The sequence below is a fragment of the Pseudomarimonas salicorniae genome (genome assembly GCF_023156535.1).
GTDB classification, from domain to species: domain Bacteria; phylum Pseudomonadota; class Gammaproteobacteria; order Xanthomonadales; family Xanthomonadaceae; genus Pseudomarimonas; species Pseudomarimonas salicorniae.
On sequence record NZ_JALNMH010000003.1, the window covers coordinates 115,344 to 173,014 of the forward strand.

Consider the following 57,671-nt stretch of genomic DNA (forward strand, 5'->3'; position numbering starts at 1 on the left):
CTGAGCGACAGCGGGTCGCCCGGCTGCAGCGCATTGTCGCGGTAGGCGCCGATGAGGAGCAGGGCGCAATCCCGGTGCGCGCGGGCCAGCAGCTCGATCAGCCGAAGGGTCGGCAGGTCGGCCCACTGCAGGTCGTCGAGGAAGACCAGCAGTGGATGGTTGCGCTGGGCCAGGGCCGAGACGAACTGGCCAAAGGCGATATGCAGCCGTTGCTCGCGCTCGGCCGGTGGCAACTCGGGCAGGGCAGGCGGAGTACCGATCAACAGCGTCAGCTGCGGCACGATATCGAGCACCGCTGCGGCATTCGCACCCAGCGCGTCGATCAGGCGTCCGCGCCAGTAGTGACGGCGCTCGGCGCTCTCGGTGGCCAGGGTCTGCAGCATCTGGCCGAAGGCCTGGCTCAGCGCACTGTAGGGCTGGTTGCGGCCGTACTGGTCGCACTTTCCGCGCAGCAGGTAGCCGCGCCGCGAGACCACCGGGCGATGCAGCTCGTTGACCAGGGCGGTCTTGCCGATACCCGGATACCCGCTCACCAGCGCCACTTCCACGGTGCCGCTGCTGACGCGCTTGAAAGCTGCGAGCAGCGCGCTGTACTCGGCCTGCCGGCCATACAGCTTCTGCGCCACGCAGAAGCGCTCAGGCACGTCGCGCGCGGCAAGGGGGAAGGGCTCGATGCGCTGGTAGAGCCGCCACTGCTCGGCGCAGGCCTCGAGGTCATGCAGCAGGCCGTAGCTCGACTGGTAGCGATCGTCCGGATGCTTGGACAGCAGCTTCTGGACCACCGCCGAGAGCGGCTCGGGAATCGCCGGGTCAAGATCGTGCAGCGGCACCGGACGGCTGGCCAGCTGGGCGTGCAGCAGGCTCATCGGGTCGCTGGCCAGGAAGGGCCGGCGGCCGGAAAACAGCTCGTAAAGCGTTGCGCCCAGCGAATAGAAGTCGCTGCGATAGTCGACGTCCAGATTGGTGCGCCCGGTCTGCTCGGGCGACATGTAGTCGAGGGTGCCGGACAGGGCCGCGCCGTCGGCAAGCCGCGGCTGCACATCCAGCCGCGTCGACAGCCCGAAGTCGCAGAGCTTGATCTCCAGCGAGGCGGCGTCGACCAGCACGTTCTTCGGCGCGATGTCGCCGTGGATGATCCGGTGCTCATGCACCTCGCCAAGGGCGCGGGCCAGCCGCAGGGCCAGGGTCAGCTGGTCAGACAGGTCCAGCAGGCCGCGCTCGATCAGCTGGGCCAGGCTGGTCGAGGCGAAGTCCTCCAGCACCAGCATGAGATTCCGCTCGACCGCGGTCAGCTCAAGCGCCTTGATCACCAGCCCCGAATCGATCGCCTGCAGCACCGAGAATTCGTGCCGCCATCGGGCCACCAGCTCCGGGGCAGGGCGGGTGCTGTCGAGGTACTTCAACACCACCCGGCGACCGTCTGCGTCGGTGGCGGAGGCCACCACCGTCTCGTCGACGGCGTAGATCACCTCTCCCAGCTGGTAACCGGCAATGCGCACCCAGGACAACTCCGAAGCTCAAGGACCGGCAACAGCCGTCCGCGGACGCGTGAGCGCGGCCGGAACGGGCGATATGCAAGACTACCGCGCCATCCCCTTGGGCGCCATGCGCCGCGATGGCGGTCAGAAGCGCAGGCTAAGCTCGAGCTCCACGGTGCGTCCCGGGGCACGCACATGGGCGAAGGCACCGCCCGGTGCCAGGGGGATGACCGACGTGAATACGTCGTAGCGGCGATCGGTGAGGTTGCGCGCCGCCAGCGCCACGCTCCAGCTGGCCGCCTGCGGCCGCAGCTCGATGCGGTAGTCGAACAGGCTGTAGGCCGACTGCCGGGTCTGCACCTCGAGATCCGAGGCGGTGGCGTGGTCGCCGGTGTAGCGCCACTGCAGGGTGTGGGTGAACTGCCAGGCGCCGAGCTGGCCATCCTGCTCGATGCCGAACACGCCCTCGAGCTCGGGCACGAAGGGCGTGCGCCGGCTCGACCAGTCGCAGAGCACCTGCCCGGTGTTCAGGCGCTCTGTGGTGCTGCAGTTGGCGTCGGGGAAGTGGTCGTAGCGGAAGTCCACCCAGGAGGCATTGCCGCGCAGCCGCCAGTGCTCGGTCAGCTGCCAGACCAGGTCGACCTCAAGGCCCTGCGAAGTGGAACTGGCGGCATTGCCGACCACGAAACCGATGCCGCCATCGAAGACCGAGACCTGCAGGTCGTCGTAACTACCGTGAAAGGCGGCAAGGTTCAAGCGCAGCCGCGGCCCCTGGTGCTTCAGGCCCAACTCGAACACGCTGGCGCTCTCGTCGCCGTACTCGACCTCGTCGCGGTTGCCGCCTTCGTAGAGGAAATCAAAGCCGCCGGCCTTGGCCCCGTTCGACCAGCCGGCGTAAAGCAGCAGGCCAGGGTCGGCCTGCCAGGACAGGCTGGCCTGCAGCATCGGCTGGGTTTCACGCCGTGAGAGGTCGCCGAACTCGTGCGGCGTGCCGCGCCCGTTGGAGACGATGCTGTAGCCAAGCAGATGGTTCGGCGCCAGCAGCGGGCCCACGGTGGTGCCATCGGGCAGGACCAGCACGTAGCGGGTCGGATCGGCGAGATAGGCCGGATTGGCCAGCAGGCCGGGACCGATCTGCGGATCCAGCCAGCGCAGGTCGACCAGCGGGCCCGGGCCATCGACATGGTCGAGCCCGGCGCCGCGCACGGCCTGGAAGGCGTCCTTGCGGGTGCGCTGCAGGCGCAGGCCGAGCGCGGCCCGCCAGTCCTCGGCGAAAGCCCAGTCCAGATGACCGAAGATCGCCGACTGGCGGGTCTGCTGGTCGAGCAGGATGTGCCGCGAGAACGGCTCCAGCAGGCCGCCGACGAGGTCGGTCGGCAGCCCGAAGGCCGGGGCGATCAGGGCCGGCAGGTTGAAGTCCGACAGGTAATCGTTGCGGAAGTCTTCCTGCTGCCAGTACAGGCCGAACAGGTAGTCGAGGCTCGGCGAGGCCTGGCCGGAGACGCGCAGCTCCTGCGAGAACTGCTCGAAGGTCTCGTCCTGGAAAACGTTGATCAGGGTGGCCGGGGTCAGGTCGACGTCGGCCGAGTGCCGGTAGTCGTAGGCGCTGTGGCCGCTGATCGAGGTCAGCGTCCAGCTGTCGGCTTCGTAGACCAGCTCGGCCAGCGTCTCGTCCATCTCGGTGATCTGGAACGCCGTGGTGTACTGGAACGGCGCGCCGTTGCCGATGTCGAGGCGGTTGTCGCCCAAGCCGGTGAACGGCGAGCCGGGCCAGGGATTGCCCTGGCCGTCGACATGCTTGAAGACGTCGAAGATGTGGCCGTCGCGCTGGTGCCGCGCCTGCTCGTGGCGCAGCGCAAGGCTGGTGCGCTCGCCCGGCAGCCAGAGCGCGCTGATCCTCGCCGCCTCGTCATCGATCTTGGGTTCGCTGCGCCCGGAGGCGGCATTCGGGAACAGGCCCTGCTGCTGGTCGCGCCAGGTGCCGGCCACGCGCAGGGCAAGGGTCTCCGACACCGGCAGGTCAGCGCCGCCGCGGACCTTCCAGGTACGGTACTCGGCCTCGTAGCCCAGGCCCAGCTCACCCTCGCGCTGGAAGCCCGGCTTGCGGGTCATCGCGCTGATCGCGCCGCCGATCGAGCTGTTGCCGTACAGGGCCACCTGCGGACCGCGTAGCACCTCGATGCGCTCAAGATCGAACAGGCCGATGTGCTGCTGGTTCATGCGCCCGCGATACAGCCCGTCGACATACACGCCGACCGCCTGCTCGAAGGCATTGTTGTCGCCCGAGTTGACCCCGCGCAGGGACATCCGGCTGGTGATGGCGAGGTCGCCCTGCTGCAGCCCGGGCACCGCATCGCCGAGCGCGTCCAGCGAGTCGAGCGCCCGCTGGCGCTGCGCCGTGGCGTCGAAGCTCAGCACGCTCATCGGCACCTTCTGCAGGGCCTCGGTCTTCTTGCGTGCGGTCACCACCACGGTGTCGAGCGCGGCCTCCTCGCTGGGCTCCACACCGGCATCCGCCGGCTGCGCCGCCGCCTGCATCGACAGCATCGCCCCCAGCCCGAGCCAGCCCGAGCGCACCGCAGCCGCCTTCCTCATTCCGCATCACCTCGAACAGCGCAGACCGCCCGCGCGTCCGCAACGCCGCGAATCTTGCCATAGCCCTGTCCAGCGGCGCGGGCTGGCGCCGGTCGACAGCGCTAGGAAATCCCCGACGCGGGGTAGGGCGCAGACGCATTCTCGGCCGGAGGCTGGGCCGACACGGCGGAGGCTTACACTGCGCTGCGACCGGTCAAGGCGGGGGAGGGTGCATGGATCCGAGCAGGGGACAGACCGCAGGTTCGGCGCCGACCGCCGGCAGCCAGCGCATCGAACTGCTCGACGCCCTGCGCGGCCTTGCCCTGCTCGGCATCCTGCTCGCCAACATCCACTACTTTTCCGGCTGGCTGTTCCTCGACGCCGAGGGGAGGGCGGCGATGGCCGGACCGGGCCTCGCCAGCATCGAGTGGTTCCTCTACCAGATGCTGATCGACGGCAAGTTCTACACCGTGTTCTCCTTCCTCTTCGGCATCGGCTTCGCCCTGCAGCTGGAGCGGCTGCGCCGCCGTCCGGACCGCGGAATCGCCCTGTACCTGCGCCGCCTCGGCGCCCTGCTGCTGATCGGTCTGGTCCATCTCTGCCTGATCTGGGATGGCGACATCCTTGCCCTGTATGCGCTCTGCGGCCTGCTGCTGCTCGGCGTTCGAGATCTCGGCGATCGCCAGCTGCTGTGGGGCGCCGGCCTGCTTATCGCGTCGCCGATCCTTGGCTGGCCGCTGCTGCGCTGGCTCGGCATCGAGCCCAGCTTCGGCCTCGAGCCGCTGGCCTACGCAATGTGGGGCGAGCTGACCGCAGGCTCCAGCCTCGGCCCGGTGGCCTGGCTGGCCCAGCCCGACTGGGACGCGCTGTGGGTCTGGATGCAGACCGGCCCGGTGTTCCGCGCCGCCTACCTGATCGAAAGCTGGCGGCTGCCCAAGGTGCTGGGGGTGATGATGCTCGGCCTCTGGGCTGGACGGCGGCTGGACAGGGGCCTGCTGACAGTTCGACCATTGCTCAAGCGCATCGCCCTGATCGGTCTCGGCCTCGGCCTGCCCGCCAACGCCGTGTACGCGGCCATCGGCGGCCTGCATCAGGAACAGATGCTCACCGGCATCCTCGCCCAGACCGTCTACGCCCTCGGCGTCGTGCCGCTGGGCCTGGCCTACGTCGCGCTGTTCGCAATCGCCTGGCAGCGCCGCGAGAAGCGGCTCGCCTGGCTGGCCGCGCCGGGGCGCATGGCCCTCAGCAACTATCTTGCCCAGTCGGTGATCTGCATTGCGCTGTTCTACGGCGTCGGCCTCGGCCTGATCGGACAACTCGACCCGTCGCAGTTCCTGCTGATCGCGCTTGCCATCTTTGCCTTGCAGGTCGCGTACTCGCGGCACTGGCTCAGCCGATTCCGCCAGGGCCCGATGGAAGCCCTCTGGCGCTGGGCCACCTACGGAAGCAGGGCAACGCAGCGCTGAGCCCGCAGCCACCCATTCCGCCAACCCACGCCACATCCGCAACGCGACATAATCTTCATTATGCGCACTGTAGCCAACTCATCCGCTGTGCTACGAACTCGCTCAATCCCAGAGCGGACTCGCGATCGCACCCAGGCTCGAACGCCACACCGGTCCGGTGCAGCTGCGCCTTTTCGTCGAATCGGGAGTGCCGGATGACGCAATCGAATTCGACCGTGCGTGTCCTCTCTCCCGTGTACAGAGCAAACATTAGCCGGAGCGCCTGTCCTTGGGACCCGATCGCCTCCTCGGAGATGAGCTGCATCCCCTGGGGGCTGATGTCCGCCCCCAGGGCGGTGAGCCTGCCGACACTACCGCGCTGCGATATCTTCACCACGAGCGCGGTGCGCAGCCGGTGCGCCGCGCGCACGCTGCGTGCATTGACCGACTCCGGGTAGGAAAGCATCCAGCATCGCCCCGGGCGCTCGATAATCCTGCACAGTCGCGCCTCGAACTCGAAAGCGAATCGCCCGTTGAACCCTTTCACCATGAGTTGCGAGCCCGTCCTGAACGCCTTCCAGTCAGCCGGCTGAGGCATCACCAGCATTCCCTTTCCTGCTTCGGCCCCACAGAATCTCACCGGCAATGTTCGCCGCGAACCTTCGGATTCGCTGTCGACCTCCATCTCCGCACCGCGAAGCATCTGCAGTTCCTGGAAGTGCGCAGGCACGAATTCCGGCCTGGTCGTCGAGGCTGCCTCTTCATCGTCGATGACCTCACCGGGCAGGTGAACGACGAAGATCCGATGCGCCACTTCCTGGGAGAGTCTCTCCGAAATGAATGCCCGCGCGGTTCTGGACACCTGGAGAACACTTTCGACAACCGAGGCCTCATCCTGTCCGGTCAGCTTGGACAACCGCGAAATCGTCTCCTCCAGGGGCCGTGTGCGCGGGCGATGGGCAATCCCGGCCGCCAGATCGTGCGCAATCTCGATCGCCACCACCTGATGGTCCTGCAGGAAGGATGCAAGCACCGCAACGCGGCTCGATTCGCGCAAGCGCCAGCGCTGGGCCAGCAATTCGGACAGGGTCCGTGGTTCGAAACAAAGCAGGTCCCATTCCACCGAATCGTGCCCGCAACCGGCGCGAAGTGCCGCCAAGGGCCACGCGGAGAACCGTTCGTCGAGGCGATCGAGATGCGACCACAGCACGATGGGGCCGAGCCGTGAAAGAAGGGCGAGCAAGCTGACAGCCGGGTCATCGCCAAGGCCAGCTTCCTGGCAGATCATCCGAGCCTGGGCCGATGCATGAAGGGCAACGCCCAGCTCCTCACACACCCTGCCCGTCCTGTCCTCCGATGCGAAGTCCTCGACCACCGCGCATGCGAGCGCCACCTCAACCACCCGGTCCACGCCGAGCTCGGCGACTGCGTGACCAAGCTCGGTCATCGGATTGGGGCTGCGCCGGTACAGCGCACTGTTGGCGACCTTCAAGATGCTCGCTGAAACGGAGGCATCCGCTGTCAGAATGTCCGCCAACTCGTCGGATCGACCCAAGGGGTTTTCTCGCCACGCACAGACCCGGGCAGCGGTGGTGGCCAGAATCGGAGGGTCCTTAAGCGTCAGCGCATCAAGCCAGGCCTCAAGCCCTTCCCGCTGCTCCACGCCGGTGAACCGTGGGCAGCCAGGAGAGGACCCCTCCTGACCCGGCGCGCCGGCACCGCGCCCTGGATGAGGCGACTGGTCCGTCACGTCCTTCGCTTCCATAGATCACTTCATCCAATCAACATCGAGCATTGATCGAGGGGGCGTCGGGCCAGCCCCTCCGCCACCTTACCCCTGGGGCGGAGGGCATGCCAAGCATCTGTAGAGGCACCCCTGCCCGCTGGAAGGCACCGGCGGCGCGACGCCGGCTCTGCCAAGAGAATCGGGGGCTGCGCGCGGTGGCCAACTTGAACCTGGCACCACCAGGTTCCACTGTGTCCGCCTTGGTGCGTACGAGTACCGTGGCAACGCAGAACCGCCCGTGTGGGCTCGCTGATCGGCTCGCCGCTCTGAACATGTGGGGAGTCGAACGGACGTCAGGCCGCCCAGGAACGATGATCCTGACTCAAACCCTGAGCAAGGCGCGCTGGGCATACCACGCACCGTGGAGGACGTCTCATGAACCTTGTCATTTGGCTAATCATCGGCGGCCTCATCGGTTGGCTCGCCAGCATGGTGATGAGAACCCGCGATCAGCAGGGCACGATTCTCAACGTCGCCGTCGGCATCATCGGCGCCTTGATCGGCGGATGGTTCCTCTCCCCTCTGGTGGTCTTCGGCCCGATCAACCAGGACAACATCAGCATACCCGCGATGTTCGTCTCGTTCGTCGGCGCGGCGATCCTGCTGGCCGTGATGAACTTGGTCCGCGGCGGAGCAGTTCGCTGACCCACAGCCGCCCTCCCCTGTCCCACCCGGGAGACTTTGAACAAGTCCAGCGCGGGGCACGGGACTTGTTCAGAGTCTCCCTGAAGGGAGCACCATGGGCAGCAAGATTGAAACACGTGGCGAGAACGCCAGAAGCAATCTGATCTCCGGCGCGTCCGGCGTGCATTCGGTCGGCGCTTGTCGACGCGGAGAGCCTCTATCCGGGTCGCAGCATCGACGACGCCGAACCCGAGATGTCGCGTCACTGCGGCAGCAGCGCTGGCGCCTCAACCTTGAAGCGGGGCAGCGCCAGGTACGCGGCTCGTGACGCCCGGAACCGGGCAAACATTGCGCTGTGACGCCGGCACAGGAGCAGAGTCGGCACAGACACCCTGGTTGCAGGTTCCTCCCCTTCCCTGCGCTGCTGTGTGTCGACCCCGATCGCACGGGATTGGAGCTCGCCCGCGCAGGCGGGGACCATCTCACGACGGGAGACCTGTGGATGGGCATCCCGCGATCATTCTCCGCGGTCTTGCGCCGACCGACACTCCGTCGCGAGGCTGGGCATCCACCGCTGCGCGCCCGGTCACCACGCCTTCGACCAGGGCGGGGTACAACAGCGCCCCCACGGCGACCTCGAGCACGGCAGACTGGTACGTAGCGTAGTCAACCATCACCAGGCAGCCAAGCACGCCTCCTCGGCAGTGCAGCCGGGAACGAAGTCCATCAAGCACACGTGGCTCGCTGAGTTCGACCGGACCAAGGGCAGGCTTTCAACGATGGGCCCATCAGTGCATCGCGGACATCGTTCCTGGTGCGGTCGTCGGAATGATCGGTCGGTGCGCATCCAGGAAGACACGCCGGCATGATCCGACGGGCCCCGCACGCCCCGCCGCGCTGCTCTTCAATGAGTGCGGCGCGCAAAAGCGGTCATCATCGGTTTGACGCTGATGCCGTGCAGCAGGATCGACAGGGTCACGACGATGAGCGTCAGGTGTACCAGTTGCAGTGCCAGCGACTCCGGAAGGCCATGCTGGATGGCATACATCAGATAGTACAGTGACCCCATGCCGCGCACGCCGAACCAGGCGCACAGCCCCTGGGTGCGCCACGGCGTGCCCGTGGGCAGCAAGGCGAGAAATACGCTCAGTGGTCTGGCGACAAGAAACACGAACAGGGCCAGTCCCACCGCCGCCCAACTCCAGGAATTGAGGAACAGCGAACCGCCGACCAGCAGAACCAGAATCAACTCGGACAGCCGCTCCAGATGTTCCTTGAAAATCAACGATCGAGTGCTGATCGAATCATCGGCAACCGGGTCAGAGCGATTCGGGGAGGTCGACGAGGGAGCGTCAGGCATGGAAGGTTCTACATGTGCCGACCGAGCCAGTAGCGTTTCCGTCTGGCGTAGCGCCACCGCGGCCGCGAACACCCCGATGAAACCCCAGGCGTTGACCCATACACACGAGCCGTAGACCACACCGATCAGTCCCAGACCGAGGAAATCATGCAGCAGCTCCGGGTTGACCTCGTCCCGCCGCAATGCGCTGCTCAAACGTGCCAGGGCAACGCCACCGAGCACCCCCAATGCGATCGCCGCGCCGATGGCCCACAGCACATCCACGAGTAGCCATCGTAGACCCGAGTCTCCAAGATCGTGGAGGCCAAGCAAGCCCAACCCGAGAACCACGAACGGGAATGCGCTGCCATCGTTCATCCCTGCCTCGCAGGTCAGATTCATTCGCAGCTGATTGCGATCCCCCGGACGCCGCACCTGCACCTCGGTGGCCAGCACCGGGTCGGTCGGCGCAACGATCGCGCCGAGCAGGATGCCTGCGCCCAGTGGGAGGTCCAGAACGTAGCAGGCGAAGCCCGCCACCATCGCCACCGAAATGCTCATCGCCAGCGTTGCCAGCAGGACCGGCGCACGCCACGCGGGCCAACGAAGCGGCACCGGCATCTTCACCCCGGCGGAGAACAATGCGATCAAGACCGCCACTTCGGTGAGGACCTCGAGCAGGGCGGACTGCTTCAACGGGTTGAAATGGAACAAGTGCAGCACGGTGGGGCCGACCAGCAACCCCACCGCCAGATAGATGATGGCTGGCGTGATCGGGGCGCGCCGCATCAAGGTTTGCCCAAGCCCCATGGCCAGCAACAGAAATCCTATCAACAAGAACCATTGGGCATTGCTCATGGACGTCACGGCCTTTGATACGCTGGCGCTGGTTACTGCCAGCAAAAGCAGGTTCAGTGCAAGACGGTTGATTGTGCAAGGGGTCGCGGCCAGAACCTACGGCTTGGAGGCAAGATCGCGACACTCGACAGCGCACTCTGCACGCCGGCGTCGAAGCCGGAACCGCGATTGCGGGGCACCGCATGGGACAGGCCTTCCGGCTGTGCGGCGGGAGCCGCGACAGCGTCGGCAGCCTCCGCCTCCGGCACTGCGGGCCGTGCCCCGCGGGGCGGACTTGGTGCCGGCGCCGTTGGCCGGCGACGGAGTTGCCGCGCCGGCAGGGATCTTCGCTTTCTGGCAGCGAGTAGCCGCCGAGTCGGAGGCGATGGAGGACGAGACCGAGATCGACTACGACGTTCCGGCTGATCCGGGTCGGCCTTCGCACGCGTCGTGGCGCAGCAGGCGTTGGCATCCGTGTGATGCGACCGAGCGAATGATCGCCGTAGTCAGTGAGCCAGTCGGCGACGCGGACTGCATGGCATCCAGCCCCGATCCACCCGGAGGCTCAGCCGAGGCGCGCCGAGGCCGAGGAGCAGCGCCGCCAAACCCGGCAGCCACATGTGTTGGGCGGCTGACTCTCAGCCGGCGCATCTGGATGGGAACCGCCCCACGAGAAGTCGTCCGGCCTGTCATGCACCCTGCCCCGCGCAACCGTTCAAGGCAGTCGCGCAATAGGGCGGCTCGCTTGGGCCAACCATTTCCCAGTGTGTGCCGGCCAGCAGATCGAGGCGCTGGAAGAGCACGGGGCGACTGAGTTTGGTTATCACCAGGAGTTCGACTGCCAAGTGCTTCTGCTCGGCGACCACCAATGCATCCTCGTCGAAAAAGAGTCCCGGCGATGGATCCACCTCGCTGACCTCCGCGTTGGAAGCGCGCCAGATCTTGAACAAGCCGTCATCGCGCAGCGCTTGTTGCAGCTCGAGCGCGAAACCGGCAGGCCCGAGCCCGGGCAAATCCAACTCGCTGATCCCTTTGTGCGTTCGTGGCGTGTCCGGCAACCAGAACCGGTAGTGTGTGATCTGACTGTTCCGAATCACAGGGGGACCGGGAACCACACGTGCTTCTGCCGAAGTGACACGGTTGCGGCCATCGCTTTTTGATCGATACAGCGCAACATCCAGTCGATGCAGCAGCGACGTTCCATCTTCCGAGGGATGCAACTGGGCCACGCCGAAACTGGCCGTGAAGGCCTGTTTCAGACTGGGTAGCAAGGAGTCGGCAATTTCCGCCCGCATCAGTTCAGCCTTGCGCAGCGCAGGCTTGATTCTCGTGTTCGGGAGCAGTACGACAAACTCCTCCCCGCCGATTCTGGCGATGGTGTCGCTGGATCTGAGATGGGCTTGCAAACGCCGACAGATCTCAGTCAGGACCCTGTCTCCGGTAGCGTGACCGAACTCATCATTCACTCGCTTGAACAGGTCGAGATCGATCATGATCGCGCTCAGCTGCTCCCTGCCCCGGCGTGCCCGACCAATCTCGGCAATCAGCGCCTGATCCAGCCTGCGGCGATTTCCCACGCCGGTCAGAGGGTCGGTCAGGGAGGTCTCGACGACCCGCTGGACGTGCAGCTTGAGAGCGTCGTGTTCTCGCTGAAGCGTTCTGAGCGCCAGGGACTGGCCCAGATCCGACTGCTCCAGATCCGACTGCGGACCAGTCCGACCTGGAGAACGCCCAAGGTCATGCTCGGCCAGCAGATGAACGCCACGCTTGCTCAGCCAAACGCACCCTCGCAGCGGATAGGGCTCGCTCGGTAGATCGGCGAGCTCCAGCATGCCCCAGTACTCCGCAACCGGATTCATCTCGGCGGAGCTCACAAGCTCAGCAAAGGACGGGGTCACAAAACAGCGCGCGACGTTCATCCCAGAGAGCGCCGGAACCGAGGTCGACAGCAAGCGGCGAAAGCCTGCGTTCCACTGCAACAGGTTGCCCTGACGATCCAGCAAGGCTGCCGCGATACTCAGCAGGCCATTGATCTGCGGGGACGACCGCGCGCTCGCCGACGAACCACGATCTGACCGAGCATCGGTCATGAGCATGGATGAGTGCAGAATCGTCAGCGGATGAACGGTGATGGTCAATCTGCTCTCCCCTGCCCAGGTGCATCTCATTCTGGGCGGATGGCTATGAGCCCCATACTGGTCCTCGCCCATGATGTCGTCGGTGCGTTAGCGCACGAGATCGATTGAGGGCAGGCGTCACCCGAGGACTTCTTCAGCGGCCGCTGGAGAACTGCAAAGGCTCTACTTTCCATCGGTACGGCAGCAGCGTCTCGATGTCCGGGTTCGGCGTGATGGACAGTCGGATGTCGGCGTCCGATGCCTCGTTCCCTGGTCTCGAGGCCGGTGAGGGGCAGCAGAGACCTGCGCGGGCTGTGAGGATCCAGCCAGCCATCACCCGGAGGGCCCGAACAAGGTGACACCGCCCGATGGGTTGGACGGCCGCCGTCATGCGCCCCATGTGTGGCGCGCAGACCTGCCGGATTCAGCTATGGTGGCTCCCAATGCAAAATCAGACGCCCCGCAGATCACCATGACCCGATCCATCGCCGTGATCGGCTCCGGCATCGCTGGCCTTGCCGCCGCCCACGGCTGCCGCGCAGCCGGCTTCCAGGTCACCCTGTTCGAAGCCCAGCCCGACATCGGCATGGCCGCCCACACGCTCAAGGTCGACGGCGGCATCGTCGATGTCCCGCTGCGGGTCATGAACCCCAAGGTCTGGCGCAGCACCCTGGCGCTGGCCCGCCGGGTCAAGGTCGAAACCTTTCCGGTCGAGGTCAACAGCTCCTGCACCGACGCCCGCGGCCACACCTGGTTCCGCAGCGCCCGCATGCCGCTCACCGGCTGGCCGATCACCGGCTCCTGGCGTCACCTCGGACCGAAGGCCGCACGCCTTGGCCTCGGCATGCTCTGGCTCGCGCGTCTGACCCGTCGCCTCCATGACAGCCGCTCGGACCTCACCCTCGGCGAAGTGCTCGACCAGGAAACCGTCGACCCGCTGTTCTGGCGCGGACTGATCCTGCCCATCCTGCTCACCATCTGCACCTGCGACGAAGAGCATCTGCTGGCCTGGCCCGCCGGCGAACTGCTCGACGTGCTGCACCAGATCCTCCACGAGGGCCAATCCCTGCGCCTGCGCGGCGGCACCCACGCCCTGGCCAGCGCCCTGGCGGATGGCGTGTCCAGGCACGTCGGCAGCAAAGTCGCCGAAGTCCGCCAGCGCCCAAGCGGCATCGAGGTGCACAACCAGCGCGGCGACGGCGGCCGCTACGACGCCGCCATCGTCGCCACCCAGGCCAATCAGCTCGACTTTCTCGACGCCAAACAGTTCAGCGCCGAACGCGACCTGCTCAAAGGCATCCGCTACGCCCACGGCGAACTCGTCGTCCACCGCGACGAACGCTTCATGCCCCGCCATCGCCGCGACTGGTCCGAACTCAACTTCCAGGTCGACCCCGACACCCAGCGCCCGATGTTCACCGTCTGGGTCAACGCCGTAGAACCCACCCTCGCCCACCAGCCCCCGGTCTTCCAGACCTGGAACCCCAACTTCGAACCCGACCCGAAGTACATCCTGGCAAGACAACCCCTGCAGCGCGCCGTCGTCACCGCCGACACCCGCGACATCCTCAAGGCCCTTAACAGCTGGCACCGACAGCCCGGTCGCAAGCTGTTCTATTCTGGCTCCTGGGCGCACAAGGGCGTGCCGCTGCTTGAGTCGGCGGTGCGCTCGGCGAACGGAGTAGTTAAGTTGCTAAAGGGTTAGAGCTGCCCTACCCTCGCGGGCGCTGCAGCCGGCGCGGGCACGCCTATCTGCCGGTGTGACCACTGCGCCGGATCGGGCCAAATCGATTCGGCAAGTGTCGACCCGGAACGCGCCTTCGGTGATGTGTGCTTTGGGCGCGAAGTTCGCATTCGCCCCGGCCCCGCTGTAGGAGCCAGCTTGCTGGCGATAGGCGCCCCGGACGGAACGATCGCCAGCAAGCTGGCTCCTACACGCAACGGTGCTGCAAGGTCCGGTTTGCGCCGCAAAGCAGGCCTTGCCGCAGTCAAATTGTGGGAGCGCCCTTGGGCGCGACCGCAGCGCTACGGCTTCACCACAGACCGCGGCCAGAGCGGAACTCCGCGGTCGCGCCCAAGGGCGCTCCCACAGTCGGGCCTCCTTGGGCGTCGGCGAAGCCCCATAGGGTGCGCCTTGGGCGCACCGATACGGGCGTTCGGACGGTGCGCCCGGTGCGGCCAGCCGCACCCTATGAATGTCCGCTTTGCGACCAGATTTCGCCTATGCGAGCGCGCAGTCCTGGCCGGAACCAGACTGTCAGCAGTTGCGCATCTGATGGCCACTGCCCGGCCCTACGCCCGGCACAGGTCCCTTGTCGCCCGCCATACACGCCATCCCATCAGCGTGATGGACCTACTAAAGAAGCCCTGGCGATTGCCAGTGGGCAATCCGAGGTCCATCGAGGTATCCCCCGATCCCGCGAGAGTGCTTGCTTGCTCTCGATGCCAAGCAATCGCACTGATGGCCCGCTACGGAAAGCACGGCTTCGCGTCCGCCGAGGCGACCCCTGGACCTGGTCGTGGATTCCGTTCCGGCCCGCTTGCGCGAGACAGGGACGACCGGAATGGGGGGCTGTCATCTTCGGCGTACACCCCAGCGCGCCTTGCCCTCTCCTCCACCCGTCCGTCAAGCACTTCATGTCCTCATCCGACGCTGGTCAATTTTTGACCACTTCGCTTGACACGCCTTTGCCGGCAACGGCTGCAGACGTCCATCGACGGGTTGTCCACAGCCCTATCCCCGGCGTTCGTGGATAACTCACGGGGGACTTCGGGGCCGGGTTGCGCCGATGCGCTCCCGCGTCGGCGCGGAGCGCGCCTCTTGACTTGCCTGAGGGGCCCGCTCTCGAGCTTCTCGAAGCGCTCGTCAACCTCGCCGGGCACGGGTCTGACGATCGTCCGCGCTGCGCTGCAGACCGTGGCAGTTCCTCCGCTCTGCGGTCGGGGGCAAGCCCCCTCCTACAGTAGGGCTTTGTTGGTGGTGCGATGGCGATGTCGTCTTAGAGCGTAAGTCGGATTCTCATAGGGTGCGGCTGGCCGCACCGCGCATACCGTCCGAAGGCTGGTAACGGTGCGGCGAGCCGCACCCTATAAGAACTCGTCGAGCATGAGCGGAGCGACGTCGCGGCATCTGCTGCTGTCGGGTTGGCCGACGCGGAGGCAGCGTGGGCGTTTCATAACGTCAAGTCTTCGCATGCTCACCGTTGGACGAACCTCCCCAAGCGCGGGCGCTTTCTGTGGGAGTGCCCTTGGGCGCGACCGCGGATCTGCACGCTGGCCGCGGTGCGAGGCGGGTCCGCTGCGCTGCAGACCGTGGCAGTTCCTCCGCTCTGCGGTCGGGGGCAAGCCCCCTCCTACAGTAGGGCTTTGTTGGTGGTGCGATGGCGATGTCGTCTTAGCGCGTAAATCGGATTCTCATAGGGTGCGGCTGACCGCACCGCGCATACCGCCCGAAGGCTCGTATCGGTGCGCCAAAGGCACACCCTATAAGGGCTTGCCGAGAACGAGCGAAGCGATCGGGCGGATTCTGCGGCGGGTCTGGCCAGCCGGTCCCTCTGAACTCACAGTTCAACTTCGTTCACCTGTCGCGGCGTCTGTTCACCTTCCAGTTCGCATCCGCTGGACAGGATTGCGCTACCAGCGCCGATTCGAGCGCCCCAAGGAGTGCCCCATGGCCAAGCGTGCCCCGCAGGAAGTGTTCGCCCGCCGCATCAGCGGCGATCCCGGAATTGCCGAGAAGCTGCTCGACGTGGTCGGGAAGATCCCCACCCCGCGTGAGGGCAAGGCTGCCGATCCGGAGCCCCGGGCGCGGGAGATTGCGCGCAAGGCCGCAGCCAAGGCGGCGGCGTCCGCGGGCACGCTGGCCCTGCCGCCGGGGCCGCTGGGCTGGCTGACCATCGGGCCGGAGCTGTATGCGGTGTGGAAGATCCAGGCGCAGATGGTGGCCGATATCGCCGGCGCCTACGGCAAGCCCGAGCTGCTGACCCGCGAGCAGATGCTCTACTGCCTGTTCGGCCACACCGCGGCCAGCGCCTTCCGCGATCTGGTGATCCGGATCGGTGAGCGCTACGTGGTCCGACGCGCGCCGCTGTCGGCGCTGTACGCAATCGGCAACAAGATCGCCCTGCGCATCGCCCAGCGCAGCGCCGGCCGCATCATCACCCGCTGGGTACCGGCGCTCGGCGCGCTGGGCGTCGCCGGCTACGTCTATATCGACACCGGCCGCGTCGCCGACACCTCGATCGAGCTCTTCAGCTCCGGCGTACGCATCGAGGGCGAGCTCGAGGTCGAGGGGGTCGAAGAGATGGCCAAAGCGGAGGCTGCCAGCAGGCGGACCAAGACGGGGGGCAGAGCCAAGGCCAAGGCCAAGGCCAACTCCAGATCCAAGGCGAGCTCTGAAGCTGCCGAATCCAGGGGCCCGACCCGCAAGCCGGCCTCGACCGCCAAGCCCCCCTCCCCGGCAAGCAAGGCAGCCAGCCGCCCTGCTCCCTCGCGCAGGCCCTCCGCGCCTCGCAAGCCGCGCCGCAAGCTGAATGGCGCCGGGGCCAGCCATCCCAGCGAGGGCTGAGCGAAGAGCACATCAGGCTCGTACGCCCTCGCCGTGCGACTGATGAGCCGAGCGCTTGGGTTCCCGATCATGAGGCGGCGCGTGCTTTGAGCTGGCTGTGATGCGCGCCCGGTTTGGTCTCCCGGGCAGGGTGGGTTCGACGATCCTTTGGAGTCTTCTTTGGGCGTGAAGCAGACATTTATAGGGTGCGGCTGGCCGCACCGGGCGTCCGAACGCCCGTATCGGTGCGTCCAAGACGCACCCTATGGGGCTTCGCTGACGCCCAACGAAGCCCGACTGTAGGAGCGCACATGGGCGCGACCGCGGAAATCCGCTCCGACCTCGGTCTGTGGTAACTCCGATGGGCCGCGGTTGCGGCCAAGGGCGCTCCCACAATTCGACTGCGGCAAGGTCTGCTTTGCGGCGCAAACCGGACCTGGCAACGCCGTTGCGTGAGTAGGAGCCAGCTTGCTGGCGATAGGCGCCCCGGATGGGATGATCGCCAGCAAGCTGGCTCCTACATTCGGGTTTTGCGGAAGGTCTGCTGCGCGCCCTATGCAGACACTGGCCTTCGCCCCCGGCGCCGGGTGTACGGCGCCGGGGGGCTGGCTTATCGCGCCGGGGGGCGCGGCTCGGGGACGCGGTTGCGGATGGGCGGGATGGTTCGCAGGTAGGCGTAGATGGCCTCGAGGTCGGCATCGGTGAAGTTGTTGTAGACCGGGATCGGCATCGGCGGCAGGATCGGCCGCCCGCGGCCGAGGTGACGGCCGGTGCGGATGGTGTTCTTGAAGTCGTCGACGGTCCACTTGCCGAGGCCGGTCTCAAGGTCCGGGGTCAGGTTGGCGGTGAAGCTGACGCCCCAGCCCCCGGAGTAGGCAGTGTTGGTCCCCGCCGCGACCATCTTCCAAGGACCGTCGGGCAGCACCGGCGCCTCGGGCATGACCAGGCCTTCCGGGTGGCCGGAGAGCATGCGGGTCATGTCGGGCTCGGGGCCGTTCGGGCCGTCCTTGAACGGAGTGTGGCAGTCGTGGCAGCCGGCGGTGTTGACCAGGTAGCGACCGCGTTCGCTGGGCTCGGGTTGGGCACCGGCCTTGTCCTCGGCCAGGACATTGGCCGACGCCGCCAGAAGGCCGAAGGCCAACAGGGCGCTGCAGCGGCCGGCGCGAAGGGGGTGGGAAGATGGGTGCATCGGAACTCCTTAGTGAGCGGGCAGGTGATCGATCCAGCGCTGGATCAGGACCAGCGCTGAACTGTCCGGATGCCGCGTGCCCAAGGGCGGCATCTGGATGTACGGGTTGCGCGAGGCCATCCGCGCAAACAGCTGGCTATGCTTCGAGTTGCCGGGGACCAGGCGCCGGTCGAGATCGGCCGCGCGGGTGCGCGCCGGCGGCTCGATCAGGCTGGCCAGCACCGAGGCCGCATCGCTGTCGCTGCGCTGGTCCAGATAGAGCTCGAGCGAGGCCATCGGCCCGACGCGGTTGTGGCAATGGCTGCAATTGCCGTGCAGGTAGCCGAGCACGGCACGCTCCTCGTCGCTGCCGGCAATGCGCGGCGGCTGGTCGGTCCAAAGCGTCGGGGCATTGCGCAGCAGCTCGCGCTCGATCAGCGCGCGCAGGTCGATCTCATCGCTTCCGGTCCGCGCCGGCGTCGGCTCGCGGTCGTGCGAGAGCTGCAGCGCCGAGAAGCCCAGCACGCGGGTCGCGGCGGCCTCGTGGCAGCCCTGGCAGTCGAAACGCGACGGGACCTCGTAGCGGCCGTCCGGACTGCCGGCGACCTGCTCCAGGCGCTGGCCGCGATCGGATGCCAGCACGGCATCACGCCCGTCCTCGGTCCAGACATAGGTGGCGTAACGCCAGCTGCCGTCGGCCAGCCGCTCGATGTAGCGGGTCTCGACCGGGCGCTCGTAGGCGAACTCCTTCCACAGCCGCGTGCCGGGCGGGAACTCCCAGGCGTCGGGGTCGCTGGCATCGATCTGCGTGCCGGGCGGCAGGGAGATCCAGCGCCGCTTGCGGGCGCCGTCTGTCCACAGCGGGTACTGAGGTGAAAAGGCGAGGTGCTCGCTGGCCACCTTGGTGGTGCCGGTCTCGAACAGGCCGGTGTCGCTCAGGCGCTCCGGCAGAGGAGAAGCCAGGGCCAGGCTGGCGACGCAGCCCGACAGCCCGGCCAGCAGTCGGCCCAGCGCCCTTCCCGCCCTAGCAGGCCCGGCGGCAGCCTCAACGGTGATTGTGGGAGTGGGCAAGCGAGATCTCTCGAACCAGTCACAGGCGATCAACGGAAAGCCACGCGGCCACGCATCATTGCGGGCAGGCTGCGTTCAGCTGGGAGCTAGGTTCGAGGAGGGTGCCGGCGGCGCTGCTCGCCCTTCGATACCTCAGGGCGAACGGTTCGGGCCGTGCGGCGGCGGTTGCTGCTTATAGGGTGCTGCCTTGGCGCACCGATACGGGCGGATGGGGGGTACGCCGGTGCGCCCAGGCGCACCCTATGGGGTGCACGGGCCTTGCGGCGCCGCAGCGGGCCCGCTCGCCCTTCGATACCTCAGGGCGAACGGCTCGGGCCGTCGGCGGCGGTTGCTGTTTATAGGGTGCTGCCTTGGCGCACCGATACGGGCGATGGGGAGGTACGCCGGTGCGCCGAGGCGCACCCTATGGGGGTGCACCGGCCTTGCGGCGCGGTCGCGTGGGCCCGTTCGCCCTTCGATACCTCAGGGCGGCCGCGCGGCGGCGGTTGCTGCTTATAGGGTGCTGCCTTGGCGCACCGTTACGGGCGTTGGGGGCACGCGCGGTGCGCCGAGGCGCACCCTATGGGGAGCGGCGATCGAACTAGTTGCAACTCCAGGCAGAAACGTCACCGGATTCGAAGCCGTCGCTGAAAATCTCCGGCGGCAATTCGGTGCGGGAGAACAAGCGGGTGTTCTGGCCGGTGGCATCCGGGCCGGTGAAATAGGTCTTTCGCTGTTGCGGATTGAACGTGGCCAGGCATCCATCGATCGGCCCACCCACCCCGTCGAGCGGAAACAGCGGGTCGATGACCGATGCCCCCATCTCATCCAGCTGGAAAAAATCGTCGAAGATCAGGTTCGTGCGCGGCTGCGAACCCGGCACGTGGATCGCCGTGCCGCCCTGGAAGGTGTACTGCCCGGCGCTGCTGTTGACCGCTCCGAGCACCCCGGCCGTAAACCCCGAGGGGTTTCCGGTATCGAAGTTGATGGTCCGGGCGAGGTCATCGGCGTTGTAGAGGAACGTAAACACGCCGTCCCCCACCCTTGCCGCGGAGGATTCGCGGACGATGGTGAAGCTCCCCGGCGGCGCCCCCAGGTTGACGATATTGGTGTGGGTCGGCGCTGGAGGAAACGGCGAGCGGGTGTCGAACGAGGTGATGCGGATCTGCCCGTTCGACTGCTGGCTGAGGATGGCGGCCTGCGGGCTTCGGGGATCGGTGGCGAGCTGGTCGCGTACGGCGCCGCTGAAAGGGCCGCGGGCATCGGCGTAGCGACCATAGAAGGTGTAATCGCTACCCCCTTCGGGAGAGTGGAAGATCTCGATCTCGCTGTCATTGAAGTCCTGCGCGGTGATGAAATAGCCGGCCGTGGTGCGACCACAGTCGGCGGTGGTGTAGTTGCTGGCGGTGGTGCCGGGAATGGTCTGGGTGGACCAGACGCTTCCGTTGAAATGGGCGACCTCGACGTTGAAGTCCTTGATGTAGGGAACGACCGCCGTATTGCCTCTGGCGCAGATGTCGCCCACCGCGAAGAGCGTGGCAGAGCTGTCGATGAAGGTGCTGGTGGTGCCGGTCCCGTCGAAGGGCGGCGGCGTGGTGATGGCATCGATGCGGTTCTGGCCGCCACTGCTGGAGAGAACCACCGACAACCAGACACCGAAGTCATCGAGGTTGTCTCCCTTCGCGGCTTGCCCATTGGCGCGCAGCGTTCCCCGCCCTGTGCTGAGCCCGGCCATCTTGATTTCGAGCGGCCTGACGGTGGAGATCTGGGCGCTGTCCCACTGCCCCGGCGGCCCGGACAGAGCGGCGGGGGTGAATGTGCTGAGGGCGAGCGCGGCAAGAAAATACCTGGACATGATCCGACTCCTCTGGATGAGATGGTCGGCCCAGGGCGCAACTTGCTTGTTAGAGTTCCGGGGCGCCGTGGATCAGCCGCCGGTGCGCTGCACGCGGTGCGAACACGCGGCGGGCGAATGCACAGATCCGTGCCCCTCACTCTGGACTTCCGGACCTTAGCACAGGGGGCGGGATGGGGCAGCTTGTCGAACGGCGGCGAAGGATGGCCTCTGCAACTCGGCTGAACAGTATGTTCAGTGCGTTTTCTGCTCAGTCGGCCGCGGACGAGAGATGTGGCGGACTGCCCGGCCGTACGCCGAGGCACAGGGGTTGATGCAATAACCGAGGAGCAATGCAGTTCTGCGGTCGCGGCCATGTCCGCTCCTACAGGAGAAGCGCTTCGTCGCCGTTGCGGGAGTGCGATCCGGGCGCGACCGTGGAGCCGCGTTCTGCCCCGGTCCGACGCGACCAACTCAGCGCCGCGGTCGCGGGCAAGCCCGCTCCTACAGGAGAACCTGGCGCGACGGGACGCTGCCTGGCTCAGTCGGGATCGGCGGGCGGGGGCGGCGTGCCGGGCTTCTTGTTCAGGCCATTGGCGACAAAGGCTGCAAACGCGGCGAGGAAGGCGATGCCGAGGATCAGCTGGGCGAACCCGTCAGACAGCGCGAAGGCGAGCGCCAGCAGACCGATCAGCAGAGAGTCTGAGAACTGCATGACGCTGGCGCGGATGATGCGGTCGTTCATCGGTCATTTCTCCCTGCGACGTGGATTGGGCCCAAGTGTAACCCTGCACTGCTGCACCATTGCCACACACCCTTGTCCGTAGCCCATTTGGAAGCGGGCCTTCGGCTGCGAATGCGGCGTTGGGTCCTTGCGCGAAGTCGGGTCGATGCCTGGCGCCGCGGTCGCGCCCGAGGACACTCCCGCAGGACTGCGTTGGGGCGATGTACTGAGCCCCTCCCCTTTCCGCGCCCAGCGGCGGAGGGGGGATGAGCCACGCTTGCAAGCCGAAGGCTTGCGTGCCGAAGAACGCCCGCAGGCTACGAGGGAGGGCCGGGCGGTTGGGAGGGTGGTGTTGGCGCGCCAAGGGCTAGGCAGTGACTCCGGCCATCGCCCCGCTCGAGCCGGCCTCGCCGAGCACTTTCTCCAGCAGGTCCATCTCCACCGGCTTGACCAGGTGCTGGTCGAAACCGGCCTCGCGGGAGCGCTGGCGGTCGGACTCCTGGCCCCAGCCGGTCAGGGCGACGATCAACGCACTCTGCGCCCAGGACTCACCACGCATGGCCCGGCAGACCTCATAGCCGCTCATCGTGGGCAGGCCGATGTCGAGAAAAACCACTTCCGGCTCGAACTCGCGCGCTGTGCTCAAGGCTTCGGGGCCGTCGTAGCTGGCCCGCACTTCGTGCCCCCAGAGCTTCAGCATCATCTTCAGGCTCTCGGCCGCGTCCCGGTTGTCGTCGACCACCAGCACTCTTCTCGACGCACGCTCGCTGGCGGCCGCGTGACCCTCGGAATGCGCCGGGTTCTGCCCGTCCACGGGCAGCGGAAGCTGAACGGTGAACTCGCTGCCGCAGCCGGGCCCGTCACTGGCCGCCTCCACCGTGCCATCGTGCAACTCCACCAGACGTTTCACCAGGGTCAGACCGATGCCCAGACCGCCCTGCGCGTTGCGCGTGCTGCGGTCGACCTGGGTGAACATCTCGAAGATCATCGTCAGCGCGTGAGGCGGGATGCCGAGCCCGCTGTCGCGCACACGCACCACCGCCTTGCCGTTCTCGACGGAGGCGGCGATGTCGATGTCGCCGCCCGGCGATGTGTACTTCGCGGCATTGTTGAGCAGGTTGGCAAAGACCTGGGCCAGCCGCACCCGATCGGCCTGCAGGATGACCGGGTTCGCCGGCAGCGCCAGTCGCAGCCGGTGTTCGAACTGCTCCAGTACGGGCCGACTGGTTTCGACCGCGCTCTGGATGACATCGGAGAGTGCGACGCGTTCCTTGCGCAGCTCGAGGCGATTGCGGGTGATGCGCGAAACATCGAGCAGGTCGTCGACGAGGCGGACCAGATGGTGCAGCTGGCGCTCCATCATGGACCGCGCCGTGGCGACCTCGGCGTTCTCCGGGCTGGCCAGGCGAAGGATGCTTAGACCGTTGCGGATCGGCGCCAGCGGATTGCGCAGCTCATGCGCCAGCGTGGCAAGGAACTCGTCCTTGCGCCGATCCGACTGGCGCAGCTCGGCATACAGTTCCGCGTTATCGATGGCGATACCGGTGCGGTGGGCCAGCTCCTGCGCCAGGGCCAGGTCGGCCTGGTCATAGGTGTGGCCCGACTCGGCAACCACGAAGGTCAGCGCGCCGCGAATCTTCCCACGCACGACCAGCGGCACGCCGATGTAGGAGCGCAGGCCCAGCTCTCGAAGCAGGCCCATGGCCTCGTCGTCCGGAGCCCACTGCGCAAGCATCGCGTCGTCGATCTCGGGGACCAGATCCGGCGTGCCGGTCCTGATGATGCCCCAGATGCCGCCGGGCGCGTCCGGGTCCGGCGGCCAGCGCCGGTGAAACTCCTCGGCAAAGCGGATCCGCTCGGGATCGACGTGGGCCACGGCGACGCGGCGCAGCGTGTCGCCGCCCTCGTACACATCCACCGCAACCCAGTCGGCGAACGCGGGCACCGCCAGCGAAGCCACCTTTTGCAGGGTGCTGTCGAAATCGACGATCTCGGCCAGCGTCGCACTGGCCCGCGACAGGAAGGTCGCGGTCTGCTCGCTGCGCTTGCGCTCGGTGACATCGAGCCCGATGCCGATCATCCGCGCCGGCCTTCCTTCCGAATCGGTGATGACCCTGCCCGAACCTGCGATCCAGTGAAGGCTGCCGTCCGGCCAGAGGTTGCGGAACTCGGTGTAGAACGCGCCGCCCCCCTCCAGGGCTTGGGCGATGGCCGCGCCGACACGCTCGCGGTCGTCGGGATGGATGAGCTGTCGGAAGTGCTCGAAGGTGCCGCCGAAGCCACCGGGCGGCAGGCCGTGCAGCGGTTCCAGGCTGTCCGACCACTGCAGCTCTCCGGTCTGGACATGCCAGTCCCAGACGCCCATGCGACCGGCATCGAGCGCCAGGCGCAGGCGCTCCTCGCTGGATGCCAGCGCCTCGCGGGCACGGCGCAGTTCGCTGATGTCGGTGGCGGTACCGATCCAGTAGAGGATGTCGCCGTTCTCGTCGTGCAGCGGGTTGGCGCGGGTGAGATAGGTGTGGAAGGCCCCGTCGCCACCCTGCAGCGGGAAGATCATGTCGAAGCCTTCGCCGGTGGACAGGGCATGCCGCCAGCGCGCGTTGACCTCCTCCACGTGGTCGGGATGGACCCGGTCAACCCAGCCTCCGAGCTTCGCCGCCTCCAGTTCGCTGCCGATGAACTCGTACCAGCGCTGGTTGGACCAGAACACCTCGCCGTCGGCCGAGGCCATCCAGGCCAGCTGCGGAATGGTGTCGGCAAGCAGCCGCAGCTTGCCCTCGCTCTGCTGCAGGGCGGTTTCGGCGCGGCGGCGGGCGGTGACGTCCTCGTGCATCAGCACGACCTCGCGCACCGCCCCCTCGTCGTCCTTGATCGGATAGGCCACTGCGGCGACCCAGCGCACCGGGTCCTCGTTACGACTGGTCTCCGGCAGGGTCTCGTTGGGGTCGTAGCGGATTGCCGGAATGAAACTCGGCTTGCCCTCGAAGGCTTCCCGGATCAAGGGCATCACGCCACGTCGCTCGAGCTGCTCATCCTGCAGCAGGTTGTATCCGCCGAGATCCTCGAGCCGGGCGCCCCAGAGGTCCTCCCAGCTCTTGTTGACGCGCAGCGTGCGGCCGTCCGGGGCCAGCACCTGGATGCTGAAGGGCGCCTGCTCCATCAGGCTGCGGAAGCGTGCCTCGCTGTCGCGCAGGGACTGCTCCAGCGCCTTGCGCTCGCTGATGTCGCGAAGCACGCCATGCATGCCGATCACTTCACCTGCCGCGTCGTAATCGGCGCGGCCCAGGGCGCCCACCCACACCACCCGCCCATCTTCGCGCAGCACCCGGTACTCGATGTCGTAGGAGACCCGCTCGGCGATCACCCGGTCGACCTCGGCCCGCGCCCGCTCGCGGTCGGCGGGATGCAGGAGCCCGAGCATCGCCGTCCAGGTCATCTGCGGCCCCGGCTGCACACCGAATATCCCTGCCGCGCGCTCGGATAGCGTGACCAGGTCGGTCCTGGCATCCCAGCTCCAATCGCCGACGCCGGAGGCGCTGAGCGCAAGGTTGAGCCGCTCGGAGGAGTTCTGCAGGCGCTGGTAGAGACGCGCGTTGTCGATGGCGATGGCGGCCTGGCCGGCGATGCCGACGATCAGCTGCTCATGCCGCTCGCGGAACACACCGGGCTCGGCATGGCCGAAGAACAGTCCGCCATGCACCGTGCCGGTTCTCGACACCACGGCGGCAGCGAGATAGCTGCGCACCGGGAGGTGGCCCTCGGGCATGCCGTGGTAGGGCGCGCTGTGGCCATAGCGCGGGTCGCGCGTGACATCGTCGCAGCGCACGACCGCCTGGCCCCTGAAGGTGGGCCCGAACAGGGCCGTGTTGCGCGGCATCGGAAAGCGCTCGAAGGCCTCCCGTGGCACACCCGAGAGGGTGTACAGGGTGTAGGCCTCGCCGGTCTCTCCGATCACGTTGTAGAAGAAGGCGCCGAACTGCGCGCCGCACAGCGCGGTCGCCTCGTCGGTGACCAGCTGCACCAGCCGCTGCAGGTCGGTCTCCTGGCCCAGCAGGCTGCCGATCCGGACCAGGATTTCCGCGTTCTGGGTCTGCTCGCGCAGCCCGCGCTCGGCGCGGCGACGGCGCAGGAACTGGCCCAGCGCACCGGCCACCGTCGAGGACATCTCCAGCAAATCGGGGTCAATCTCGATGGAACGCCGGGTGAAGAACTCGATGGCGCCGACCAGCTCCTCACCGACGATCACCGGACAACCGAAGGCGCTGCGGATACCCAACGCCCGCGCCGCCTCGCAGCGCGGGGAAACCGGCCCCTCGGAGGGGTCGGCACACCATTCCGCCCGGCCGCTTTCCCAGACGCGTCCGGGCAGGCTGTCGCCCTTGCCCAGCGAGGCCGCACGGCTGACCTCGACAAAGTCAGTCAGGTCCGTGCCCTCGGCAACCCAATTCGCACTGCAAACGAGGTGGTCGCTGCCTTCCCGCCGCTCCCAGAACAAGCCGGCGTCCCAGCCGACCTGCGAACAGATCGAGGACAGCACGGCTTCGATGCCCAGCTGCTCGTTCTCGGCGCCGGCCAAGGCCTGCACCGCCGCAGCCCGCGCGTTGCGCAGCCGGTCGCTGCGGCGGCGCTCGCTGACATCCCGGAACACCAGCACGCTGCCGATCACCTGACCGGCAGCGTCGCGCAGCGGGGCGCCACTGTCCTCGATCGGGCGCTCGCTGCCATTGCGGGCAAGCAGCAGGGTGTGGTTGGCCACGGCCACCCGCTCGCCGCGCTGCAGCGCTCGCAGGGCAGGATTCTCGAGCGGCGCCCGGGTGGTTTCGCCGATGATCCGGAATACCTCGGCCAGAGGCCGGCCGGCCGCATCCTGCTGACTCCAGCCGGTCAGCGATTCGGCCACGGGATTCATGAAGTCGACGCGGCCGTCGGCATCGGTGGTGACGACTGCGTCGCCGATGCTTTCGAGCGTGACGCGCAGCCGCTCGCGCTCGCCGCCCAGTTGACCCTCCACCGCCGGATCAAGCGGCTCCGTCCTCGCCCTCGCCTGCCCGCCCAGCAGGCCCGTGATCAGGGCCTGCAGTCTGGCCGGCCGCACCGGCCGGATCAGCACCTCGATATCGCCCAGCGCATAGGCAGCGTCCAACGCCTCGGGGTCCGGCTCGGAGGACAGTTGAAACAGCATCGGCAAGCGTCGCGAAAGCGCGCCCGACCGGATCCGATGCAGCGCGTCGACAGCCTCATCAAGCGCAGCGGCGTCGATCAGGACCGCCGTGAGTGGCATCGTTGCGGCCAACGCACAGGCCTCCGCGACGGCATTGGCGGTCAGGAGTCGGCGATCCACCCCCTGCAACATCGACTGCAGCGCGTCCAGAGCGTCGGCATCCTGGCCAAGCAACAGGAGTTGGGCGCAGCGATCTTCGGCGTTCATCTCAAGGGGCGTCCTTTCACCCATGGGCTATCGACATGCGGCCAGCGGTGCGATCGGCGCCCCCTTCCCGCAGGCACGGCGGCGGTTCGATCCGACATTTTGCTCTGCGGCCCGGAAGCGGCACGGCCGCGAATCTGCCTGTTCATCGAGCACTCCTCCCGACCAGCACGCTTTGCTGAAGTGGCTCCGCGCGCGGCAGATCATCCTCAGTCGCCCCCTGTCTTCGCAAGATGGGTTACCTCAGCCGGCTCGGTTGTCGATCCTGGCTCCAAGCGCCGATCCATCTCACCAAGCGCCAAACTGTGCAGGCTCCATGCCAGCCCTGGCACGCCAACTGGCAGCGCTGTCCGTGCAGGGTGCTTTTCCCATGCAGAATGCTTACAGCTCGGCACCTTGCACGCCGCGGCGTGCTGGGGGGCGGGCGACCACGGAAGGCCGCCAACGCGCGCTAGCAAGGCGGCGACCATGCAAATCGCAGGCCTGCGTGTTGCAGATTGCACGCCCGCTGAGGCCCCGCAGGCTTTTGTCCCTAGCTGCTGCCCCGCCGCGGCGCGCGCCGGCGGTCTCCCCACAGGGCGCTGCCGATCAGGGCGACGCCGAGGATGACCGCGACCACGAACAGCGCCTCGGCGATCGCCACCCCGGCGATGCGTCGCGGGTTGTCGGAATCGGCCAGCATCGCCGAGGCGACGATCAGGGCGGCGGTAACCAGGCCGGCGCTGATCCGGTTGGCGATCTTCTGCAGGTTCTCCAGCAGGCGCGATTCTTCCAGCCCGGTCACCCGCAGCTGCAGGCGGTTGTCGGCGATCACGCCGAGGGCGTGGGAGAGCTTGGCCGGCGCCTCGCGGACGAAGCCCTGCAGTTCGACCAGGTCCGCGCCCAGCGCGGCGAGACTGAAGCCGCGGCGCATGCGCTCGGCCATCATCGCCTGCAGATGCTCCTCGACCGTGCGCCGCGCATCGAAGCGTGGATCAAGCAGGGCGCAGACCGACTCCAGGTTGAGCAGGGCGCGACCCAGCACGCTCAGCTCGGGCGGGGTGCGCACGCCGCAGCGGGTGGCGATCTCGACCAGGCGCATGACCAGGGCGCCCTCGCGCCCGCCCTGCCGGCTGCTGGCCGCGTAGTTGGCCACAGTCTGGCCGATCTCGCGATGGAAACGCGGCTCGTCGAAAGATTCCAGCGGCTCGCTGATTGCAAGGCAGTCGCGCGACACATCGTCACCGCGGCCCTCCACGGCGCCGACCAGGATCTTCAGCAGGCGGTCGCGCAACACCGGGGTGATATGGCCGACCATGCCGAGGTCGAAGATGGCCAGCCGGTTGTCCGGAGTGAGCAGCATGTTGCCCGGGTGCGGGTCGGCATGCAGTTCGCCGTGGACAAAGACCTGGTCGAGGAACCCCCGCAGCAGGGCCGGGGCCAGCATGCCGATGTCGCGCTCGGTGCGGATCACCCCGCTGATCGCGGCGAGCTTGGTGCCCTCGACGTACTCCAGCACCAGCACCCGACGCGTGCACAGATGCTGCACCGGGGCCGGCACGCGGAGCAGCGGCTCCTTGGCCAGATGGCGAGCGAAGCGGGCCAGGTTCTCGGCCTCCTGGCGGTAGTCCAGCTCATTGACCAGGCTGCGGCGCAGCTCGCCGACCCAGTCAAGCAGGCCGATCCGCCGCGCGTTGTCGCTGAGGCTCTCGGCCGCGGTGGCCAGGCTCTCCAGCGCCTCCAGGTTGTGCTCGACGTCGATGTCCATGTCCGGGCGCTGCACCTTCAGCGCCACCTCGCGACCGTCGCGCAGCGTCGCGCGATGGACCTGGGCCAGCGAGGCCACTCCGATCGGCTCCTCGTCGACCTCGGCGAACAGCTTGGTCAGCCGCGCACCCAGCTCGGCCTCGACGGTCTCGCGAACCACCGCGAACGGAATCGGCGTGCAGGTGTCCTGCATCCGCTCCAGCGCGCGGGCATACGCCGGGTGTATCAGGTCCGGTCGGGTCGAGAGCACCTGACCGAACTTGATGAAGGCCGGACCCAGCGCCTCGAGATCATCGAGGAACGTCTTGGCCTCGCGCTCGCCGATCTCCCCGCCTTCGGGCTGGTCATCGAACAGGCCGGGACTGTGCAGGGCGTGGCGGTGCTTGATCAGGAAGCTCAGCACGCGAGCCGGCTCGATCAGTTGGGTTTTCAGGTTCATGGACGATGCTCCAGGCGCTTGAACGAGAACAGTTCGGACAGGGGATGACGGCGCCCGGCCAGCTGCGCGCTGAGCAGGTCGGCGCCGATATGCGAGAAAGTGATGCCGTTGCCGCCATAGGCCATGGCGAAGAACACCCGCGGCCCCCACTGCGGGTGGGCACCGATAAACGGCAGGCCGTCAAAGGTCTCGGCGAAGGTGCCGGCCCAGGCCCAGGCCGGCGAAAGCTGCACCTCGGGCAGGAACTGGCTGACCCGGCGGGCGATGCGCCGGGCCTTGGCATCGACGCGGGCGTCGCGGCGCGCCGGCACATCGATCTCGTCATCCTCGCCGCCGGCGATGATCCGGCCATCGCCACTGGAGCGCAGATAGAAATAGGGCCGGGCCGATTCCCAGATCAGGGTGTCGGCAATCGCCGGATGCCGTCCGACCACATGATGATCCGTGGCCAGGGCATAGCTGCTGCGGTTCTTCGCCACGCGCTGGCTCAGAAAGCCCTGCGACTCGTAGCCGGCGGCAATCACCACCCGGGGCGCGCGCAGCACCGCGCCCTGCCGTGTCTCGATGCGCACGCCACGCGAGTTCGCCGAAATCCGCTGCACCGCCGCCCGATCATGCACCCGCGCCCCACGCCGCCGCGCCGAGCGCAGCAAGGCTCGGGCCATCTGGTAGGGATCCAGCCAGGCTCCGGCCCGACTGAGGATCGCCCCCGGTGCCTCGGCGCCGTAGCTATCGCGCAGGGCATCGACCTCAAGCCAGCTGACCGGAAAGCGATGCCGCCGACGCAGCGCGAACTCGGCCTGCATCTCGGCAAGATGCCGCGGCGTGCTGGCCAGATACAGGCTGTCGCTCTCGCGCTGATCCACGCCCAGCCTTGCCGCCCGCGCGCGCACCTTGCGCACCGCCTCAAGACAGGCCCGATAGGCCAGCACCGCCGCCGTCTCGCCATAGCGCCGCGCCAGGTCGATCAGATGGGTATCGATCTCGTACTGCAGCATCGCCGTACTCGCCGCCGTACTCCCCCAGCCCACATCGCGCTGGTCCAGCACCACGACCTCCAGCCCCTCGCGGGTAAAGCAATCGGCAAAGATCGCCCCGGTAATCCCGCCACCCACCACGACGAGATCACAGCGCACATCGCCCGCAAGGCCGGGGAAAGGCTCCCCCAGCCCATTGCGAACCGCCCAGAACGGATAACCGCTTTTGAGATCCATGACCCCGCGGAGCAAACGGCGTGCCATGGGGATGCGGGGCCAGAATCCGCGTCAGAGCGGGATTTCCCGCTGGCGCCGTGACTCAACGGCGGGCAGCTTGCGCGGTGCCGGACGGCGTTGCCGTGCCGAATGCACGACCACCGACAGGGACGGGCGCGTCCTAGCCGCCTTCTCTTTCATCTCCGCGGTAGCTGATCGCACGGCGTAGAAGCGCCCCGCCGCCCCGCATGGCAATTCCGCGCCGCACCAACTCCTCCCCTTCCCGCGCTTGGCGCGGCAGGGGGTGGCTGGGAGGGGGTGGGTCGGAATGGCGATGCCCGTCCCCGCCCTTGTAGACCGCACCTTGCTGCGCCGCGCTTGAGCCGCACCAACCCGGACGATGCAGTCGAGCAAGTTCGACGCTATGGGGGCCTTGGCGGGGTGGCGTGACTGCGGCGGCGATAACCCCCTCCCGGCCTCCCCCTACGCCCAAGGGGCGCAAGGGGAGGAGACGAGCGCTGCGGTGCACGGCGCATTTCGCCACGCCTTGTTGCCTTGATCGACCACAATTCAACGCATGCTGAAATGACCTATCCGACCCTGACACAATACGGTGTGCGACTGGCTTGCCAGTCGGCTTCTCATTGACGGCAGGGACTCGCCACTCACGCGGAGAGGAGGTGCCTCATGGTTGCTCGGAGAAGGTTGCTTCGCGAATGCACAGCTGCTGCGATCGCCATCGGAGCTATCGCCCTGTCCGCAGTTCCGGCGATGGCCTCGAGCGCGGGAACCGTCTGCGATCAGGTCATGTTCGACATCGATGACGCGGTGGATTTCGACCGCGATGTCGCACCGATCTTTGCGAGCAGGTGCACGAGTTGTCACGCCGGGGCCTCCGCGCTGGGAGGTCTGCGGCTCGACAACGAGTTCGCGCACGGAGCGAGCGTCCGCGTCAGGAGTTCGGGGAGCCCGGACCTGCTTCGGGTCGAACCGTTCAATCCTGCTGCCAGCCTGCTGTGGCTCAAGCTGAACTGCGATCAGCCTCCGTCCGGAAGCCGCATGCCGCTCGGCATGCCCGCCCTGTCCCCGGGTGAGCGTCGAGCGATCTTCAGCTGGATCTCGCGCGGCGCGCCGGCCGGCCTGGGAGGAAGCTCCCAGTTCACTTCCGTTGACAGCACGATCTCCGGGACCTGGTTCGACCCATCCGCGCCCGGCCAGGGAATCTTTCTCGAAGTCATTCAAGCTGATCCACCCGGGCTCCTGCTGAACTGGGCCACCTTCGCGCCTGAGACAGTGGTCGAGTCGGGAAACCGGATCGTCGAACACGAGAAGCGTTGGTACGTGGGGATCGGCGAGCTCGATCCTGCGCGAGGCTCGGCCAATGTGGGTGTTTTCGAGTCTTCGGGCGGCCTCTTCGACAGCGGTGCGCTGGCCGCCAGCGATAGCCCCGTAGGAACCGCGGAGGTCTACTTCCACTCCTGCAACAGCGCAAGCCTGATCTACGACATCGAGCTGCCCGTCGGCGAGGAGCGCAGGCGCTTTGCCCGCAGCATCGCGCTGAACAGGCTCTCCCCCAGCCCCACATGTGAAGCCGGGCGCATAAACGTCCCCCCGCCTGCCAACCCTCTCTGACCTCCGGCCCAGGGCATTTCGAAGCACCCAGGATTGCCGACGCATCGGCTTAACAGCCCGAAGATGCTTCAGGCGGAACTGGCCTCGCGCTCTGGGCTCCGTGATGCCCAACCGGCTTGCGGCGCGGAGAGCGCAGATCGGAAACGGTCGGCAAGCGCACTGTCCACGCAGTAGACGTAGCAACCCTTCAGCCCCCTGGTCATCAGGGTTCGGTAGGTGTTGCGGATGATCCGGTCGACGCCGGAAAAGGTGCCGTCGGGCTCCCCTCCCGTACGAGGAGCACAAGGGCCTCACTGACGATCTGCGCCTGTGGAACCGCGCGCTCTCCCCCGCCGCCCCGAGGCCCCCGCCGGCGGTGCGCGCCCGTTGAAAGAAGTGAAGGCCCCGATGCATCGATCCTGGAACCCCCACCAAGCGTCGGCGCAATGCTGGTTCCTGGGGAAGGACCGGTTTCGGCCAGGAGTGAGCGTAGCGGAAGGTGAACTCCGGGCGCGAAGCAGACATTCCACAACACCCGAATGTAGGAGCCAGCTTGCTGGCGATCGTCCCATCCGGGGCGCCTATCGCCAGCAAGCTGGCTCCTACAGCGGGACCGGGGCGAATGCGAACTTCGCGCCCGAAGCTCGCATCGGCGACGGCTCACTCCGGGTCGGAATGCGCCGATCGACTGCCGATTCGGCTCAGTGACCGATGGGGCTACGATGGACCCATTGGATATCGGCGTAATGGCTTCCCTCAATCTCCCCTCTCCACCTCGTACTGCCTGACCGACTCGGCCACGCTTTCGCGCAGCGCCTGGTCGGTCTTGTCGTCGCGGGCGATTTCGCGGAGGCGGGCGTTGACGCGGGGGTCCTGGATGCTTTGCTGCAGCTGCTGGGCGCTGGCGGCGGTGACCTGGGCGTCGGGGTCGCGGGTGAGGCGGATGAGTTCGTCGCGGGTGCCTTCGTCCTTTGTGTCGAGGCCCTGGATGGCGAGCACGCGCAGGCTGGGGTCGTCGCCCTTGGCTGCCCTCAGCAGGGCCCTTTGCGCGCCTGGGGACTCGTAGCCGCGGAGGATGGCGACGGCGGTGGAGGGGCCGATCTTCAGGGCGCTGCGCTGGCCGTTCGCTGCGCGAATCAGGTCGCACTCCAGGCCGGGCACGCGGATCTCGGTGATGGTGTCGAGGGCGCTTCGACGCAGGGCGGCGTTGGGTGAGGCCAGCGCCTCTCGCAGCAGGGCCTCTCCGCGCGGGTCTTCGCTGCGGGCGGCGATGCCGAGTGCCGCCTGGCGGATCGGCAGGGCCGTTTTGGGCGCGGTGGCGATGCGTTCGATGGCGGGGTCGTAGCGGCTGAGCGCGGCGGCGACCGAGAGCGCTTCGGCGGAAAGCGAGGGATTGGATTCGGCGGCGGCATCGAGCACCGGGCCGACGGCGATGGCCTCGTTCCAGCGGCCCAGCACGCGCAGGGCGGCGACGCGCAGCAGGTCCGGCGTGTCGGGCCGGGTCAGCGGGACGATGGCGGCGGAGTTGCCGGCCGGCAGTCCTTCGAGCGCCAGCAGGGCGGCATCGCGCACGGCGAGGGGTTCTGAGGGGTTGCTGGCATAGGGCTCGATCAGCGGCGCGGCGCGCGGGCCGGTGCGGCCCAGCGCCCAGAGCGCGGCCGCGCGAACATCGGGCGATGGGCCGTTTGCCGCCTGCTCGCGGAACACCGCGTCCACCTCGCGCGGCGGTGCGTCGCCATCAAAGGCCTTGCCCAGCGAGTACAGGGCCACCTGCCGCACCTCGGCGGTCGCGTCGCTTTGCGCGAGACGGACCAGCAGCGGCTGCACCGGTGCACGGTCGCTCCAGGGTGCCAGCCATAGCGCGGCCTCGGCGCGCAGGGCGGCGCTCGGGTCGCGGGTGAGGCGCAGGGCCTGCTGCGCCACCGGATGGTCCAGCGAAGGATCGGCGGCCGAGGCGAACTCCTTCTTCAGGGCATTCCAGGCGGCCAGCCTGACCGGCAGCGGCTCGGACGGGTCGCTGAGCGTGCGCCCGGCGTCGTTGCCCGCGGGCAGCAGCTCACGAATGGCGGCGGAAAGCCGCGGCGGCGCGCTGGCCAGCACCCGCTCCAGCCGTTCGGCGGGCAAGGCGTGCTCGATGCGGGCGGCGGCCTTCAGCGCCGCGACCCGCAGCGACTCGGCGCCCTCGCGCTCGATCAGATCCCAGAGCACGTCGAGGCCGGCGCGCTCGCCCAGTTCGCCGATCTTGCGGATCGCGCTGTCGCGCAGTACCGCGGGCAGGCTGGCATCGCGCGCGGCCAGGCTCAGCACCTCCAGCCGCGCGGCGGCATCGGCGGCGCCTTGACGGCCGAGGGAGAGGATCGGCGCGGCGCGCTCGCGCAGCGACAGGCTGCCGTCGCGCAGGGTGGCCAGCGCCCGCTGCGAGGTTGGCAGCGGCTCAAGGGCCAGGTCGGGATTGCCGTCGAGGAACTCGGGCTCGATCGAGACGGTCACCCTGCCCTCGCCCTGCCGGCGGATCAGCTCGGCCAGCGTTGGCGGTTCCACCGCCTTGCCCTCGGTTCCGGCGTCGATTGCGGCGATGACGGCGTCGATGCCGCGCTGCGGATCGCCGGCGCAGTAATGCAGGGCGACGCGGCGGCGACCGAGGCTCATCGGGTCGGCCGGCATCGGCGTCAGGTCGGTTCTGCTGCGGCAGGCCGGCAGGATGCGCAGGCTGGCGCCGACCGGAAGCGCTGAAACGACCTGTTCGAAGCGGGCCAGCGACAGCTGCAGGGTGAGGTCCGCATCGTCGTAGTCCGGGGTCAGGATCACCGGGCCTGCGCCAGAGTGCGTGCTGCGGCCGAGCACGATGAGGATCAGCCCGTCGCGCGGGCCGAGCCGCCGGCCGAGGGCGTCGAGCTGGCTGCGGATCCGCCGGCTGCTGGCGGTATCCCCGGCCAGCAGTTCCACCGAATCCACGGCGTAGCCATTACGCAGCAGGCTGGCCAGGCGCTGCCCGGCCTGCTCGTCTTCGGGCATGGGCACGACGACCAAGGCGTGGGTCTGGCGCGGCGCGGGGGCCATGGCCTGGGCGGCGGCGCCGATCAGGGCGGCCAGGATCAGGACGGCAAAGGTTCTGTTCATGACGGCGCCACCAGCTCGCTGAGGATCGTCTGCAAGCGCTGCGCCCGCACCGGCGCGCTGTCCGCGCGGTACTGCCGGGTCAGCTCGCGCACCGCGCGCACGGTTTCGATGTCGATGGGCTCGACCAGCTCGCCGAAGTCGGCCCAGCGCTGCAGCACCTCGCGGCAGTGCTCGAAGGCGCTCGTGGCCAGCAAGCCGCTGGCGTGCCAGGTGTCCAGCTCGGCCAGCAGCAGGGTCACCTCGCGCTCGACCTCGTCCGGGCCGCTCAGCTCGCGCAGGAACGGGTAGTAGACCGTCTCTTCGCCGACGCTGATGTTGCGATTGAAGTAGACGTCCTGGACGAAGTCGGGGCGGCCCAGCTCGCGGGTGGTGCGCGGCACGAAGGCGGCCAGCTCCTGGATCGAGATCAGTCCGGGGCTGCCGTCCTCGACGGCGGGATCGCGCAGGGCGCGCAGGAAGGCAGCGGTGAACAGGCCATGGCCGTCCTTGACCGTCTCGTGGGCGACGCCGCGGGAGGCGGCGATGAACAGGGCGCCGCCGACACGCTGGCTGATCATCGGCGCGCGCTCGCCGAGCGCGATCTGTCGCGCCTTGTGTCCGCCGTGATTGGCGTTCGGGGCCGGCTGCGCGGGAAGGGCCTCTTCCGGGGCGCGGACGATATCGCGCAGCCGGGCCAGGGTGGCCTCGTCCATGCCGGCCGAGAAGCAGTGGTCGAGCATGACGATCTTGTAGCGGGCGTCGATGTCGGCCACGTAGTCGAGCAGGTGCATGACGCGCAGCCCGGCGAGGTCCGGGTGCTCGGGCTTGCCGTCATGGTTGAGCCAGTAGGTGGTGCCGGTCTTCGGGCCGAGTACGCCGTGGCCTGCGTAGTAGATGAGCAGGGTGTCCTGCGGCCCGACCTCGTCGGCAAGACGCAGCAGCTCGAGCAGGATCCGCTCGCGGGTGGCGTCGGCGTCCTGCAGCGGGGTGACCACGAAGCCCTGGTACTCCAGGGCGTTCTTCATCGCCTTCATGTCGGCCACGGCGAAGCTCAGCTCGGCGTCGGTGTGCTTGTACTTGTCGACGCCGATCACCACGGCGAACTTCTGCGGTGGCCGCTCGGCCATCGCCGACCCGGCCGCCACGCAGCCGGCGGCCAGAAGCAGCGCGCACAGCGTGCGGACGGCCGCGCTCATGGCGCGCGCCTGAGCGCCGCGCGCAGCTCGCGGGACAGATCGAGGCGGGCCAGGGCCCGGCCGGCCGCCGGCGCGGCGCCGCTGCTGCGGGTGGCGGCCACCAGCTGGTCGAGCGAGTCGCGGACGTCCTCGTCGGTGGTGTAGTGGTAAAGGATCTCGGTCTCGTAGCGCTCGGCACCGGTCGGGGTCTCGAACAGGCTTCGGTAGTCGGCCTCGATGCGGTCGCTCGCGGTGCCCTCGGGATAGAGGCTGGCGAACAGCGGCAGCGTGCCCCGCGGTGTCGGCGCCGCACGCGCCGCGCCATTCGACAGCGGTCGCTCAAGCAGGGCGCGGGCATTGACGATGCCGGCGCCGTAGGCGCGCGGTCGCCAGACGCGGGTGTCGGGGCACTGGACGCCTTCCGGGATGGTCTGGTCCGGTCGCCAGGCGGTCTCGGCCAGCGCGCGGCGCAGCTCGGCGGTGAGCTGGCCGCTGGCGACCAGGGCATCCAGCGCCGGACCACGATGATGAGCCAGCCACAGGGCGGCGACGCCGGCGGTGGTGCCGGTGGCAAAGGTGGTGCCCTTGCCCATCTCGATGACGAAGTCGTCCTTGTCGAAGGTGGCCCGCCAGACCGCCTCGCCCGGGGCAGCGATGTCGACCGCGCTGCCCAGCGAGGCGCCGCGCCACAGCGCGCAGCTGGGATTGACCGCGGTCACCGCGATGGTCTCATCGAAGCGCGCCGGCCAGACCACGGTCTTGACCTGGTTGCCGGCCGCGGCCAGCAGCGGGATGCCCTTCTTCTCCAGCGCCCGGACCGCCTTGTGCAGGGCCCGCGAGGGCGGCCCACCCATGGCCAGCGAGACCATCCGGATGTCGCCGCGACGACCCTCGGCGATGTCGTTCAGCGCCTTGACCAGGCGCTCGCTGTTGAATACGACTACCGACTCATGCACCCGCAGCGGCACCAGACGCGCGCCCTGGGCGACACCGGTGACGCAGCGGTCTCTGTTCTCCAACTCGCTCGAACAGCCGGGCGGGCTGATGATGACGCTGGAGGCAGCGGTGCCGTGCCCGGGGTTGTGCAGGAAGCCCTCGGTGCGCGGATCGAAGGCATCGCCCTCCCCGCTCATGTAGTTCCAGTCGTGATCCAGGTCCAGCGGGCCGGTGCGCGCGGCGGCATCCAGCCAGCTTTCCGGGTGCAGGGTGTAGCCGGTGTCGGGATGGCCGATCAGCACACCGGCGGCCTCCTGCCCGGCCTCGGCGCCGCTTTCCCGACGCAGCGCCCAGGCGGCGGGCACCTGGGTGTAGCGGTGGTTCCAGAGGTCGTCGTCCTTGGCGATGGGATCGTCACCGCCGCCGCTGCTGCGCGCGCCGACCAGGTCCGGGTCCTCGTCGGGGACGGCAACGGTCAGCAGCGGCTCGGCGTAGACCGCGCCCAGCTCGGCGCCGGCGGCGTAGGCGTCGGAGAAGGCCTGGCCCACCGATTTGCTGTCGGTGCCGACGGGGCCGCGGGCGCTCAGCCGGTCGGCAGCCACCGCGAAGACCGTGCCGCTGGCATCCAGGGCCTCGACCTCGGCGCAGGAAGGCTGGCCGGGGACGACGCACAGCGCCGGCCGCCCGATGACCCGGGCACGCAGGGTCTCGGCCTCGGTGGGCTCGGCGAAATGCAGCGCGATGCGCGGCTGCTCGAGCAGCGGGCGCGCGGCCAGCACGCGGACCTGGGTCCGGGCCGTGCTCCACTCGCTGAGCGGCCGGGTCTGCATGGCCCGCGGCAGCGCGGTGGCATGCTCGGCGATCAGCCGCGCCAGGTCGCTGCTGACGCAGGGCGGCTGGGCGCAATCGCTGCCGAGGCGCGACTTCGCCGAGCGGATGGCCTGCTGCTCGAAAACCCAGCCGGGAAACTCCTCGGTCGCGGCGATCACCATCAGCGTGTCATCGACATGGGCGCGCCCCGGCGGCACCGAGAAGACCGCCGGAATGGCCGGCGTGCGCGACTGTGCGGGCAGCTTTTCGGCGCGGCCGTCGGGGGGATAGGCGACGGCGATGCTGCCATCCGAACTGAGGTCCAGCAGCACGAACCAGACGGCCTTGGGCGAGAGGTTCTCGATGTGCAGGAAGACGTTCTCGCCAGCGGCGACGCTGTCGGGCGCCGGCGATTCGCCGACGGTGGCGCTGCGCCCGATATGCAGTCGCACCGGCAGCCGCGAGGCAGGGTTGGAGAACGCGGCGATCGAGCGCCAGCGCGCCCAGTCGTGCAGCTGCCCGGCCAGCCGAGCCGCGGCATCGGGCTCATCGACGGCGACGGTGCGGGTCAGCAGGCTGCCGTCCTCGCCGACGATGCCGAGGAAGCCACCCTTGGCCACCACACGCAGATTCGCCGAACAATCGACCAGGGCCAGCGAGGGCAGCTTGGCGACCTCCTCGCGGACGGCCGCGGCGAGCTCATCCGGCAGCGAAGCCTCGATCTGCACGCGGGTCGCCTCGGCACCGAAGGCCCCGGCGATCAGGCGGGCGCGCGAGTGCGGCGCGATCTCGGCCGGCGCTGACAGCCGCGCCGTGGCCCGGGCACCCACCACATCGGTGACCGTGGCCTCGGCCACCGCGCGGGCCGCCGTGAAATCGTTGGTGCCGGGCGGGAAGATCTCGACCCGGGTGCCGGCAAGCAATCCGGAGGGCGCGCCGCCCTGCAGCACGACCTCACGCTCGCCCTTGGGCTCGGCCAGCACGTAGGGCGCGGTCGGCACTACCGTCACCCCGAATACCGCCCGCTCCAGCCCGCCACCCTCGAAGCGCGGATGCTGCCGCGGGAAACGCGCGCTGACCCGGGCGCTGACCTGGTCTTCCAGCGAACGGTAGTTGGACAGGGTCTGCGAAGACAGCACGCTGACCAGGGCGTGGGTCAATGCGCCGTAGGTTTCCCCATTCTCGAACACGGTCTCGTAGGCGTATTCGTCGGGCTGCGCGCCGGCAATGGTGGCGATCTCGGGCAGCCGGTCGGACAGCGCACTGGCGTCGGTCTGCGCGATCGGCTCAAGACCGCGATCAACAAAGCGCCGCGTGGCGACGGACGAGAAGCGGGTATTGGTGCCGGAGTGGCAGGAATCCGAGATGAAGGTCAGCAGCGGCGTCCTCGCCGAGATCGCCGCCAGACGCTGGCCCAGCTCGTCGTCGCGGATGTCGCCCGCGCCGTCAAGGCTGGCGTCATGCGGCACCAGGGTCTCGTCGAGGCCGTCGGTTTCGTCTCCGTCCTGGTCACGCACGACCGAGCCGTGTCCGGAATAGTAGACGGCCACCACGTCGCCCTCGCGGCTGCGCTCGGCCAGCGCATCCAGCGCGGCGAGGATGCCGGCGCGGGTGGCTTCTTCATCGACCAGACGCACGATATCGGTGAAGCCGAAGGTCTCATTGCCGAACAGCGAGGCCATGATGGCGACGTCATTGGACGGCCCGTTGAGGTCGCTGATGCCGTCATCGGCGTAGTTGCCGACGCCGATCAGCAGCGCGCGTCGGGTCGGCGTGGTCTCGGCCGGCGGCGCCGGCTGGGTGCCGGGATCCGGCGGCTGGGCCTCGGAATGGCAGCCGGGCATGGCCAGCGCCAGGAATGTCAGTACCAGGACAATGCTTCGCTTCATGATGCGTCACCCCCGAAAGGCCGCCCCCGAAAGGGCGTTGCTGTCGGCCTGGCGATCTCGGACCTGTGGCCCACGCTCCTGGCGTATCGCCCGGCGTTGGCGAGGGAACCCCTGGTGTGAGCGCTACGTCCAGTGCGGCACCACGTCCGTGGCAGGTGGCCGATGTCGGGGCCTGCGCATCCGGCGCCGTGGGCCGCCCGGTGGACCCGGACGCTTGCCTCCGGGAACTACGCCCCGCAAGCGCTCTCGCACTTCCTCGCCCGAAGTGCGATTCCAGCATGCGCCTCATCGCGGCCCGGCAAAAGAGCGTTCCAATTGGTCGATTCTATTGGCTTTGAAGTCACGAACAGGCAGATCAATCGAAGTGACGGTCTGCGGCTCTATACACCCACTTTCAGCATTCAGCTCAATCGTTTCGCTGATGTTCGCTTGGCGAGCAACTGCGTCGGAACACGGGCCGTTTGCGCGGGTTTCTCGAAAAACGGAGCAACCGGGAGCCGTTCGTCGGAAACTTCGCCTTGTCGGCCGCCGTCACGGCAGCCGACCAAGCATCCGGCGTTCCGGCGCATGGGAAGGCAGCGACGCCCGGTGAGCGCGGCCGGAGAATCACTCAAGGGGTGAGAGCGGCATGCCCACATCCCCACACTCCCCTGCGCCCCTGTGGTGCGGCGAGGGCGCTCAGCGCAGCGCCACGACGATCTGGCTAGACGTGCCCGGAGATGGCGCCGGCATCGGCGGACAACCACCGCGCGGCGAACTCCTCGGGAGGAACCGGCCGGCCGAGCAGATAGCCCTGCAGGAGGTCACAGCCCATGCCGGGCAGCACGCTGCGCTGTTGCTCGGTCTCGACGCCTTCGGCGACGACTTCCAGGTCCAGCACCTTGGCCATGGAGATGATCATTTCAACCAGGGCGCGCTGGCGGGCATCGGTGCAGAGCTCACTGAGGAAGATGCGATCGAGCTTGATGATGTCGGCGGGCACCCGGGTCAGGTGGACGAGCGATGAGAATCCGGTTCCGAAGTCGTCGAGCGCGACGCGGACGCCGCTGTCACGCAGACTGGCAATGTCCTCGCGCACGCGCGGAAGCTCGCTGGCGGCCACCGACTCGAGGATCTCGACCTCGAGCCTCGAGGCCGACAGTCGGTACTTCCCGAGGGTTGTCCTCACGCGGGCCGGCACCGGCGTCCGTTCGAACTGCACGGGCGAGAAATTGATCGAGACCGGAAAGGCCCGGTAGCCCTGCTGGTCCCACTCATGCATCTGCGCACAGGCGCGATCCAGGACCCACTCGCCCAGCCAGGTCCCGAGGCCCATCTCGTCAAGCAGGTCGATGAACTGGCCCGGCATCACCAGCCCGCGGCGGGGTGACTGCCAGCGCAGCAAGGCCTCGGCGCCGGCCAGGCGACCCGTACGTGCGTGGAACTTCGGCTGGTAGTGAAGCAGCAGCTGCCCGCCACCGACAGCCTCGCGCAACTCCTGGCTGAGCTCGAAGCGTTCCCGGGTCAATGCGCTGATATTGCTGGTGTAGAAGCAGAAGTCACCGATCTCCCGCCGCTTCGACTCGTACATGGCCTCATCGGCCATCTTCAGCAGCTCTTCGTGACTCGAGGCATTCTCGGGATAGAGCGCGATGCCGATGCTGGCCGGCGCCACCAGCTGGCGGTCTCCCAGCTGGAAAGGCTCGGCAAGGATGCGGCTGAGATCACGTGCCATGCGGTCGACCGTGAAGTAGGCGGTATCGCGGGCCAGACCGGGGACCAGCACCACGAACTCATCGCCGCCCAACCGGGCCACGGTATCGCTCTGGCGCATGCGACTTCGCAGGCGCTGCGCATACTCGACCAGCAGGCTGTCTCCCCGGGAATGTCCAAGCGAATCATTGACCTGCTTGAAGCCGTCGAGGTCGATGAAGAGCAGCGCCACGCTGGTACCGGAGCGGTCGGCATGGGCGATGGACTGTTCCATCCGATCCTGGAGCAGGTGGCGGTTCGGCAGGCCCGTCAGCGAATCGTAGTGCGCCTGCTTGAAGAGCATGCGTTCACGGGCGATGCTCGATGCGCCGATCGCAACGCGATCGGCGAGACTGCGCCCGGCTTGGAAGATGTCGGCCAGGTGCTGCGGGGCCTGGGCGAAACCGAGCAGCAGGAGGCTGTCGAGGCGACCGCCGACGTAGGCAGGAAACACGCAAAGAAGCGAAAGCGCTGCCTCGCCGAGCGCTTCCCGGCTGGCAGGCGACAAGAGGTCGGGGTCCACCTCCTTGCCGCCGCCTGCGACCCGCAGTGAGGAGACTTCATGCGCGTCGAGGGCAATCCGCCGCAAACCAGGGGATTCGCCTCCGGCCGGCGCGAACAGGACACCCGACCCGTCCTCGTCGACCACCACCAAGCCCGGCCTGGCCGCGGGAATGGCCCTGCCGACGCCTTGCAGGAGCGTCTCGACCACCGGCTCGCGCTCGGAGGAGGCCAGGATGGCCCGGTCGAGCCGCGAGAGCAGTTCGAACATGTGGAACTTCCGCTCGATGTTCGAAGCCATCCCGTCGAAGGCCTGACCGAGCTGGCCGAACTCGTCAGCGCCTGCCACATGGGCCCGCGCCGACAGCTCGCCTGCCGCCAGTCGCCGGGCGCTGGCCTGCAACCGGTCCAGCGGCTCCATCTGCTGCCTGATCTGGTTGATCGCAAGCGCTGCCGCGAGAGCGATCGCGAGGATCACGACCGCGGTGAATGCCAGGCGGAAACGTGTCAGGTTCTCGAGCGCGAGTCGCTTCGGAGTCGCCACCATGACCACGAACCCCGGACTGTCCAGCGTCGGCAGATAGCGCGCATGCCAGAAACCGAGCAGATAGTCCGTGCCGCGGAAGCGATGCTCGCTGACCACCTGGTTGATCGTGCTGCTGGCGGATGGAACCACCGCCCCGTCGAGACGGGCCATATCCGGGGAGCAATGCAGCACTTCCCGTTGCGTGCTGAACACGCAGAAGTGCTCGGGAACGAAATCGTTGTTCCAGAAGGTCTGCGCGTCGACCCTCGCTGCGAGTCGGCCTTGCTCACCGGGCAGGGTGCGCAGGAGCTCCGGGGCCTGCCCCTCAGTCAGCCTCAGGCGATACGGGGCGTCCTGCATGGCCGCCGTCACCACATGCGGTTCCAGCGCCATATGACTGAAACCGGAGACCGCGTCCGGTACGGCACCAGCGCTCTGCTCGAGGGAGAGGTCCAGGCGTCCGGCGTGCCGGTTGAGGCTCTCGACCAGACTCATGCCATAGGCTTTGCCGTCGCGGGTAAGCTGGTGGTGGGCCGCGTCGATCAGCAGCTCGCCCACGACCTGGTGCGAGTACCAGGCCAAACCCGCGATCGGGAGCAGCGCCGCCAGCAGAAACCGGGTGAACAGGCGGCGACCCACTCGACTTTGCAGATGGGGCTGCAGCAAGGCCTAGCGTCCCGTCATGGCGTCACGGCACGGCGCTCGCCCGGCCCGCGCCAGCAAGGCCGACTCCGTCGTCCCGACCAAGGGCCGGCCCTGCCCTCTCCCCTCGGCTCGCCGCAGCGAGGAGCCCGACGATCTGCGCAAGCGGGGGCCAGGGCCGAACATCAGTGGTCCTCTGCCCTGCCGATGAAGCTTCCGTTGCCGGCGCGGACGATATCGTCGCGGGCCTTGCGGGCGGTAAGCTGGGTTTGCGTCTCGCCGTCAGGTCCAGTGCTGTACAGATCGAAATCCCGATTCAGGGGATTGAGGTTCTTGTCCCTGCGCACCTTGCCTGTGGGTGGAGGGGGCTTCACGGCAATGGCGAGATAGCGGTAAGGCCTGCCCCAGGGGTCGATCAGGGGCGGATTGCCGGGCAGGTCGTCCAGGGTCGGGGGCCATCGGCCCAGCACCGTTCTGCGCCGCTCGAGCGCCATCGAGATCTCGGCGATATCAGCGACCGCGCGGCTGGTTCTCGCCTTGTCGACAGCATCGCGATACATGGGAACGGCAATCAGCGCGACAGCGGCCGCCGCTCCCAGGGCAAGCAGAAGCTCGATCAGGGTGAATGCCACCTGCCTCGATCGAAACCCTCGACTTGACACGCAGCCACCTCCAGAGGCCCCTCGCCCGGGGCCAGTTGCACGGCATGAGTGTAGGGCCACAGCGCCCCAAGCGGTACCTGCATCGTCGCGATCGTCCTGCGCGATATCCAAAGAGCAAAGTGCGCCCGAACTCGCCCCGACAAGCACGAGGCTATGCTGTGCCCTCCCTGCACTGGAGGCCTGCCATGCGCGCCTGCCTGCTGATTCTCCTTGCGCTGATGACGACGAGCGCGGAGGCAATACCGGTCGTTCTGCACGATGTCACCCTGATTCCGATGGACAGCGAACGCAGCGTTCCCGGCCAGTCGGTGCTGGTCCGCAACGGCCGCATCGTCGAGATTGCCGAGGCGGCGAACTACGAGCCGCCGGCCGATGCTCTGCATGTGGAAGGCAAGGGCCGCTGGCTGATGCCGGGGTTGGCCGAGATGCACGCCCACATACCACCGGTGTCGCAGCAGGCCGCCCTGCGCCGTGTGCTGGAGCTGTTCGTCAGCCAGGGCGTGACCACGGCGCGGGGCGTGCTCGGCGAGCCCGGACACCTCGCTCTGCGCGATGAACTGGCGCGCGGTGAGCGCATCGGGCCGCGGCTGTTCACCTCGGGGCCCTCGCTCAACGGCAACAGCGTCAAGGACCCGCTGCAGGGCCGTGAGGCAGTGCTGGCGCAGAAGCAGGCCGGCTATGATCTGATCAAGCTGCATCCCGGCCTGTCCGCCGCGAGCTACCAGGCCATCATGGCCGCGGCGCGCGAACAATCGATGCCGGTTACCGGCCACGTATCGGCCGAGGTCGGGCTGATGCAGGCGTTGCAGGAGGGCCAGCACTGCATCGAGCACCTCGACGACTATGTCCGCGCGCTGGCGCCGGACGACTCTCCGGCACGGACCGGCGACCCCGGCTTCTTCGGTCTGAATGCGGTCGCTGCTGCCGACGCCGCGCGGATCCCCCGCTTGGTCGCCGCCACCCACCAGGCCGGCACCGCGGTGACGCCGACCGAGACGCTGATGGTCAACCTGCTCGGCCGGACGCCGCTCGATGCGCTGCTGCAGCGCCCGGAGGTCCGCTACGTTCCTGCGTCGACACGGGAGCAGTGGCGCCGATCGGTGCAGGGCGCACGCAGCGAGCCCGGCTTCGATGCGGCCGCGGCGGAGCGCTTCCTGTCCCTGCGCCGGGACCTGCTGAAGGCGCTGCACGACGGCGGCGTGCCGGTGCTGCTGGGATCGGACGCGCCGCAGGTGTTCAACGTGCCGGGCTTTTCCAGCCATCGCGAGATGGCCCTGATGGTCGAGGCCGGCCTGACGCCGTACCAGGCCCTGCGCACCGGCACCGTGGTCGCGGCCGAACACCTTGGCGTCAGTCGCGAGCAGGGGCGGATCGCGGTCGGCCAGCGCGCCGACCTGGTCCTGCTCGCGGCCGATCCGCTTGAGGACATTGCCCACGCAAGCCGGATCGAAGGCGTGATGAGCGCGGGCCGCTGGTACGACCGCGCAGCGCTGGACGCCCTGCTGGCGCGGATCGAGGCCGAGGTCGCAGAGTAGGATGAACCGCCCTCACCCGAGCTTGCCACGCGATCAGGAGACTCCATCCGCATGACCGACTGGTTCCGCGCCCTCAGCGCCATCGTCAACCGCCATGAGCCCGCGGCCGAGCCACGCGCCCTGCCCCGCGCGGCGGCTGCCCTGCTGCTGGAGATGGCGGCTACCGAGGAAGGCTTCGATGCGGTGGAGCTGGACGCCGTGCATGCCGCGATGCGCCAGACCTTCGATATCGATGAGCGCGAACTCGACGCCCTGCTGGAGGAGGCCCATACCGCGCGCCGGCAGTCGGTGTCACTGTACGACTTCACCGAATCCCTGCGCCGAGGGCTCAGCCCGGGGCAGCGCGGCGACCTGGTCGAGTGGCTCTGGCGCGTCGCCTTCGCCGATCAGCGCATCGGCGATCATGAGGCGCATCTGGTACGCAAGGCCGCCGACCTGCTTGGCGTCTCGCAGGACGAGTACATCCGGCGCAAGCTGCGGGTGTTGGAGTGAGGGTCGGGCAGCTGGTGCTCTGATGCTGCCTGGCAGCGCCGGAAGACTTCCTGTCATCTTCGAGGCCTTCGCCACTCGTCCGGGATGTCTGCGGAGCAGGACCGTCTGCTGTGAAGTATCGAAGGGCCCGGCCTTTCCGGCTCAACATTCTGCTTCGCTGCGGACTACTGCCTGCTGTCGTCAGCGCAGGCAGCGATGCATTTCAGGCTTTCAGGCGCACTTCGACCACCCACAGGGGCTGGCGTGCCTGCAACCGCCATGAACCCCCTCCCGCCCCCTACGCCCCAAGGGGGGCGGATCACGGTTGAAGGTGGACACCTGCTGCGGTTCGTCGTGGTCAGCTGTTCCGGTCCGAGCTGGGCACCGATTCCGGCTGCCCTGGTCACCCGCGGAGCACCGGTGCGGCTCGCAAGCACGGAGCAGCGGAGCTGGGAAGGACCGATTCCGGCCAGGAGTGTGCGTAGCGGAAGGTGAACTCCGGGCGCGAAGCAGACATTCATAGGGTGCGGCTGGCCGCACCGGGTGTACTGTCCGAACGCCCGTATCGGTGCGCCCAAGGCGCACCCTATGGGGCTTCGCCGACGCCCAAGGAGGCCCGACTGTGGGAGCGCCCTTGGGCGCGACCGCGGAAATCCGCTCTGGCCGCGGTCTGTGGTGAATGCGTAGCGTCGCGGTCGCGCCCAAGGGCGCTCCCACAATTTGACTGCGGCAAGGTCTGCTTTGCAGCGCAAGCCGGACCTGGCAGCGACGTTGCGTGTAGGAGCCAGCTTGCTGGCGATCGTTCCGTCCGGGGCGCCTATCGCCAGCAAGCTGGCTCCTACAGCGGGGCCGGGGCGAATGCGAACTTCGCGCCCGAAGCTCGCATCGGCGACGGCTCGCTTCCGGTCGACTCTTGCCTGTCGCGTTCTGAGCACGCTGCGATGCACCGGTGTCCACGGCCACCGTTCCAGGTGACCACGTCTTCGTACTCGGTGTCCACGGCAACCGGAATGCGCAAGGGGTGGAGATGAAGCGGACTGCCCATGGGACATGGGGCGCAGGGCTTAACGGGTGGTTCGGAGCTCGGGCAGGGAGCCGAGCAGCTTGAGCAGCTCCTGGGAATCGACGGGCTTGACCAGATGGTGGTCGAAGCCGGCCTCGCGGGTGCGCTGCCGGTCTTCTTCCTGACCCCAGCCGGTCTGCGCAATGATGACCATGTCGCGCCCGGCTTCGGTGGCGCGGATGCGCCGGCAGGCCTCATAGCCATTGAGCTTGGGCAGACCGATGTCGAGGAGGATGACGTCGGGCTCGAAGCGCGCAGCGGCCTCGACGGCCTCCTCGCCATCGTAGGCTGTGCAGAGCTGGTTACCCATCATCCTCAGCATCAGGGCCAGGCTGTCAGCGCCATCGCGGTTGTCATCGACGACCAGGATGCGCAGCGCCGAGGCGTCCTCGCCCGGGCTCTCGGTCGCCGGCGTTTCTTCGGCAGGCTCGACCAGCACCGGCACCCGCACAATGAACTCGGCGCCCTGGCCAAGACCCGCGCTGCGGGCCTCGATGCGGCCGCCGTGCAGGTCGACGAGGCGCTTGACCAGATTGAGGCCGATTCCAAGGCCGCCCTGCGACTTCTCCAGCGAGCGCTCGACCTGGGAGAACATGTCGAACACCCTCGGCAGCTGCTCGCTGTCGATGCCGATGCCGGCGTCACGCACCGAGATCACCGCCTCGTCCTGCTCCTGTTCGGCGCGGACCCAGATCCGGCTGTGCGGCTCGCTGTACTTGGCGGCGTTGTTGAGCAGGTTGAGGAACACCTGGGCCATGCGGGTGGGATCGACCTCGAGCATGATCGGCCGCTCGGGCATGTCCACGCTCAGCTCGTGGCCCATCTGCTGGATCAGCGGCCGGCTGGACTCGATGGCGCTCTGCAGCACCGTGGCCAGCGCGACGCGCTCGACCCGCAGCTGCAACTTTCCGGTCGAGATGCGGCTGACATCCATCAGGTCGTCGACCAGGCGGACCATCTGGTTGAGCTGGCGGTCCATCAACTTGTGGGCCTGTTCGACCGTGCTCCAGTCGCCGCCGGCAAGGCGGATGAGCTGCAGGCCGTTGCGGATCGGCGCCAGCGGGTTGCGCAGTTCGTGGGCAAGCGTGGCGAGGAACTCGTCCTTGCGGCGGTCGGTGTCCCGCAGAGCGCGGTAGAGGCTGGCGTTGTCGATGGCTACGGCGGCGCGCTGGGCCACGTCCTCGGCCACGCGCAGATCCCTGACGTCGTACTTGCGGGCGGATTCGTCGCCCACCACGAAGGTCAGCACGCCAAGCAGCCGGCCGCGGACGCTCATCGGCACGCACATGTAGGAGCGCAGCTGGAGCTCGCGCATCATCGCGAGATGCTCGGCGTCCTGGGCCACGGTCTGCAACAGGGCGCCCGGAATATCCTCGACCAGCTCGGACCTGCCGGTACGGACCACGGCCGGGACGCCGGCGGGATCCTCTGCGGCAGGTGGATAGCGCTCGTACATCGCCCGACCGATCCGCTCGCGCTCGGGGTCGGCATGGCGCAGGGTCAGTCTGCGGGTCTTGCCCTCGCCAACCACCAAGTCCACCGCGCACCAGTCGGCGAACTGCGGCACGGCGATGTCGGCCAGCCGCATCAGGGTGGAGTCGGGATCGGTGAGCTCGGCCAGCACCGCACTGGCGCCGGCAAGGAACTGGCTGCCCTGCTCCTCGACCTTGCGCTCGTGCACGTCGCTCACCGTGCCGACAAAGCCCTGGAACACGCCGTCGCTGTTGAACCGCGGCATGGCGGCATTCACCGCCCAGCGGTAGTCGCCGTCGTGGCGCCTGAGCCGGTAATCGATGTTGAAAGGCTGGTGCGCGCGGTTGGCCTCGAGGAAGATCGCCCGGGCGCCGGGCACGTCATCGGGATGGACGGCGTCGAGCCATCCGAAGCCGACATCGCTGCCGACCGGGCGACCGGTGTACTGGTACCAGCGACTGCTGAGGTAGGTGCAATGACCGGTGGCGTCGGAGACCCACATCATCACCGGCGCGTTGTCGGCCATGTTGCGGAAGTGGGCCTCGCTCTCGCGCAGGGCCTCCTCGGCGCGCTTGCGCACGGTGATGTCCTGGACCTCGATGACCGTCCCGACCGCCTCGCCCTGCTTGTAGATCACCTGGGCATTGACCAGCACCGGGAAGTATTCACCGTTCTTGCGGATGAACACATCCTCGTGATCGCGCACCTCGCCGTTCTCGGGCAGGGCGCGGTCGATCGGACACTCCGGCATCGGGTAGGGTCGCCCGTCCGGATGATGATGATGGATGAAGTCGTGGAGGATGCCGTTCTCGACCTCTTCGAAGCGGTAGCCGGTCATCTCTTCGGCCGCGGGATTCATGAAGGTGCAGCGGCTCTTGGCGTCCATCATGAAGATCGCGGTGGTCGCGGTGTCGGTGATGCTCTTGGTGAGGTCGAGCTGGAAGCGGAGTGATTCCTCGGCGCGCTTGCGCTCGGTGAGATCGAGCATCGAACCCACCATGCGTACGGCCCGGCCCGCCTCATCGCGCACGACCCGTGCCCGGTCGTAGACCTCGGCATAGGTCCCGTCCGCGCAGCGGAAGCGGTACTCGTCGTGCCAGGCCGTGCCGCCGCTGTCAATCACGGCGTGAATGTCACGGACCACCCGATCGCGGTCGTCGGGATGGATGTGGTCGACCCACCAGCCCGCCTCCGGCCCGACCGACGCGGTCGGATGGCCGAAACGCACCTGGAGCCCCTCGTTCCAGATGACCTCATTGGTCAGCAGGTTCCAGTCCCAGATGGCGTCATTGGCCGCCTCCCCCACCAAACGGTAGCGCAGCTCGCTCTCACGCAGGGCCTGCTCGCTGCGCCGGCGCTCGATGGCGATGCCCGCGGTGCGGGCGAGGAATTCCATGACCCGCAGCTCCTGGTCGTTCGGCCGACCCGGCTTTGCTGCGTACACGGCAAAGGTGCCGAGCACCTCGCCCGCCGAGGACACGATCGGCACCGAGCTGCAGGCGCGCAGGCCGAAAGGCAGGGCCACAGCGCGGAACTCAGCCCAGAGGGGGTCCACGGCGATGTCCTCGACGAGGACGGGCTCGCCGCGATGGGCCGCGGTGCCGCAGGAGCCCATGGTCGGGCCGATCGGCACCGGGTCGATCGCTGCGGAGTACTCCTCTGGACAGCGCCCGCCGGCCGCCGGCCGCAGCTGCTTGCCGTCCTCATCGACCAGCAGGACGGTGGCGATGGTATCGCCCGCCACATGTTGCTCGATGGCAAGGCACAGCGTGTCGAGCACGCTGCCGAGATCTCCGCCGCGGACCACCTGTTCCAGCACGCTGTTCTGATTGGCCAGCAGCGACTCTTCGCGGCGTCGCTCGGTCACGTCGCGGAAGGTGAGCACGAAGCCCGCCACCTTACCCTCTCCATCGTGGATCGGCGCTGCGCTGTTCTCGATCGGTCGGCGGCTGCCGTCCCTGGCCACCAGTTCGGCGTGCTGGGGCAGGCCGACGCTGGCGCCCTCGCGCAGGGTGGCGTTCTCCAGCATGAGCCCGCTGCCAACATCGACCACGCGGAAGACCTCGTCCAGCGGACGTCCGACGGCTTCGCTGCCGGGCCAGCCGGTCAAGGCCTCCGCCACCGGGTTCATATTGGTGACCCGGCTCTCGAGATCGGTCGTGATGACCGCGTCGCCGATGCTGGCAAGCGTGGTACGCAGGCGCTCGGCCAGCTCCAGAGCCTGGTCTTCAGCCTCCCTGCGGCGACGTATCTCGTGAGCCAGCTCCTCGACGCGCAGGTTCAGCGCGATGAAGTCGGATGAGGCCTCCTGCCTGCGCAGCAGGCGCAGCATCAGGATGGGCCTGCGATCAGCCTCGCCCGCCAGCAGGAGTCCACCCTCGGCCTTGCAGGCAGCCTCGACCTTGCCCCGCAAGGTCAGCGCGCCGGGCAGCAGCTGGCGGCTGCGCGCGCAGAGTTTCAGGAAGTGGTCGACCTCATCCGCCGGCTCGGCAACCAGCTCGGCCAGCGCCCGGCCCCGGCATCCCGCGCTGTCCAGGTCCAGACTCTCGGCACAGGCGCGGTTCGAGGCAAGCACCGTGCCGTCGACCGACACCAGAAGCGTCGGCTCGGGCAACAGGTCGACAAAGGCCAGCAGCGACGGCTCCATCGCCGAGGCCGAATCAAGGCCGGACATACTCGCGCCCGGCGGCGGCCTGGGAGTCTGCGCCCGGCTTCAGGTAGATGACCACCCGGCAGCCGGCATCGCCCCGGGCGATGGCCTGTTCGATGGACACCTTGGCATAGCCGAGGTTGTCGGCGGCAATGCTGCCGAACACGTTCGAGGTCATCATGCACAGCGCCGGACGGCCGACCACCTTGTCGCCGAACGGACAGGCCCGATTTCCGAGCACGATGCGGGTTTCGTCCTGCTCGATCACGTAGAAGTCGCCCTCGATGCGCCGCTTGAGGTCGACGAGCACTTCGGCAACCTGCTCGCGGCTCAGCTCGGACACCTGCAGGGCCTGCTTGTACATGCCGTTGATCTCGGCGCCCATCTCCTGGCCGACGACGCTGACGAAGCCGGAGGCCTCCTCGAGGCCGACCACCTTCTGCAGGGTGCCGGAGAGATGGCGAAGCAGGGTGCGCATGAAGACGTCCCGCTCCAGCTGGACGGCAAGCGCTCCGGATACCGACTCGGTCTGCGAACCCTTGTTCATAGTGGACGTCCCTTCCTTGGGCGGCCTGGCCGTTCGCGGACCCTTCCGGGCCGGCCGACCACCCGATCAGTGAGCCAGATCGATAGTGTGTCAGAAAACCGCGTCCGCTTAGCCACCGCCCTTAGGCGGGACAGCCGTCCGGCAATGCCTCCCCCGGGACGTCGCGCTGCCGCTCAGCCCGCGAGCACGCGGATGGCGAACCAGACCGGCACGCCCAGGAAGTACACAAGCCGCCCGAAACGCTCGCCCGCAAGGCGCACCGCGGCCGCAGCGCCGAGCCGCTCCGCCACCCACACGGCTGCCTCGATCGCGATGCGCAGCGCGGCCGCGAGGAGCATCAGCCCGAGCATCCAGGCGACCCACCAGATCAGCAGGCCGCCCAGCCAGGCGCCGACGCCGTAGGTGAGCAGCTCGCCGAAGGTGCCACCGAAGGCGATGTGCTGGTGCAGGCGAAAGGCCGGCAAAGCCGTCAGCAGCGGAAACAGGGCGAACTTCACTGCCGCGTGGTCAAGCCAGCGATGCCGGGCCCGGGCCCGCTGCGAGGCCCGGCGGGCCCGCTCCTCGCAACCGGGCCGGTCCCAGCCCAGCAAGGCGCCGCCGGCCTGCAACTTATTCCTGAAACCCAGCGGATCATCCAGACGCCAGCCGGACCACAGCCGCCCCGAGGCCAACCGCAGCCGCAGACCGGGTCCGGGCAGGGGCCAGCGCCAGACCTGCAGCGCCCGCAGGCTGGAAAGAGGAAACTCGATGCGAAGGGCGGGCTGCTCGATGACCAGCTTGCCCGCCTCGATCACAGCCCGCATGGCAAACGCCCGCTCGATGGCCCAGGCGGCCAGCGCAGGAGCCAGCACGGTGGCAGCGAACAGGCGGATCTGCTCCACCGAGTTGACCTGCCAGCCATCCCGGGTGGCCATGCGCAGGGCGATCCAGACCAGGCCCAACGCGGCCGTGACCCGCAACAGCGCGGTGAGCAGCCGCCAGGGCGTGGACAGCCGGGACACCACGAACACCGCGTCCGGCGCCGGGCTCGCTGGACCGACCGGCCCGCGGGAGAGCCAAGGCAGCAGGACGATCAAGGCCAACACGCCAAGGGCGAACGCGCCCGCCCAGTCGCCCCAGCGCATCATCAGGGTGGGCGGCGGCGCACGCAGGGGAATCTCACCGACCAGCACGGCCTGCTGGCCCATCCCGGTCCGGGCGACGATGCCTCCGGTCTCGTCGATCAGCGCGCTCAAGCCGTTGGTGGTGACGCGCAGCTGCGGCAGCCGGGTTTCGATGCTGCGGAAGCTTGCGACGGCCAGATGCAGCCGGGCGCCGGCCGGATAGCCCGTGAACCAGGCATCGTTGGACAGGCCGAGGATCGCCTCGGCACCGAGCCGGGCGCCATTGATGGCCAACTGAGGTCGGACATCGTCCAGACAGATCAGGGGCAGCACGCTGGCCTCGCGGCCGTCGGCGGTGCGCAGAGGGAACACCCGCGGTCCATCCCCGGCGCGCCACGATCCTGCCCACGGCAGCAGCGAGCGGAAACGCGGTCCGTCCAGCCGGGCAGGCACCCACTCGGTCAGCGGAAAAGGGTGGGTCTTGCGGTAGTGGCCGAGCAGCCCGCGCTGCGGATCGACCACGGCGGCGGCGTTGTACTCGCCTGCGGCGTCGCGGTCGTAGGTGCCGAAGACCAGGGGCACGCCGAGCGTGGCGGAGAAGCCGAGGATCTCCGAATCAAAGGCGCGTCCGTCATCGCTCTTGGGTGAGCCGAAGGTGGTGGGATAGACCGTTTCCGACCAGAGCAGGGCCTCGGCGCCCTGTTCCCGCACGGCATGCGCGGACATCGCGAAATGCGTGCCCAGCACCTGGCGCACCGCCTCGAAACTGCCGACCCGCTCGCGCAGGGCCTCGACCTCGGTCAGGTTGGCCTGCACCAGGCCAACCCGCAGAGACGGCGCAGGCTCGGATTGGTGGACGCGCAACGCATCCAGCCGCCACGCGCCATAGGCCCAGACCAGGGCCACCAGCACCGCGCCCGTGGCCAGCGGGCGCAAGGCAAGGCTCGGCACTGGCCGAGCCCGTCTCAGGGCCGCCGCCCCGCACTCGTTGACCAGAAGAAGCCAGAGGCTGAGCCCGGCGGCGCCACCGAGGTCGGCGAACTGGCGCAGCGCCAGCGCCGGCTGCAGGCCATGTCCCAGCGTGTCACCGAGCAGCTTGGGCCAGAGCCACTCGCAGCCGACCCAGGCGCAGGCCCCGCCCAGCGCCGCCCACGTCGGACCCAGGCGATGGCCGATCAGTTGTCTGGCAAGCACGAAGGCGAACAGCTGCGGCTGCAGCAGGGGCGCAAGCAGGGCCAGAGCCAGAAGGCCCCAGCCGGCACCCCAACCGACATAGGCCGCGAAGGCGGCGCCGAACCAGTGGAACACGCCCAGCGCCATCAGCACCGACATCAGCCAGGCGCTGCCCAGGGCCGCGCGCAGTCGCCCCGCCCCATCAAGGACCAGCAGCCAGGGCAAGAGGGCGACCAGGCCCAGGGCCCAGGCGCCCTCGATCAGCGCATAGCCTGCCAACAGGCCGCCGGACAGTCCGGCGCCGGCCAGGTGGGTGATCCATCCGTGCGCGCGGCCGGGCGCCGCGGCGTGCCGGCTGGATTCGTTGTCTGCGTGATGCCCGCTCATCCCTGAACCACCTGTTTCACTTTCCTGGCGCGGCAGCCATCAGCCGGCCACCCCGGCCAGCGGCTGTCCAATCGATACAGACAGTCCTGGCGCAACGCCCTCCCCGCTCAGGGCGGGGGCGGCAGGCTGACCCTGCGGATCGGCAGGCCGGGCGGCGCCAGCGCCTCCGGCACGACCAGGTCCGCCGGAAGCTCGATCAATGCACCGGACTCGTCGCGCAGCTCGAGGTCCGGCGAGAACATCAGGATGGCCTCGATCGGCTCGCCCTCGTCGGTGACCTGGTGGTGGCGCACGTAGCCCTCGGGCAGTTCGTAATCCTCCGGCACCGCCAGCCCTTCCAGCGGCGGGCTCGTGCCGGGGTGATTGAAGGCAGCAAGCCCCGATTCGATACCCGCCTCGCGCAGGGCCTCGATCAGCTCGGCCGCGGTCGGCTCCTCGTCGCCGGGCCGGACATACGCGGCGAGGTCATCCGGGTCCAGGCTCGGCAACTCGAAGTCCTCGGCCCGCTCGGTCGGCTCGGACACCGGTAGCCTGCGCTTCGGCACGGCGGCGGAGGGGACCGGTGCTGCGACTCTGGTCTCGACGCCCGACACCTGCTTCGCCGCTGCATGGGTCGGCGCCACCGGCGGCTGGCCGGGACGCCGGGCCAGCAGGCCCAGCGCCACGCCGGCGAGCAGGGCGAACGCCAGCCAGCCGAGCACCCGCCACCGACGGTCCGTCGGGGCGCGCCGGATGACCCGCACGCCATCGCCGTCCGCGGGGGACGGCGTGGCGCCTTGCCAGGGCGATTTCCGATTCATCGTGGCGGACCCACCCTGCCCCTATCAGGGACTCGGCGGGTTGAACACCGAGATCGACCAGCCCATCCGCTCATGGCCGAAATTGTTCCAGATCGGGCTCTTGCCGCCGCTGAAGCTGGTGTAGCGCGGCGCCCCTGTTCCAGTGCTGCCGCCCCACAATCCGGCAGACACCGTGCCACCGGTGTAGGTCGGGTGCACGTCGTCGGACTGGATGTAGTCGTAACTGGTGGTGGAGCTGACCAGCTTGGTGTTGGCATCGCGCAGGGTCGACTTCAGCGTCGAGGTGATTCGGGTGACATAGCTGCTCTCGCTCTCCCCGGCCACGTACTTCAGCGCCTCGGAGTCGATCTTGCCGTCGCCGTTGCTGTCGTAGTCGCGGCCCATGTACTCGCCGAAGCTGTCCGCGCACTTGAAGCCCTTCTGCCGGGCGTACTCGCACATCCAGTAGTTCATCTTGACCAGTGCCGGCAGGAAGCGGTCACGCAGGTTGACCGTCTGCCCGGTAGCCGAGTCGCGGCAGCTGCTCTGCACGTTGTCGGCGTTGTAGCCCGGATAATAGAGGTTGGCGATCACCTTGAGCCGGGTGTTGGGGTGGGCGTTGGCGTTGATGTAGTCCATCGCCGCGGCGACATAGGTCTTGCAGTTGTTGACCGCGGTATCCAGCACCGAATAGTTGCAGGTACCACTCTGCCCCTTGAAGCTGGTTCGTGCCTGCAGGCCGTCGTTGCCGCACATTTCGAACGTCACCACGCGGGTGGTGCTCGCCTGCATGTAGGACCGCTCACCGACGATCTTGTTCTGGTAGACGTCGGACGCGACCGCGCCCGACTTGGTCCGCCGGATGCTCTCGATATCGGCGTTCCAAAGAGCCGAGAGATACTCGGCGTCCACCGTCGGCGCCGAGTAGCGGGCGGCATTGCTCACCGACCCGTTGTAGCCGGCATAGATCGAATCGCCATAGGCGACGATGCGGTACTTGGCCGTGGTGCCCGACCGGTCAACGGTCCAGGACACGTTCTGGTTGAGGGTGCTGGCGGCACCCTGGGCGCTGAAGACGAGCACGGCACAGGCAGACAGCAGCCTCACGCGGCTGCCGCGACGACGGTCAAACATGGTTCCCCTCCCAAGGAATGGTGTGTGCAACACGCAAGGCCTCCGGCATCGGCACGGATAGCCCTTGAAGCGAACAGCACGAGGTCCCCGGGCAGGCGAGTGCCGCGGACCGTTTCCCCCGCCTCCATACGCTAGGGTCGGGTGACGCAGGCTGTCACGCCGCAGCGCAGCAAGGTCGGCGCTGACAACGAAATCGACCGTTCCGCGCCGCCGCGAATCAGCCCTTCCCGGCTTGGCCGCAGCGCCCGCCGGCGTTCATCTACCCAAGACCCCGCCGCACGACAAAGCGCCTCGTGACACCCTCCGCCGCCTTGCGGCGCCGGGAACGGGAGAGGCGCGGCGTCGGCGGACTCCCGCCGGCAGTCCGATCGGACCTGCCAGGGCGCCGGCTCAGCGCGCGCGCACAGGTACCAGCAGCACCGGCAGCGCGCTTGAGCGCAGGACCGCCTGGCTGGTGCTGCCGACGATCAGATCGAACACCGCCCCATGGCCGTGGGTCCCCATGATGATCAGGTCGACGGCGAGTCTTTCCGCTTCGTCGAGGATGGCCTGGGCGATCGAACCCTGGATCTGCAGCGCGGTGACCTCCATCCCCTCGTCACGAAGTGCCCGGGCATGGGCCTGGATCTGCCCATGGTCGCGGCGGTGCGCCTCTGCCACCTGGTCGCGCACGACCTGGGGCCCGGCTTCATAGCCGACGAAGTCAGGCTCCGGCTCGGCCACGTGCAGCAGCCACAGGCTCGCCGCGGTGGCCCGGGCCATGCCCTTTGCCACCTCGAGTACCTGCGCCGATGAGCCGCTCAGATCCAGCGCTACCAGCAGTTTCATCGTCCTTCCTCCCGTTGGCGGTGCAGGACAGTGCCAAGCCTATCGCGGGTCGGCGGCGTCGCCACGCGCCGCCTCGACGGCGTGGTACAGGGCCTCGGTGTAGCGCTCCGCATCGGCCGGCGAAAGGTGCGACCACTCGGGCAGGTGCAGCCCCTGCATGTCGGGGAAATCCTCGAAGTGGATGCCCGGCACACCGGCGCGCTCCACCAGCGGATCCCATGTGCGGGCGCGGGGGAACACCCGCTGCTCGAACTCGTAGTAGGCACCATCGCTGGGGGGGCGCACGAGGATCACCTCCACCCCGCGCTGGCGCAAGGTGTCGATCGCCGCGACCGTCTCGGCGATCTGCTCTTCCAGCACCTTGGCCGGATCCATGCCCGGTGGCGGCGGCAGCTCAAAGAACTGGGACCAGATATCCCGGGCCAGCTGGGCATAGGCGGGATCCTTGAGCAGCTTGTCCCACATCCGCGAGTTGCGGTCGGGCTCGTTCACCATCAGGCGGCGCACATCGAGCAGATTCATGACGCCGGCGCGCGCAGGCCAGGGCTGGCGGGCAAGCACGGTGAACAGTGCGTAGTCGCCCTGATAGAAGGCGAGCCATGGTTCGAGCAGATGCATCGA

At 68.2% G+C, this 57,671-nt stretch carries 32 protein-coding genes (2 of these 32 cut by a window edge); 7 read left to right on the top strand and 25 right to left on the bottom strand.

Going from position 1 to position 57,671, the window contains the following annotated elements:
- Both M0G41_RS04895 and M0G41_RS04900 read right to left on the bottom strand, forming a co-directional pair.
- On the bottom strand, positions 1 to 1,499 hold the 5' portion of the coding sequence (locus M0G41_RS04895; protein WP_248205877.1) for a diguanylate cyclase domain-containing protein. Its footprint begins 3,520 nt before the window's first position; the window shows 1,499 of its 5,019 coding nt (coding positions 1-1,499); the start codon lies at positions 1,497 to 1,499; its stop codon lies off the left edge, out of view.
- Between the two features lie 123 nt (positions 1,500 to 1,622).
- Positions 1,623 to 4,073: a TonB-dependent receptor gene (locus M0G41_RS04900; protein ID WP_248205880.1), complete on the bottom strand. Its 2,451-nt coding sequence runs from the start codon at positions 4,071 to 4,073 to the stop codon at positions 1,623 to 1,625.
- A 212-nt stretch (positions 4,074 to 4,285) separates the two neighbouring features.
- Here M0G41_RS04900 and M0G41_RS04905 point away from each other — a divergent pair, with 212 nt between their 5' ends.
- A complete protein-coding gene (locus M0G41_RS04905) occupies positions 4,286 to 5,518 on the top strand; it encodes a DUF418 domain-containing protein (protein ID WP_248205882.1) in 1,233 nt (410 codons plus the stop codon).
- 58 nt (positions 5,519 to 5,576) lie between these two features.
- Here the strand turns inward: M0G41_RS04905 and M0G41_RS04910 are convergent, their stop codons facing one another.
- Complete coding sequence (locus M0G41_RS04910; protein WP_248205885.1) at positions 5,577 to 7,262, bottom strand: HDOD domain-containing protein; 1,686 nt, start codon at positions 7,260 to 7,262, stop codon at positions 5,577 to 5,579.
- Positions 7,263 to 7,658: 396 nt separating this feature from the next.
- Here M0G41_RS04910 and M0G41_RS04915 point away from each other — a divergent pair, with 396 nt between their 5' ends.
- Entirely contained in the window at positions 7,659 to 7,928 is a 270-nt protein-coding gene (locus tag M0G41_RS04915) for a GlsB/YeaQ/YmgE family stress response membrane protein (protein ID WP_248205888.1), read from the top strand.
- Between the two features lie 883 nt (positions 7,929 to 8,811).
- Here M0G41_RS04915 and M0G41_RS04920 read toward each other — a convergent pair.
- A complete protein-coding gene (locus M0G41_RS04920) occupies positions 8,812 to 10,104 on the bottom strand; it encodes a cation:proton antiporter (RefSeq protein WP_248205894.1) in 1,293 nt (430 codons plus the stop codon).
- Between the two features lie 668 nt (positions 10,105 to 10,772).
- On the bottom strand, positions 10,773 to 12,221 hold the full coding sequence (locus M0G41_RS04925) for a GGDEF domain-containing protein (RefSeq protein WP_248205897.1): 1,449 nt from the start codon (positions 12,219 to 12,221) through the stop codon (positions 10,773 to 10,775).
- 451 nt (positions 12,222 to 12,672) lie between these two features.
- Here M0G41_RS04925 and M0G41_RS04930 point away from each other — a divergent pair, with 451 nt between their 5' ends.
- The gene (locus M0G41_RS04930) at positions 12,673 to 13,905 is read left to right on the top strand and encodes an FAD-dependent oxidoreductase (protein WP_248205901.1); all 1,233 of its coding nucleotides are present in this window, start codon (positions 12,673 to 12,675) and stop codon (positions 13,903 to 13,905) included.
- 1,965 nt (positions 13,906 to 15,870) lie between these two features.
- Positions 15,871 to 16,767, top strand: a complete 897-nt coding sequence (locus tag M0G41_RS04935; RefSeq protein ID WP_248205904.1) for a hypothetical protein — start codon at positions 15,871 to 15,873, stop codon at positions 16,765 to 16,767.
- A gap of 589 nt (positions 16,768 to 17,356) precedes the next feature.
- Here M0G41_RS04935 and M0G41_RS04940 read toward each other — a convergent pair.
- The 7 genes from M0G41_RS04940 to M0G41_RS04970 all read right to left on the bottom strand — a co-directional run bounded on the left by M0G41_RS04940 (position 17,357) and on the right by M0G41_RS04970 (position 30,346).
- Positions 17,357 to 17,935, bottom strand: a complete 579-nt coding sequence (locus tag M0G41_RS04940; RefSeq protein WP_248205908.1) for a c-type cytochrome — start codon at positions 17,933 to 17,935, stop codon at positions 17,357 to 17,359.
- Between the two features lie 9 nt (positions 17,936 to 17,944).
- Entirely contained in the window at positions 17,945 to 18,985 is a 1,041-nt protein-coding gene (locus M0G41_RS04945; RefSeq protein ID WP_248205910.1) for a hypothetical protein, read from the bottom strand.
- Between the two features lie 580 nt (positions 18,986 to 19,565).
- Positions 19,566 to 20,819 (bottom strand): hypothetical protein, encoded by a 1,254-nt coding sequence (locus M0G41_RS04950; RefSeq protein ID WP_248205914.1) that lies wholly within the window; start codon positions 20,817 to 20,819, stop codon positions 19,566 to 19,568.
- Between the two features lie 520 nt (positions 20,820 to 21,339).
- Positions 21,340 to 21,543: a hypothetical protein gene (locus tag M0G41_RS04955; protein WP_248205916.1), complete on the bottom strand. Its 204-nt coding sequence runs from the start codon at positions 21,541 to 21,543 to the stop codon at positions 21,340 to 21,342.
- A 346-nt stretch (positions 21,544 to 21,889) separates the two neighbouring features.
- The gene (locus M0G41_RS04960; protein WP_248205919.1) at positions 21,890 to 26,950 is read right to left on the bottom strand and encodes a PAS domain S-box protein; all 5,061 of its coding nucleotides are present in this window, start codon (positions 26,948 to 26,950) and stop codon (positions 21,890 to 21,892) included.
- A 529-nt stretch (positions 26,951 to 27,479) separates the two neighbouring features.
- A complete protein-coding gene (locus M0G41_RS04965) occupies positions 27,480 to 29,132 on the bottom strand; it encodes an ABC1 kinase family protein (protein WP_248205922.1) in 1,653 nt (550 codons plus the stop codon).
- Positions 29,129 to 30,346: an NAD(P)/FAD-dependent oxidoreductase gene (locus tag M0G41_RS04970; RefSeq protein WP_248205923.1), complete on the bottom strand. Its 1,218-nt coding sequence runs from the start codon at positions 30,344 to 30,346 to the stop codon at positions 29,129 to 29,131. Before M0G41_RS04970 ends, M0G41_RS04965 begins: the two co-directional genes overlap by 4 nt.
- Positions 30,347 to 31,132: 786 nt before the next feature.
- Here M0G41_RS04970 and M0G41_RS04975 point away from each other — a divergent pair.
- Positions 31,133 to 31,957, top strand: coding sequence for a hypothetical protein (locus M0G41_RS04975; protein WP_248205925.1), 825 nt, complete (start codon positions 31,133 to 31,135; stop codon positions 31,955 to 31,957).
- A gap of 68 nt (positions 31,958 to 32,025) precedes the next feature.
- Here the strand turns inward: M0G41_RS04975 and M0G41_RS04980 are convergent, their stop codons facing one another.
- The 6 genes from M0G41_RS04980 to M0G41_RS05005 all read right to left on the bottom strand — a co-directional run bounded on the left by M0G41_RS04980 (position 32,026) and on the right by M0G41_RS05005 (position 43,877).
- Entirely contained in the window at positions 32,026 to 32,160 is a 135-nt protein-coding gene (locus tag M0G41_RS04980; protein ID WP_248205929.1) for a DUF2075 domain-containing protein, read from the bottom strand.
- 532 nt (positions 32,161 to 32,692) lie between these two features.
- A complete protein-coding gene (locus M0G41_RS04985; protein WP_248205932.1) occupies positions 32,693 to 35,056 on the bottom strand; it encodes a HEAT repeat domain-containing protein in 2,364 nt (787 codons plus the stop codon).
- On the bottom strand, positions 35,053 to 36,231 hold the full coding sequence (locus M0G41_RS04990; protein ID WP_248205935.1) for a caspase family protein: 1,179 nt from the start codon (positions 36,229 to 36,231) through the stop codon (positions 35,053 to 35,055). Before M0G41_RS04990 ends, M0G41_RS04985 begins: the two co-directional genes overlap by 4 nt.
- Entirely contained in the window at positions 36,228 to 39,845 is a 3,618-nt protein-coding gene (locus tag M0G41_RS04995; protein WP_248205937.1) for a caspase family protein, read from the bottom strand. Before M0G41_RS04995 ends, M0G41_RS04990 begins: the two co-directional genes overlap by 4 nt.
- 703 nt (positions 39,846 to 40,548) lie before the next feature.
- The gene (locus M0G41_RS05000) at positions 40,549 to 43,242 is read right to left on the bottom strand and encodes a putative bifunctional diguanylate cyclase/phosphodiesterase (protein ID WP_248205940.1); all 2,694 of its coding nucleotides are present in this window, start codon (positions 43,240 to 43,242) and stop codon (positions 40,549 to 40,551) included.
- A 188-nt stretch (positions 43,243 to 43,430) separates the two neighbouring features.
- Positions 43,431 to 43,877, bottom strand: coding sequence for a type II secretion system protein GspG (locus M0G41_RS05005; protein ID WP_248205942.1), 447 nt, complete (start codon positions 43,875 to 43,877; stop codon positions 43,431 to 43,433).
- A 215-nt stretch (positions 43,878 to 44,092) separates the two neighbouring features.
- On the opposite strand from M0G41_RS05005, the gene M0G41_RS05010 reads away from it, so the two are divergent.
- Both M0G41_RS05010 and M0G41_RS05015 read left to right on the top strand, forming a co-directional pair.
- Positions 44,093 to 45,442 (top strand): amidohydrolase family protein, encoded by a 1,350-nt coding sequence (locus M0G41_RS05010; RefSeq protein ID WP_248205946.1) that lies wholly within the window; start codon positions 44,093 to 44,095, stop codon positions 45,440 to 45,442.
- Positions 45,443 to 45,493: 51 nt separating this feature from the next.
- Positions 45,494 to 45,934 carry a tellurite resistance TerB family protein gene (locus M0G41_RS05015; RefSeq protein WP_248205947.1) on the top strand — a complete coding sequence of 147 codons (441 nt, stop codon included), beginning with the start codon at positions 45,494 to 45,496 and terminating at the stop codon, positions 45,932 to 45,934.
- Positions 45,935 to 46,977: 1,043 nt separating this feature from the next.
- Here M0G41_RS05015 and M0G41_RS05020 read toward each other — a convergent pair.
- From M0G41_RS05020 to M0G41_RS05050, 7 genes are all read right to left on the bottom strand, one after another.
- Positions 46,978 to 51,123 (bottom strand): PAS domain S-box protein, encoded by a 4,146-nt coding sequence (locus M0G41_RS05020; RefSeq protein WP_248205951.1) that lies wholly within the window; start codon positions 51,121 to 51,123, stop codon positions 46,978 to 46,980.
- Positions 51,110 to 51,646 (bottom strand): methanogen output domain 1-containing protein, encoded by a 537-nt coding sequence (locus tag M0G41_RS05025; protein ID WP_248205953.1) that lies wholly within the window; start codon positions 51,644 to 51,646, stop codon positions 51,110 to 51,112. Before M0G41_RS05025 ends, M0G41_RS05020 begins: the two co-directional genes overlap by 14 nt.
- Positions 51,647 to 51,819: 173 nt before the next feature.
- Positions 51,820 to 54,309, bottom strand: coding sequence for an apolipoprotein N-acyltransferase (gene lnt, locus M0G41_RS05030; protein ID WP_248205956.1), 2,490 nt, complete (start codon positions 54,307 to 54,309; stop codon positions 51,820 to 51,822).
- Positions 54,310 to 54,416: 107 nt separating this feature from the next.
- Positions 54,417 to 55,109 (bottom strand): hypothetical protein, encoded by a 693-nt coding sequence (locus M0G41_RS05035; RefSeq protein ID WP_248205961.1) that lies wholly within the window; start codon positions 55,107 to 55,109, stop codon positions 54,417 to 54,419.
- Positions 55,110 to 55,133: 24 nt separating this feature from the next.
- Positions 55,134 to 56,222, bottom strand: coding sequence for a hypothetical protein (locus M0G41_RS05040; RefSeq protein WP_248205965.1), 1,089 nt, complete (start codon positions 56,220 to 56,222; stop codon positions 55,134 to 55,136).
- A gap of 390 nt (positions 56,223 to 56,612) precedes the next feature.
- Positions 56,613 to 57,050: a universal stress protein gene (locus tag M0G41_RS05045; protein WP_248205967.1), complete on the bottom strand. Its 438-nt coding sequence runs from the start codon at positions 57,048 to 57,050 to the stop codon at positions 56,613 to 56,615.
- Between the two features lie 39 nt (positions 57,051 to 57,089).
- Positions 57,090 to 57,671: the 3' portion of a hypothetical protein gene (locus M0G41_RS05050; RefSeq protein WP_248205970.1), read on the bottom strand. The gene runs 522 nt beyond the window's last position; only the last 582 of its 1,104 coding nucleotides appear in the window; its start codon lies off the right edge, out of view; it ends in the stop codon at positions 57,090 to 57,092.

Excerpts from the sequence above, each read along its gene's own strand:
- M0G41_RS04960 (WP_248205919.1), bottom strand. The coding sequence starts at position 26,950 with ATGAACGCCGAAGATCGCTGCGCCCAACTCCTGTTGCTTGGCCAGGAT.
- M0G41_RS04920 (WP_248205894.1), bottom strand. The coding sequence starts at position 10,104 with ATGAGCAATGCCCAATGGTTCTTGTTGATAGGATTTCTGTTGCTGGCC.
- M0G41_RS04990 (WP_248205935.1), bottom strand. The coding sequence starts at position 36,231 with ATGAGCGCGGCCGTCCGCACGCTGTGCGCGCTGCTTCTGGCCGCCGGC.
- M0G41_RS04935 (WP_248205904.1), top strand. The coding sequence starts at position 15,871 with ATGGCCAAGCGTGCCCCGCAGGAAGTGTTCGCCCGCCGCATCAGCGGC.
- M0G41_RS05010 (WP_248205946.1), top strand. The coding sequence starts at position 44,093 with ATGCGCGCCTGCCTGCTGATTCTCCTTGCGCTGATGACGACGAGCGCG.
- M0G41_RS04905 (WP_248205882.1), top strand. The coding sequence starts at position 4,286 with ATGGATCCGAGCAGGGGACAGACCGCAGGTTCGGCGCCGACCGCCGGC.
- M0G41_RS04915 (WP_248205888.1), top strand. The coding sequence starts at position 7,659 with ATGAACCTTGTCATTTGGCTAATCATCGGCGGCCTCATCGGTTGGCTC.
- M0G41_RS04940 (WP_248205908.1), bottom strand. The coding sequence starts at position 17,935 with ATGCACCCATCTTCCCACCCCCTTCGCGCCGGCCGCTGCAGCGCCCTG.
- M0G41_RS04975 (WP_248205925.1), top strand. The coding sequence starts at position 31,133 with ATGTTCGACATCGATGACGCGGTGGATTTCGACCGCGATGTCGCACCG.
- M0G41_RS04965 (WP_248205922.1), bottom strand. The coding sequence starts at position 29,132 with ATGAACCTGAAAACCCAACTGATCGAGCCGGCTCGCGTGCTGAGCTTC.
- M0G41_RS05035 (WP_248205961.1), bottom strand. The coding sequence starts at position 55,109 with ATGAATCGGAAATCGCCCTGGCAAGGCGCCACGCCGTCCCCCGCGGAC.
- M0G41_RS05045 (WP_248205967.1), bottom strand. The coding sequence starts at position 57,050 with ATGAAACTGCTGGTAGCGCTGGATCTGAGCGGCTCATCGGCGCAGGTA.
- M0G41_RS05015 (WP_248205947.1), top strand. The coding sequence starts at position 45,494 with ATGACCGACTGGTTCCGCGCCCTCAGCGCCATCGTCAACCGCCATGAG.
- lnt (WP_248205956.1), bottom strand. The coding sequence starts at position 54,309 with ATGAGCGGGCATCACGCAGACAACGAATCCAGCCGGCACGCCGCGGCG.
- M0G41_RS04930 (WP_248205901.1), top strand. The coding sequence starts at position 12,673 with ATGACCCGATCCATCGCCGTGATCGGCTCCGGCATCGCTGGCCTTGCC.
- M0G41_RS04900 (WP_248205880.1), bottom strand. The coding sequence starts at position 4,073 with ATGAGGAAGGCGGCTGCGGTGCGCTCGGGCTGGCTCGGGCTGGGGGCG.
- M0G41_RS04955 (WP_248205916.1), bottom strand. The coding sequence starts at position 21,543 with ATGAACGACCGCATCATCCGCGCCAGCGTCATGCAGTTCTCAGACTCT.
- M0G41_RS05025 (WP_248205953.1), bottom strand. The coding sequence starts at position 51,646 with ATGAACAAGGGTTCGCAGACCGAGTCGGTATCCGGAGCGCTTGCCGTC.
- M0G41_RS04970 (WP_248205923.1), bottom strand. The coding sequence starts at position 30,346 with ATGGATCTCAAAAGCGGTTATCCGTTCTGGGCGGTTCGCAATGGGCTG.
- M0G41_RS05040 (WP_248205965.1), bottom strand. The coding sequence starts at position 56,222 with ATGTTTGACCGTCGTCGCGGCAGCCGCGTGAGGCTGCTGTCTGCCTGT.
- M0G41_RS04980 (WP_248205929.1), bottom strand. The coding sequence starts at position 32,160 with ATGACCAGGGGGCTGAAGGGTTGCTACGTCTACTGCGTGGACAGTGCG.
- M0G41_RS04985 (WP_248205932.1), bottom strand. The coding sequence starts at position 35,056 with ATGAACAGAACCTTTGCCGTCCTGATCCTGGCCGCCCTGATCGGCGCC.
- M0G41_RS04950 (WP_248205914.1), bottom strand. The coding sequence starts at position 20,819 with ATGTCCAGGTATTTTCTTGCCGCGCTCGCCCTCAGCACATTCACCCCC.
- M0G41_RS05020 (WP_248205951.1), bottom strand. The coding sequence starts at position 51,123 with ATGTCCGGCCTTGATTCGGCCTCGGCGATGGAGCCGTCGCTGCTGGCC.
- M0G41_RS04995 (WP_248205937.1), bottom strand. The coding sequence starts at position 39,845 with ATGAAGCGAAGCATTGTCCTGGTACTGACATTCCTGGCGCTGGCCATG.
- M0G41_RS04910 (WP_248205885.1), bottom strand. The coding sequence starts at position 7,262 with ATGGAAGCGAAGGACGTGACGGACCAGTCGCCTCATCCAGGGCGCGGT.